This is a genomic window from Anaerobiospirillum succiniciproducens DSM 6400, from assembly GCF_000482845.1.
GTDB classification, from domain to species: domain Bacteria; phylum Pseudomonadota; class Gammaproteobacteria; order Enterobacterales; family Succinivibrionaceae; genus Anaerobiospirillum; species Anaerobiospirillum succiniciproducens.
Window position 1 is genome coordinate 1,032 of sequence record NZ_KI519513.1, and the last position, 57,671, is coordinate 58,702.

Sequence of the window (57,671 nt, forward strand, 5' to 3'; positions counted from 1 at the left end):
CCTTTGTTTACAGGGCCATTAGCTTTTTGTTTACATGGTGCTTTGCAAGGAGTGCACTTAGTGGTGATGGTTTAGTTGGCAGTTGATGTCATGGCTTTTGTGACTTTATATTTGGTGTAGAAGACATACAAAGATATAAGGAAGCCTGCTCTTGTCTTGAGCAGTGATTTTTTAAGATTTGTGCCGGTAACCTGATATATGTGCGGATGAGAGATGAGTGTGGTCTGAGATGCAAAACACCAAAGTGATACAGAGCAATTAGCATTATTGCGCAGCGTAAAAAGATGTGGCAAAGTTTATTCAAGTCAAACTTAGCAAAGCTGTATGGCAACTAAAGATTGTGCCTAGCTTTCTTGTGAGACTAATGGCTGCATTGCTAGCTGCTAATTGTGCTTTTTACCTTTTGGTCGTCTCGCTCTTGGCCTGCGGCTTTTATCGCTTGTGGGCTTGTAGTTGAGTGCGCTTTAGTAGTTGCTAGCTGCAGATTGATTTACTTTCTTTCTTTTTGAGGTTGAACATGTCTAATACTGTTGTACGTTCAGACAATGCTCCTAAGGCTATTGGCCCATACTCAAGCGCTATGCAAGTTGGCGCTAACATGCTCTTCGTATCTGGCCAGATTCCTGTAAACCCACAGACTGGTGACATGCCATCTGACATTAAAGAGCAGGCTAAGCAGTCTCTTACTAACTTAAAGGCTTTAGTTGAAGCTGGCGGCTTTACTATGGCTGATGTAGTTAAGACTACTGTTTTCATCACCGACATCAATGATTTTGCTGCCGTAAACGAAGTGTATGCCACCTTCTTTGCTGAGCCTTACCCAACTCGCTCATGCGTAGCTGTAAAAGAGCTGCCAAAGGCTGCTAAAGTCGAGATTGAGTGTATCTGCGCTAAGTAAGAGCATTTTGGGCCTCTCTAAATATTAGAGCCATAGTTTGCATCTAAAGTTAAGGCATGCTTATGCCTTACTTTGGTACAAGGCAATCTTTGTTTATCGCCAGTGATACCGGGCAATCTTTGTTTTTTTATTGCCTGCACAAGTGCGGCGATTTGTGTTTATTGCCCGTGATGTGATGGACTTACTTGAGAGGCTTTTTTGATAAGTACGCTGCATCTAAAACTCATAGCTATCGAACTTGGCTATATAAGTTGATAAACACGCTGATGTAATTGCTTATTTAGCTTTTTAGATGGCACTACATGGGATTATGATGCATGAAGCGTATAGATGATTACATCCTATATAACAAGCTTCTTTGCGACAGAGCGCTTTGATGGATATGGCCTTTGCCATGATATCTACTAATGTGTTTGCTGTTAATTGCTCTTTACCATAGCTCTTTGCTTGTTTTGTATAGAATGTAAGTAACCTTAACAGAGGGAACAATCCCGTGTTAGATTTTACAAGCGTTATTAATCGCTGCAACACTGACAGTTGGAAGTGGGATGCACCGATTCACGCGATAGGTCGCAAGGACCTCATTCAAATGGGCTGTGCAGATATGGACTTTGTAGGTCCTCCTGAAATTGCTAAAGCCCTTAGTCAAGCTGCTGCAACCGGCCTTTATGGCTACACCATGCTCAACGACGCTTTTAAAAGCGGCGTACAGTCTTGGTATGCACAGCGCCACAATTGCCCTGTAGACAAGCAGAGTATTGTCTATATTCCGCGCATTGTTATGGCCGCCTCATTATTTGTTGAGGCATTCTCGCGCCCAGGAGACAGCATCATCTTAAGCGCACCATACTACCCACCGCTGCATGATGCTGCAGTCAACAATGGCCGTAACATTATCGAGCCTGCTTTAGTTGAGCGCGATGGCCGCTATGTTATGGACTTTGAGGCCTTAGAAAAGCAAGTTACTAAGAAGACTAAAGCTTTTATCTTTGTCTCACCGCACAATCCAACTGGTCGCGTCTTTACTCGTGAAGAGCTAGAACAAGTTGCATCCTTCTGCGTTGCCCATGATCTCATGCTCTTTGTAGACGAGATTCATAGTGACTTTGTAACCCCTGGTCACAAGTTTATCTCCTGTGCCTCTCTTAAAGGTGATATTGAGCAAAAGCTCATCGTAATTAACGCGCCATCTAAAACCTTTAATGTGATGGGCTGTCACGCCTCTTACCTTATCATTCCAAATGCCAAAGTAAGAGCACAAATGGTTGCCGAAATCGAGCGTAGCGGCCTTGCTGAGCCAAACTTCTTTGCTAACGCTATGATGAAGTGTGCTTATCAAGAGTGCGGCTATTACGTTGATGAGGTTAACAAGGTCATCGACGCTAACGACGAGTATTTGCGAGAAAAACTTACTGCCCTCTTTCCTAAAGCTAAGATCACCACTCGTGAAGGCACCTTCTTATTATGGGTTGACTTTAATGAGGTCTTTGCCTCTGAGGATGAAATGTACTCATTTTTCCTCAACAAGGCCGGTGTGGTGCTGCTTAAAGGCTCCAACTTCTCCAAGCAGTTTGCGGGATTTGCTCGTATTAACCTTGGTTGCCCTCGCGCCACCCTTGAAGAAGTGGTAGCTCGTATCGAAAAAGCTCTGCAAGACCAAGCTTAGTAGCCATGCGCACATCGTTAAAGCTATAAAGCGCTAAAGCTCTACAGCAATGAGGCGCTGCGGCGCTATGCTTAATTGCAGCAAGTGACATGAGATAAGAACTCAAGCACAGCTGACAGTGCTATAAGAACTAGAGCACAACTGACGAACTCGAGCACTGCTAACTATGCTATAAGTACGCAAGCAAAATAGTGTGATACTTCAAAGTATATTGCTGTAGCGCTAACAACAAGGCCCTTGCAAACCATTTTGTGGGGGCCTTTTGTTATAGATGACACTGCTTGCACCTTCATATGTGCTGAAGCTGCGTGTTCATGAGGCAACTAGGCAGGCTCTGGAAGTAGAATGTGAGATGGCGGTGCTTAAGCTGAGCACTTAAGATCATTAAGGACGTGTTGCTCTTTTGGCCTTTGCATTAGGCCTATTTAGCTTAATGCACGGCATAGCGCAATGTTGTGGTGCCTCGAAAAAAGGCCTTGCAGCTACAACTACAAGGCCTATTCACCACAGTGCCGGAGTAAACATCGGCACTAAGTATCAAAGGATATGTATGGTAAGTAAGCTATGCTTACTTATAAACATCAAGCAGGAGCTGAGCTTGGTGCTGCCACTTGATTACTTATCAGAGCCAAACTTAAGGTCAATTGAGCTTGATACTGGCCTTAAGGTGGTTCTGCATTTGTACCTAACTGCTAGAGCTTAGCAGTGCCATAACTTCACAAAGCCTCGCAATGCACACTGAAAGTATTGTTACACCTGAGCATGTAAACGTTTACACGCTCAAGTAAAACATATTGATGATCTGAGCATTGTTAAGCCTTGAGGCCCTATTTTCCATGTACTGCCTTAATTCCATGGGCTTTGCAAGATAGATCTTAAAGGTACAAGCGTGCTCTACATTCTGCAAAAACTAGCAATAACGCTCTACAAAAGCTTAGCTTGAAAGCTCATGTAAACGTTTACATTCGCATAAATATCAGAAGGCCGAGGCACGATTATATTTTACCATAAATTAGCGATAATGCCCCAACCTACACTATAGTGAGTCCGGGGATGAATCGCATACGCTACATCTAAACTAATGATCGTCTGCCTAAGATTGTGCATTCCTTAGCAGGTAAATTGCTCTTGCCTTGACCAAAAGCGCGATGGTATAGCTATTTTGATAGCTATCCAGGTGAATACAAAACTGCTAGTGCTGTTGCTTAGTATCCATGTGTTGTGCCTTGTGCTGTTGCTTAAAAGCCTTGTGCTGTTGCTTGGTATCCTTGTGTCGTGGCTTGTGGTGTGGCTTAGATTTTTGCCTTGAAAAGTGGCTTGTATTTCAGGTTTGATACATTAAAAAGGCCCTGAGATGAATGAACATCTGCAGGGCCAAAGGTGCAGCATCAGCTGCATTGTTGTTTTATGTGTGTGTTGTGTGATCACCGAAAATTCCGATGATACTCATGCAGAGGCTAAGCATGCCGCATAGGATATGGAGCCATTAAGATTGAACCAATCCTAAAAGCACCTTTTTCCTAGCACTTATCTTGAGCATGTTTGCATGCATACTCATGTTTGCATGATTGTTATAGTTGCCAGCCAATTTAGGTAAAACCTTGGAAACAAAAATAAGGTAAAACCTTAAAAGCATGCGGCTGTTGGTCTAAAAAACGCAAGGATTAAGACTTTTTAGCTTAGAGTGAAGACTGTTTTTCTAAGACTCAAGACTGTTAAGCTAAGACTTAAGTGTTTTGGTCTAAGGATTAGACTTTGTTCTTAAGCTTAGAAGACTTGATCCTCACGTTTAACTTATGGACCAAAAATCTTATAACTTGGTGAAGACGGTGCCGTCAAAAGCATGGGTCTCGATGATAGTAGCCTTGCGACCTGCAATCTTTTCGTACTTCTCATCGATAGCAGCCTTGACCTTCTCTACATTCTTAGGATCTACTACTGCTACAACGGAGCCGCCAAAGCCGCCGCCAGTCATACGTACTGCAGCATTCTCACCAATGGCCTCGCGGATAATCTCAACTAAGCCGTCAATCTCAGGGATGGTAATCTCAAAGTCGTCACGCATAGAGCAGTGAGATGCGTACATTAACTCAGAAAGCTTGGCTAAGTTGCCTTGTTCAAAAGCCTTAACTGCCTCAAGCACGCGATCATCTTCAGTGATAACGTGGCGTGCACGACGATAAGTTACGTCGTCCATCTTATCCTTGGCAGCATCTAACATTTCCATGGTGGCATCACGCAGAGCCTTAACGCCTAAAATCTTAGCGGCGTTTTCACACTGCTCACGACGCTCGTTGTACTCACCACCGACTAAGGCGTGCTTAACATTGGAGTTAACGATGAGGATGTCTAACTCCTTTGGTACAGGGATCTGCTTTAACTCTAATGAACGGCAGTCAATTAACAGAGCGTGATCAGCGCTACCGCAAGCTACGATGGTCTGATCCATAATGCCGCACTTACAGCCATTTAAAGCCTCACAAGCCTGACCGGTAAGAGCAATCTCTTGGAGAGGAATGTTTAAAGAGAAGATAGAGGATAAGAGGTTACCAAAAGTAACTTCTAAAGATGCAGATGAAGATAAACCTGAGCCTAATGGAATATCACCAGTAATAGCTACGTCGATACCTTCAACCTTGTGACCTTTTGATACGATTAAGGAGGTCATGGCACGTAAGTAGTTAGCCCATGTCTTGCTCTCGTGAGCCTGATACTCACCGCTAATGGTGAACTCATCGGTCTCACCATTGATATCAATGGCTAACAGACGAATCTTATCGGTGCCGTTCTTGCGTGCAGTCATAGCAGTACCAAACTTAATGGCACATGGCAGCACGAAGCCGTCATTGTAATCAGTGTGCTCACCGATCAGGTTCACACGGCCTGGAGCATAGCAAAGATACTCAGGCTTGCAGCCAAAATGCTTCTCAAAAGCCTCAGCGCTCTTTACACGTACGTCGCTCATCTTCATTCTCCGTAAATATCCAGGCTCTGTCCTTACCTCAGTACCGCAAAGCTTAAAGCTATGTATTGCGGTAACTGATAGTGATCAGCTCTGAGCCATACCCTGCATCCATATGCAAAGGGCAATACAAGACCTTCTTGCCACAAAGATAGTACTTATCTTTAATGGCAAATGACTCAAGTGCGCACAAGCGCACTAAGCTAAAACCTATAGTCGCTGTACAAGTATTTACTTGCACAAGGAGCATAAGTCTCATGCTAAAAAGGTAGATCTAAGAGCTGCTAAGCGGCGCATAAGTCTACCCTGGGGGTTTTGTAGCATTGTGGCTACTTCTAGCTGTTCTATACAAGGCACAGCAGGTTAAACCTGCTGTACCTTATCTCAAGGAGAATCTTTTGCTAAAAACTACTTCTTGGTGTAGTGAACTTCGCTTAAGGCACGCAGACGCTCTGCAGCCTGCTCTGGAGTTAAGTCACGCTGCTTTTCTGCTAAGAGCTCAAAACCAGCTACGAACTTCTTAACAGTTGCAGAACGAAGAAGTGGTGGATAGTAGTGAGCGTGCAGCTGCCAACCCTCATGAGGCTCGCCATCAGCAGGAGCATTGTGCCAGCCCATGGAGTATGGGAAGGAGCACTCAAAGAGGTTGTCATAACGAGTGGTCAGCTTCTTGATGCATAAAGCTAAATCATCACGCTGCTCATCATTGAGCTCATTGATGGACTTAACTGCAAACTTAGGCAGAATCATGGTCTCAAATGGCCAGAATGCCCAGTAAGGAACTAAAGCTACGAAGAACTCGGTCTCACAAACGATACGCTCTTTCTTCTCAAGCTCTCTCTTTACATAGTCTAAAAGGAGTGGAGAGCCGTGCTTCTTGAAGTATTCGTTTTGCTGTCTTACTTCCTTGGTAATTTCCTCAGGTAAGAAAGAGCAAGCCCAGATCTGGCCGTGTGGGTGAGGGTTGGAGCAGCCCATTACAGCGCCCTTGTTCTCAAAGAGCTGTACCCACTTGTACTCAGCGCTCAGCTCAGTAAGCTGAGAGGCCCACAGATCAACTACAGAACGAATCTCGTTAACCTCCATTACAGGTAAGGTCTTAGAGTGATCTGCAGAGAAGCAAATAACACGAGCAGTACCACGAGCTGGCTCTAAGCAGAATAAATCGTCATTTTCTGGGCCATCAAGTGGAGTGTCTGGCATTAAAGCAGCAAAGTCGTTGGTGAAAACGTAGTTGCTCTCATACTTTGGATTAACATCACCAGAAACACGGGTGTTGCCTGGGCACAGGTAGCAGCTAGGATCGTAGCTTGGCTTTTGCTCATCGGCATTCTTTTCTACTTGACCGTTCCAAGGACGCTTAGCACGGTGAGGAGAAACTAAAATCCACTCACCAGTAAGTGCGTTGTAACGACGGTGTGGATGATCTGAAATATTGAAGCTCATGTCTTAGTCCTTTGCAAATCCTGTGAACTAAAAGCTCTGTGAACAAAAAAATAAACCGCTATGGCTGCTTATCTTCACTATTGCCACTTAATGAGACCAGACTGACCTAAGTCAGTCTGGCCCAAGGCCAGGTTGGATGTATCCAATCTGGTCTTAACCAAGCTCATGCAGCTTGGATTGCCTAGCTATCTTGAGCCTGGCATAGCCAGGTTCTTGATGCCGGACATAGCCAGGTTCTTAATGCCTGGCTGATGCGGCCTTTAAAGGCCTAAACCTTGTCTTATGTGCCCACTATTTGGGCGTGGCAAAGAGCCAAAACTAGTAGCCTAGAGCTCTTAGTGATAACTGACTCTTAGTCGTCGTAACCGTTAGGGTTGTTCTTCTGCCAGTTGTAGGCATCGGCAGTCATGTCGTCTAAGGTCTTAGTAGCAACCCAACCAAGCTCGTTCTTAGCCTTAGAAGCGTCGGCATAGCAGCTAACTACGTCACCAGCACGGCGTGGAGCAAACTTGTGTGGAAGCTCACGACTAATAGCCTTGGAGAAGGCCTTAACCATGTCTAATACTGAGTAGCCAGTACCAGTGCCGAGGTTATAGATATGAACACCGGCCTTATCAAGGCAGTGCTTTAATGCAGCAACGTGGCCTAAAGCTAAGTCAACTACGTGGATGTAGTCACGTACGCAAGTACCATCAGCTGTTGGGTAATCGTTACCAAAGATGGATAAGCACTCTAAACGGCCTACTGCTACCTGAGTTAAGTATGGCATCAGGTTATTAGGAATACCGCGTGGATCCTCACCAATTAAGCCTGACTCATGGGCACCCACAGGGTTGAAGTAACGCAGCAGAGTTACGGAGAACTCAGGAACAGCCTTTTGCAGTTCCTCTGCCATGTACTCGATGTCTACCTTGGTCTGGCCGTATGGACAGTTAGCACGCTTTACTGGGCTATTCTCAGTTAAAGGCAGTGAATCTGGCTCACCATAAACGGTTGAGGATGAGGAGAAGATGAAGTTGTAGCACTTATAGTCACGCATTACCTGCAGTAAAACGCGTGAACCGTTGACGTTGTTGTCGTAGTACTCAAGAGGCTTTTTAACGGACTCACCCACAGCCTTTAAGCCTGCAAAGTGAATTACACCGTCAATCTTGTGCTCCTCAAATACCTGAGCAAGCTGATCATAGACACGAATGTCACCAGCATAAAATGGAACTGAGCGGCCGCAAATCTGCTTAATACGTGCAAGAACAGCTGGCTTTGCGTTTGAGAAGTTGTCGAAAATAATCGGATCGTAGCCAGCCTTGACTAGCTCACAAACTGTATGTGAACCGATGTAACCTGCACCGCCAGTAACTAAAATTGTAGCCATGAAACTATTCCTTTCTTTAACCGAGCCTACTGTCTCTTAATAGTCTGGCTTAATAGGCTATAAAGAGTTGCGTCAGTAGAGCCATGGTTCCGCACGCGGACTTACACGTCATTACGTTTACTTTTCAGTAGCTGAGCATAAACCTTGTCTTATTACAATGTCAGGTGATGGCATTGATTATCACGCTGATGGTTAAAACCATCGCATCTAGGAGCTTGCATAAACTCCTCATAAAAAATGCTCAAAACGCTACTGAAAGTTTCTGATAAAACCCGAGATTAATCAGAATGTAAACGTTTACACTATTATAATCATTTTGCATAAAACGCGTACTAACTTTTTGTGAGCTAGTGCATACTTTGTTAATAATCCCTAATAGTGCTGATATTTCAGGCCTTTAGCGGTATATTCTTATTGACGTTGACTTGTCAACGAAGACAGTAACTAGCAAGTGTTCGACCCTCCTTTGCACAATGGGTGGGCATATAGCGCCCATAAGTCATGTAAACGTTTACATGAGGCACCATTTAAGAGCGTTCTTAGCTAATCTAAAGCTTTGGCAAGCGCTTATAAAGCCTGTAAATACGCCATTTACCTTTGATTATAAGAATCTCTTTTGTGCAAACATTGGTCTTAACACCAACTACGCTCATCTTATCAAACTGAACTTGTTCATTAGAAATTGCTAGACAAGTACTTTGTGTTTTTGTGATACAAAACAAAGTGTACTGCTAGCCTTATTTTGCTCTCTATACGTGATGCGTGCTTTCATTTAGCATTAGAGCTCGATTCAATCTGATATTCGATGAGATCTGTACTTGCTAGATCTTCAGCCTCACGTGGCAATAAGCGTTTATAGCCTCTTTTATACTTGTATTGTAAGTGACTTATTTAACGCAGCTTATTGCTCAGGCTATGTGTTTTCCGTTTATCGTTTACTATTGCTAAGGCTATGTGTTCTTCGTTTATCGTTTACTATTGCTAAGGCAGTGCGCTTTTTGCGCTAGTAACACTGTATTTTTACTTAAGCTTCTTTGATAGCAAACTAAACTCTACGCACTTAAACTACCAAGGCATATAATTTAATTGCAAAGCTAACTAGACTTGTTGATTTGGCATCTACAATCAAGATCTAAAAGATCTTGTTGAATGTGACGCTACTCTAGGCAATCAACGCGCTAAGCTCTTACTTTGTTATAACTCGCTTAGTGCTTAGTGTGTGATCTTTAGTTATGGAAAATTGAAGCATTGTTCTTGAGCAGAGTTGATAAGCTTTATTTTATGGCTTATGAAGATCGAGTCTGTTAACTTGCATTTGCTTAAGAAACAACAAAACAAAGGTAATAGCGGCTACAATAGCTGCCCATACCGATTAGATGTTTTGAGGTGACTGATGCCTACTATTCGTGATGTAGCAAAACTAGCCAATGTATCCGTGGCTACAGTGTCACGCGTACTCAATGGTTCACCACGTGTATCCAAAAAGTCTGTCGATGCGGTCAATAAAGCACGTGAGGAATTAGGCTTCTACCTAAACGCCAATGCCCGTGCTTTAGTACAACGCGATTCTCATACTATTGGTGTCGTCGTCTCTGAAGTATCTGATCCGTACTTTGGTGCGGCAGTTCGTGCCTGTGATGATGCCATCCATAAGATGGGCTATAACCTCTTAGTTGGTCAGGGCTATCACAATGCCGAGCGTGAGATCCATGCCATTGACGATCTCATTTCCTATCAATGCCGTGGTTTAGTAGTCCATGCTCTAGCTGTGGATGATGCAACCTTAATTAACTATCTTGAGACCGTGCCATATATGGTGCTCATGAACCGTGTGGTACGTGGTTATGAAGAGCGTTGCCTCATTCTTAACAACTACCATGGTCAATGCTTAGCCGTACAAGAGCTTATCGACAAAGGTCATCGCAAGATCGCCTTTGTTAACTCTGGTCACCGCATTTTAGATGCGGATGAGCGTTTCCGAGGCTATGTTGATACCCTCAAAAAAGCTGGTATCAAGTACATCCCACGCCTCATTACCTCAGCTGAGCCTTCTTTAGAGGGCGGTTCTCAAGCAGCTTTAGATCTCATGAATCGCCTCACTCCTGGTGAGGACTTTACTGCTGTTGCTTGCTACTCAGATGTAATGGCTGCAGGCTTTATGGCAACCTTACACGCGCATGGCTACAAGATCCCTGATGATGTCTCAATAACTGGCTTTGACAATCTCTACTTAAGCACTTGTCTGATTCCGCCATTAACCACCGTCAACAATCCAGTCAAAGAGATCTCTGAAGAGGCCATCTTACGCTCAATTGACCTCTATGAAGGCCGCCCAATCACCGTACGCGAAGACTACACTGTCGAGCTTATCAAGCGCGACTCAGTTCGTCAGCTCTAGCAAGCATTCCTCTTTTCTGCCCCACGCCCTCGTGCCTGGGGCAAGCAGACAAGCACGCCGACAAAGCCACCATCATCGCACTCACAGTGCTCACAATCCCCACCTCATACTTCGGCTCTTTGCTACCTGCCGCTGTTACCTGCCTTTGCTTCCTAGCTTTGCAAGCGGTCGATGCTAGCTGTCGGAGCCTCATAGCTTTGCAAGCTGGTTGTGCTAGCTTGCTTTGTGAGCTGCTTTTAAGCTCTACTTTTGTAGACTGTTTTCAAATTCACTGCTATGTTTGAGTGTATAGCTCAGGACAATCGTCTCATTTCTATGGTCAAGGCTTTGGAAGTGTAGTAACTGTATGTACTTTTTAGCTACCATCGGGCCTAATTTCTGTATGGTTGTATGTAGTTTTTGATAGTCATAGTGCTATATTTCGACAGATTCGCTCGTTTAGTTGGCGCATTAACGCTAGTGCGGTTAAAATGAAAGATAGATTTGTTCTGCTACTAGAGCTTGATGAGGCTTCGCGAGTATGTTTCTTGCGGTATAGACCATAGAATATTTGGCTTGTCGCTTGAGACTGTCTTTATAAGACTTTCTCACTCCTTTTTATGATGTAGCTCTAGTGAACGTTTGTTGTTTTGAGATCTTAGGGTGGTACGATGGCCGGGAAGTTCAAAATTCATAAGTCATTTGAAGAACGTAAAAAGGCTCACCGCAATACCAATCGTAAGATAGGCTGGGGTGATGGCGTTACTGAGGGTATTCCCTTTAGTTTATCCATGCTCAAGCCATCCTTCTTAGGAACCTGGGCTAGCTTTACTCTTTTATACCTTCTCGTTAACCTCCTGCCATACCGTTGCATTGTAGGTCTAGGCAAGTTCTTAGGCGGCTTTCTCATGCGCTTTGTTAAAGGTCGTCGCTACATTGTTCAGACCAATTTAAAGCTGTGCTTTCCTGATAAAGACGACAAGTGGTATGCCGACTTAGAAAAGCGCATCTTTCAAAGTGCTGGTGTAGCCTTATTTGAAACCGGTATTGCATGGTTCTGGCCTGATTGGCGTATTAAGCGCTTACTGATTATTGATGAGCAAGAATTAGCCAAAGCTAAAGAGCTCGTTTCATCTGATGCCCGTATCATTGCATTTACTTGCCACATGACCACTTTAGAGATCGGTGCACGTTTATACGCTTTAGCTATTAAGCCTGGAATTGGCGTATATCGCAGCTCAGATCACCCTGTTTTGGAATATCTGCAGGTTAAAGGCCGTCTGCGCTCTAACCTTGCCTTAGTTGATCGCATGGATGTGCGCTCAATGGTTAAGGCTGTTATGAAGGGCTATCCTATTTGGTATGCACCAGATCAAGACTATGGCACTAATAGCGCCGTATTCGTGCCTTTCTTTGGTGTAGATCAAGCAGCAACCGTAACAGGTCTTCACCACCTTGCTCGCATCAAAGGCGTTAAGGTACAACCTTTCTGGCTCATTCGTGAGAAAAACGGCTATCGCTTCCGTGTCTTAGAGCCAATTGATAACTTCCCAACTGATGACGAGGTTGCTGACACCCGCCGTGGCAATGAGTATGTAGAGCAAATGATTCTTTCTGCTCCAGAGCAGTATCTGTGGATGCACCGCCGCTTTAAGAGCTGTCCTGAGGGCGTCCCAAGCCGTTACCCTGAAATCGAGTAGCGCCATAGCAGAAATAAGCACGATCATCAGCGTGCCTACCCCCACCTCTACGGCCAAGGTCTACTGCCTTGGCCCCATCAGCTAGCAAGTTCTTAATATTGGCCATTGTGCAAGCCAAACTCTTGTGCTTAGGCGCATTAGCAAGCCCCCACTTTTCACATTAGCCCTTTTGCAAGCACGACTATTTTGCTTTGGCGCATTAGCAATGCCTATGGCTATTACCTGAAGATTAGAATCAAGCGCGATTAACTTTGAGCATTGATTAGCTAACCTGGGTTTTGGCATGTTGTTAGCGTCTTCTTGTCAGTTGGTTATGTGAGTTATTCTCCCTGTCCTAGTGATTCATTGCCTAAAGATGGTTAGAACTACCTTTTAGAGTGCGCGTGATCGCAATGCTAAGCAAATTACATGTAGATTCAACAAACGCGTCATATAATTGCAACATTCATTGTGTATGCTCTTGTCAATTGTTTTCTCTAAGGGGTCGGATATGGCACGTACACTCAAACTACTTTGCGCTTTAAGTATTGCTCTTGCCTCTTCTCATATGGTGTCAGGCTGTGCCTCTAATGAAGAACAAGAAGATATGCGCCTTGTCGTTAATGCCGCTGAGGATCAAGTTAAAGGTTGCCTCTTCTTAGGCAACTTTGAGACTACACCACGCGCCACTATCGAAAACGCTCGTTATGACCTCAAGCTCATCACTGTTCGCCGTGGTGGCACTCATATGGTCGAGCGGTACGCTTATGCCGATCTCATGAATCGACTCTCTGATGACATGGGCATTGCCATTACTGCCCGCATCTACAAATGCCCTGCGGGTAAAGGCTCAACTGTTGATAATCCAGCCTCACGCGTTAAGCTTGAGTACGATCTGCCTCAACCATCAGTAAACAACGACGATCCTCTTTTCTTCAGATAAGCTATACAGACTATCTTTTAGGATCTTAGCTTTTCCCAAATTGCCCCTCTTCAAACGCGTTGCTAAGCAGTTTAGGCCCTTAGCAACGTATACCGCATCTTCTTTCTTCTCAATTGCTTACAAAGTGCGTAGCTATCGGCTGCATCATGCTTGAGGACTGCTCATCTTTGACAGCTTTGTGCCTCATATTTCCATTGTGCAGCTGTTAATTGCTCTAGCGGCGCTTGCTTTTGCTTTTGCTTTTGTAGCTTGCTGTTGTATATGCTGCAGATAACTAGATAGAATGCGCCTGGAGAAGGCACTGCGGATGGGGTTGTCCTTTTTTTGGAAAACGAAAAGCTCCATGACCTTGGGATGGGACTGGAGCTTTTGTTTGGTGTAGCGCTAGGCTGCGCTGTGAGCTTTTTTGAAGCTTTTTTAGGCTGTTTATATTTATACAGTACCTGGTGGCAGGCTATTGGCTTTGCCGTACTGTGGAGGTACAAAGCGCTCAGCGGCATCCTTGAAGATGTCATCAAAGATCTTGCTTACCCACTGACAGCCATCTGGAGTCTCCTCAATATCGACGATACGAGGACGATCAGCTAAGCTGACGCGGTGATAGCACTCACGGATATTGAGGTAAGCGTGCTTGAGCTTTTCGGTATCGTCCTCAGAGAGAATGCCTAAACGAGCACACTCATCAAAGATACGGACGTTATCCGACCATAAGACCATGTCAGGATGCTTTGGAGCCTCACGTAAGGTTAAGTACTGAGCGATGAACTCAATATCTACCATACCGCCCTTACCTTGCTTAAGATCAAAGAGCTTATCGGAGCTACGATCTAAGTAGTTACGCATCTTCATACGCATAGCGTATACGTCATCGGAGAGCTTCACCTCATCACGTGGAGTTCTTAAGACCTCATCACGGACACGGTTAAAGTCCTCAATAACGCGTGGAGAGCCTGCAACCGCACGGGCACGCACTAAGGCCTGATGCTCCCAAGTCCAGGCACGATTCTTTTGATATAAATCGTAAGACTCAAGATCACTAATGAGCACGCCTGAATCACCATCAGGACGTAAACGCATATCAAGCTCGTAAATAGTGCCACCGTTCATACGGGTAGTGCACAGATGCATAAAGCGTTGTACAAAGCGCTGATAGAACATCACAGCAGGAATGGAGTTGCTACCAGTGGTGCTCTTATCGGTCACCTCACGAATGAAGACCATATCTAAGTCAGACTTGTAGCCAAGCTCAATACCGCCTAACTTACCGTAGGCAATGATGGCATAACCTGGATCTTGCTCATCGCGGTTTTCTAAAGTGCCGTACTTTTCAACAGTTTGACGCCAAGCAAGCACACTGATCTCACGAATAATGGCCTCAGCCAGCCAAGTTAGTGAGTCAGAGATCTTCATGAGTGGTAGAGACTGCGATTGATCAGACATAGCAATACGCAGCACCATGACCTTCTTAAACAGACGGAGTTCTTCCATCTGCTCTTCAAGATCATCAGGCTCGATTCTCATTAAGCGCTCATTGAGCCAAGCCATGTACTCCTCAGTATGAGGCGGTTCTTTGAAATAGCGTGGAGCAATCAGCTCATCAAGTAAGATTGGGTACTCAGAGATAAGCGAGCCAGCAAAGTTATTTCCATCTAGCAGTGCTAAGAGCTTTTGACGAGTGCCATCGTTCTCTGCAAGTAACTGCAGATATGTAGTACGCAGTGATACCTTCTCAATTAAGAGGGCAACCTTCTTAAATAAGCCAGCAGCATCTTTGTACTTAACTACGGCACGTATGATCTTCGGCATGAGACGCAGCAGAGTGTCTCGACCAATTGGGCCTACTGGCATGCGGTCAAGAGCACTGTGCAGCTTAATAATGGCTTGAGCTAAAGCATAAGCTTCAGACTCATTGCTCTTAGAGCTGCTTGAAGAGCTACCGCCTGCACGATATGGAGTTGAAGTGGCTGACTTAACAGGAGCATTTGGCTCAACACCATGGTAACCATGCGATGTGTGTGAGCTACCACTGTTCGATGTATTGCAGTTGCCACTGTTCGATGTATTGCTGTTGCCCTGCTCTGCGCTTGAGGCACTTTCTTGAGCGTGAGGATTGTTGTTCTTTAAGAGCTGCTCTAAGACAGGCTCAAGCTCTTCAGCGGTGAGTACGGTTTCCCATAACTCTACATCTGCAGCGTCATTTTCCTCTTGCTCATCATCTGAATCACGCATTACAGACACGAATTGCTTATGTACACATGCACGTACTTTATCTAACTCATCAAGGAGCTCTTGATATGAGCCCTTGTTAAGACCAATAGCTAGTCGCTTTTGATCCTTTTCATTTTCAGGCAGAGTCTGAGTTTGTTTGTCAGCTAACATCTGCAAGGTGTTTTCAACACGGCGCAGATAGATATAGCAATCATCAAGATCCTGGCAGACAGACTCTGGCAGTAACTGCAGCTTAGCAATATTACGTAAGGTCTTACGCAAACTTCTCTCAGCTAGCTCAGGGATACGACCACCGCGCATTAACTCAAATACCTGAGCAATGAACTCGACTTCGCGAATGCCACCTGAGCCGAGCTTAAAGTTATCGCCTAAATTACGACGACGTACTTCAGACTCGATCATGTGCTTGAGCTTACGTAAAGACTCAATTGCACCGTAATCAAGGTAGCGACGATAAACAAATGGGCGCAAGAGCTCAATGAGTTCGTCACCATAAGTACCCCACTTGTGGTAGTCGCCAATGATCTTGGCCTTAACTAAGGCATAACGTTCCCAAGTACGACCCTGAGTTTCATAGTAAACAGTTAAAGCATCAAAGGATGAAACTAATGGGCCGGCATCACCAAATGGTCTTAAGCGCAAGTCAATACGATAGCAGAAGGAGTCAGCAGTCACCTCGCTTAAGAGATTAGATAAACGCTGCATGACCTTGGTGAAGTACTCTTGGTGAGAAATAGAGCGAGAGCCACCTTGAGTATCGTCATCGTATGGATAGCAAGCGATTAAATCGATATCAGAAGAGAAGTTAAGCTCACCACCACCAAGCTTACCCATGCCAAGAATAAGCAGCGGCATTTGCTTGCCTTCTTTATCGAAAGCATCACCAAAGACCGGCTTTAAGCTCTCTCTAACCACATGCACGGTACGATCAACAATGCACTCAGCTAAATTAGATAAAGAGACAAAAACCTCTTCAATATCCGCCTGACCGGTAAGATCACGCCAAGCAATCACTACCATACGGGTGCGGCGTAATACACGTAAACGTTTTTTCAGCTCAGGATCTTGAAGGCCTGTAACAATGGTCTCGTTAACAACGTCAGTTGGATCTAAAGAGAAGAATGGATCATCTAACGCGCCTTGAGAGATGAGTGCAGCACACTCTTTTGGATATTGAGTCAAAGTCCTGGAGATAAACTCAGACATGGACATGACATAGAGCAGTTCACGGCGTGAGTCAAATACAGCCATATCCTCTGGAGTTGCACGCTGCTTTAAGCGCTCATAAAAGTTACGTCCATCAGCTAACAACTCTTCAGGAAGCTCTGGTAAGTTATTAAAATCAGGAAAGATGTCGTAAGGATAGTCAGAGTTTAGTGCCATAGCAACTCCTAAGGATCTCATCTAGCGCCTTGCTAGACCTCAAGTACGCAACAGATCGTGTCTATTACTTTTAGCTGTATAAAGCTACTTACTAAAAGTAGCTGCAATAGCGCGACAAATCAAGCACACTGTACACACTATTCACATTTCGTTGCCAATAGAGCCCGTTTTCATTGCTCAAAAGCCTTATTTCTCATGTGCCCCACGGTCAACAGGCATTATGGCTAGCATTATGGCTAGCTGTACCCTACCCTCAACAGCTTTATTTGAAATCATACATCCTAACTCAACAGCTTTGTTAGATATTCGGCATCTAAGAAGCAACTGCGATACACGATAGCGCTAGCAAGGTTTTAACTGCGTTTTGTATAGAGGCGATCTCCTCTAATGCCTGAATTGACAGATGCAAGCCATATCACTACTTAAAGTGGTGCTAACGCTTTTGCCTAGGACTTTGAGCTCGACTTAACTTTGAGGGACCTTTTTGTATGCTTGATGATGATGGTCTTTAGTTTGCCAAAAATGCCCATGATTGGGCTTTAGCAACACAAATGGCAATGGTGTGATAATATTACTGCCTATCTTTGCGAATCTCTTGAAGGATACGAACGTGCATATCAATAAACTTTTAAGTGTATCTCTTGCTTGCAGCCTTTGTTTTGCTCTTGGTAGCCTGCAAGCTCATGCCGAAGAAGAAGCACAGGCAGCACAGGCTGTTGAAACTGCTGCAGCAACTGCTAGTGCTGAGGCTCCTGCAGCTGTTAGCGCCACTGCAAATGAAACTGCTTCTGAGGCAGCTACTAATGACAATGCAGCTACTCCAACTGAGGAAGCAGCAGCCCAAGATACTGCTAAAGCCGAAGAAGAAGCAAAGAAAGAACCTGTACGTGATGACAATGGCTTCTATGTAGGCGGCCCTGTCTATATTTCTGATAACAACAAGGTATGGACTCGCTCAGGTCCAGGTGAGGGTTACCGTGTAACAGGTGCTCGCTCAGTTGGTGATGAGCTTAAGTTCTTACGCTACTCCGATAACCGTCGTTGGGCTCAGGTTCAGTACGAAAGTGACAACTACTGGATCTTAGTTGAGTCTTTAACTCCTAATATGTGCGGCCGTCCTCTTGCAGACAAGCTCCAAGCCAAGATCGATGAACTGCAAAGTCGCTTAGATAATTACGACAACGAGCTCATGCAGCGTACTAAGAAGGCTGAGGCTGAAGTTGCACGTTTAACCAAGCTCAATCATGAGATGCAGGCAACTATTGTTAACAAAGATGCCACCATCAACGAACTTGATGAGCTCTATCGTGACTATGCAGATCGTCTTGAGACCAAAGACTTAGATATGCAAATGCGCTGGTGGATGCAAGGTGCCATCATTGCACTGTGCGGTGCCATTGCAGGTGTTGTGTTCGTATTCATCCCACGCCCATCTCGCAAGCAAAAGCGTGACCGCTACTAAAAGTTAGCCTCAAACGCATCTTAAAAAGGCCGAGCTTTTACAAGTTCGGCCTTTTTACTTATGAGGCAAGCTAAAAACGCCACCCTATGCATTAAAAAAGCTTACAGCTCCCACAGCTTTTGCTTTTGCCATTAAGTCCCCTTTCATTTTTTAACTCATTGCCCTGTTGTTTTACTCGCATTGCCCATTCTTATTCTGGCTAATGAGCCTTTTGTTTTAGGTCTTATGGGACATTCTTATTCGGGACAATGGGTCTTTTGTTGCGGTGTTTTTGACTTGAGCCGTGGCTGAGACTGCAAGCAGCTGAGGTTGTTTGCTAGCAGCTGTTAGGTTGAAGCTTGGGATCTTGGCTGTGCTGTGGCGGTGGATTTGTCGAGGATGTTATTTACCGTCTGATGCGTCGGTTACTTTGGTAAAGCGGATTTCATAGATGCCTTCGGCAACGGCACGACGCTCACCATGCACACGTGAGATGGAATGGTCTTTGATGTATTTGGCTGTCAGCGGATTGATGATAGTAACATTATCAAAATCAGCACGGCCACGATACTCCACAACACCTTCATAAAGGCTGGAGACTGGTGGCATTTGGGCGTTATTGACCTCGTTTTCCATTTCTTGGAGAAGCTTTTGCGTTAAGGTATCAATGCGCTTTTCAAAGCTGACATCTAAGGTCCAATACAAAGCTGTAAGACCTACAATGCAACAGGCAAAGCAAAAGGAAAAGAGCTTAAGAGCCTTCCAGCGGTTAAAGGAAAGCTCATAAAAGGCCTCTTGCAGTTCTTTCTGAGTAATGGAAATACGCATTATGCCCCCTACTTATCCTTAGCAGGAGTGACGTCTTGCGCCTCAGGCACTGACTTTAATAAGCGCGGGCCATCGTAGCCAGCTAAAGTCAGTAAGGCGACCGCACGATCGTTAATCTCACTTAAGCTTTGCTCTTGTAAGAAAAGATTCATGGCACGCTCGTAGCCATCATCTAAACGCAGTGAGATAGTACGAATACGGTCAGCTCTAATCTCTTTATCAGCACTGAGCTTTTCCATAGCCTTAAGATTAGCTAAAGCCTCTTGATAAGCATCGTCTTCTAAAAGAGCATCACCAATGCGGTTTTGAAGCATCTTCTCAAGCTGATTGTCACTTAAGTTATCTGAAGCAATGGAGGATAAAAGCTGCTGACGTACGGCTTGACGCAGCTTAGCTACTTCATCCTTTTGGCGCTCGTAGTTTAATAAGGCCTTATTCGCCTCACGATTAGCGCTTTCTAAAGCTCTTTGGCGATATGCAGTTAGATATGGACGCAGTTTATTCTCCATATCCTTTCTAGTGTCAGTACGACGTGACTTTAAGTCGCTAATATCGCCCACATATGGATGAATAACAGTGTATTCACCAATATAACGCTCTTTGAGGTAATCAAGCTTAATGGCAAATAAGTAGTTGCCAATGATCATCTGAGCGACGTCATCATTAAGCTCATAGAGCACGCCATAAAATGGCGTGAGATTGTCATCAATGAGTCCAATGAGTACTGGAGCATTGTATGAAACAGCCTCACTTAATGGGCCAGTCTGAGATAAGCTTTGTAAGTTAGCTTTCTTTAAGATAGCTGAGTTAACAGTTACATCTTCATCATCAACGGTGTAGCCATGCACCTTAAATAAGGTGGCAAAAGCGCTGACCTTAAAGTAAGACTCAGAGACTGCCTGATTAAAGAAATACAGCTCACGAGATGCAGCATTGCGGCCACGGAAGAGATAGTCAGAGACAGCCTGATAACGAGCTTGCACTTGAGCATCGTTGATAAGCGCACTTTGAATGGAGCGTACTGGCATGAAGGTCTGCACTAACATCAGTGCGCCGACAAAGGTAAGACCAGCACAGACAAAGGCTGCACCAATAGTAGCGGCTTTGGCGTACAAGGAGGCGCTGAGCATATCTTTAAACAGATGCTTAAAGTAGCTGCGTAAACCATCCTCATTGTGGCTTACTAAATAGGCTGCCTTAGCGGCAATGGCACCTTTAACTTGCTCAGACTTTTTCTGATAGGCAATGTTAAGCGCCATATCGGCAATGGCATTGATAAGACGAGGCGCACCAGCACTCTTTTTAGTGATGACGTCGATAGCCTTATCGGTAAATAAAGGAGTGACTCGACCAACCTGCTGCAATCTGTAGGTTATATATGCGCCTACTTCGTTGGCAGTGAGCGGTGGCAGAGTAGCAAAGATCTTAATGCGGTTTTTGAGCATGTCGTGGATTGGCTTGTTTAAATGCTCAATCAAATCGTCACGACCAACGAGCAAGAAATTAAGCATCTTGCCAGCTTCACCTTCGATATTGGAAATAAGGCGAATTTGCTCTAAAACTTCATCACTAAGACCTTGGGCCTCATCGCAAATAACAGTGGTAATGATGCCATTGGCAATGGATGTCTCAAGCATCTTTCTGAGCTTAAAAGTCAGATCATTTAATGACTCAAATGAAGTAGCCACCACGCCAGAGGCACGTAAAATAGTTGCAATGAGGTTATGCGGATCAATACGAGGATCATCGATGGCAATAATACGCATACGATGAGGCAAGGAGCGCATTAATAAGCGCACGAGAGTGGACTTACCTGCACCAGATGGGCCAGTAAGTACGCAGATGCTGCCTGAGCGAGACAGAGTGGTATTGAGCAAGGTGATGGACTGGTGCTGGGATCCGCCGACATAGTAAAAACGCCTATCAGGCAAACCGTCAAACGGATAGTCATTTAAACCAAAATACTCCAGGTACATGAGTACAGTCCTAACTACTTACCAATAACCAATAGCAAAACGCTCAAACAAGAGCCCCTAAATTATATAGGATTTACTCCTTAGAATCATGTATCACGCGCCTTTGCGACACCGCTAAGTTCACAATTTAGGCAATCGATACATACAAAAAGCCAACCGCATTGTAAAAAGTCACTAAAAAACCGCTATCCAAGCCCAATTGGCGTACTTGAAGCCGCAGACACGAATCCGTGCATTTTGTTGATGAACCTATGCTTTTGCCACCATGAAGCATTTGCAGCACAGCCCTCAGAGCAACGCGCTATGCTCCGATTGGCATGGCATTTGGGAGAGCATGTCCCTGAGAGCATCTTGCTATGTGCTGAGTACTTACTATGCGGCGATGGATTGCAATGCTCGATGATTTGGCAGGAGCCAATTGGCTTGGTGTTATTCGTCTTATCTCTTGGATGCTTTGTGGGGTGGTATGGGATTGCTTTTTGGTGAAGATAAAATGGAACTGCCGCTAAAAAGCGGCAGTTTCAAAGAAATATGAGTTGAAGCGGTGGCTACATGACACGGCCACGAGCTGCAGCTAAACCACGCTCGCGGGCTCTAGCGATAGCACGAGCCTTAGCAGGGTTCATGTGACGCATCTTCTCAGCTAAAGCAGCATCGCGCTCGTTTTGCGGTACAAAGTACTGATTTTGTGGAGTTGCTGCTGGACCTGAGCCTGCAAAATCTGCAAGGTCATCGTCATTGAGCATACCAATACCAGGGCCACGTCTTTGCTGCTGAGCCATACGCTGCTGCATCATCTGTTGCTGCTGCATTTGCTGCATCATGCGCTGTTGCTGCTGTGGACTCATGCCAGCCATTTGCTGCTGCATCATCTGTTGCTGCTGCATCTGCTGCATCATTTGCTGCTGCTGTTGTGGACTCATACCTGCCATCTGCTGCTGCATTTGTTTCTGCTGCATCTGCTGTTGGCGAGCGGCCATTTCACGTTGCTGACGAAGCTTAGCCTGCTGAGCTGCCTGAGCTGCAACTTGCTTCTTCTTTTCCTCAATGAGGCGAGCATGCTGCTCACGCTCTGCTGCTGCACGCTCTTCTTCCTCGATACGGCGCTTGGCAAACTGCATGCCCTCTTCTAAGTCGGTAAGGCTATTGAGCACTACAGAAGGCTCTAAATCCTCAAAAACACCAGTCTTAGAACGGTTAACATAGGCGGTGAGCCAATGCATACGGCAAGCTGGAGCAATATCCTGGAAATAGTTTGAAGTTACATGGAAATGGTCAGCGCTACGGAGCTTAAACTTTTCAGCTGCTGCCTTAAAGAAACCTAAGTTTGGCTTATAGCAACGACACTCATCAGCAACTAAAACAGTCTTCTCGCTAAAATAACCGCCTAAGTTTTCAAACTGGCGTGAGATAAGCTGAATGTCGGTATTTGCCAGAATATACATCTCATAGCCAGCACGGTGCAGCTTCTCTAAAGTAGGCAGCACATCAGGATGTGGCTTGAGGTCATTATAAATAAGGTACAGCTCGGCAAAATTCTTGGTGAAGACCTTGGTATTGAATTCCATATCAAGGTACTTCATCGAAGTCTCAAGCACATCACGAATGGTCATGAAGTCAGGAGACAGACGAATGCGCTCGAGGTAAAGTTGGAAGTAACGCTCAACTAATTCTGGCTCGAATTTGTTCTCGCGACCAACTTGACCCACGAAGTGAGTAATCATTCGATAGTTAAGCAAGCAACCATACAGGTCGAAAGTAACGACGCGACGGTCATGGCCAAACTGCTTGTCCTTTGGTGGTTCTTCGCCTGTGAGATTTTGAATGCCGCTTTGTACAGCACTACTTACCTTGTCGAATACTTGAGAGATTTGCATATCGCATCCGCCTTGTTTCTTGCACAAAGGTGATCACTAATCTCAGATACCGTCACTATTCACACTTGCAGTATCTACATAGACGTAGATGCACTATCGTCATATGTATAGCATACCAATCTACTGCAGATTGAACTAAGACAGGCCTCAAATTTCAGGAACCAACTTTAACTAATTGCAGCTCTTTTGTATAAACAAGTCCATGTACCTGTATGTACCAACTAGGATTTACCTAGTTTTTAATACACATGTGCGCGTATCTGCTGTTAGTCAATAAAGTGGCTTAGGCTCCACTTTCTCAAGGCAGTTCTTTTAAGGGCATGTGGCTTAAATCCACTTAAACCTTAAGCTTGAGCTTATCCTTAACTTACTAAGGTACTAAGCTTTAAAATTCTGCCTTAGTTGCAGCTAAACGCCATAACAATGTACACATTCGCTACTTTTGGATTCAGGGGGCAGTATTTATCAGCTTTAGCTATTGCCAGCACCCCATCATCTAGTCTTATGCAGGGAATTAAATTGAGTTATCACTTTGGTACTGCAGATTGCACTATTACGGATCTACACTGCTCCATTGTGAATAAAACACAAAAGCCCTATCTATATACTTTTATCGTACATCCGCATCTAAAAGTAAAGTGCGTACCGTAACCGTGCGCAAACACTAACGAGCGTGCTGTTATAACCAGACCTCAATATATAAACCGCATAGATAAAGGTTTTTTATAAAAGTATTGTTTAACTCAACTTTCATTACGTGTACTTTTGTTGTATTAGGCTAGTATCAAAAGATTTGAGTAATGCTTAAAAAATTGATCCATATCACAATTAGATGGTGTACGCATATGGTTTTAAGCACCTATTTCGCAATCAAGCGCATGTTTATGCTCTTTATAGACTAGTTACACACCTAACTATAAAGCAATAACTACAAAGTCCCCACCTTAGATAGATAACGCAAAACGCTATATACAAGCCATTTGCTCCCAAGTTCTCTTAAAAACCGTCTGAACTTTACATGAGATGTGCTTAACACTTAGCAACAAAGTTAATGTACTAAAAACCATAGTGAGTAAAAACTTAAGTATCGTTTCACGACTCAAACCACACTCCACCTGACACCATATACGCACAAAACTACAATTATTGTCAGGCATCCACAAGAGCCACCTCGCGGTTACAGATTTCTCCATGTCTGTGCTAACAATTTCCCTTAACTAACCATTCAAACTAACCACTTCAAACTGAGTCGAAGGACAAACTCGAGAGACAGCAAAGACGTTTAGAAAAGAATTACGCTTAGATGACGATTACCCCAGCACTACCGTATACACCTGCATAAATCGGCTGATATGCTGCAGTTTTATCAGCTGATATTAAGGATAAAAAGCCTCTAAGGATTGCGCTCAATGTACCTATCTACCCGAATCTATGTACACAATGTTGTATTAAGAGTCCTGTGAATACATGCCTGATAGCAGTATTGCTGTATTGCCTAATTGCTTATGAATGTGGCTAAAACTCTCGCCTTGACTTAGCTTACCTGTAATTTATGAGCTGAGCGTTTCTTGTAGATAAGATACGCTTTGCTTTGCTTGTTTGGCTTGGCAAAGAGGTGCAAGTAGCAAAGAGCGAAGATAAGAGGAGGATAAAAAGAGGCGCTACTTGTGATTTGGGAGGGTACAGATATGCGAAAGCCCGCACAGGGCGGGCTTCCATGTAGCTATCAGACTTACTAGTAGAGGTTAACCCACTAATAGTCTGTTGCAGCTCAGTCGAGTATGCAACGCGAATTAGTATAAGCGTGTACGACGTGCATTCTCGCGTGCTAACTTCTTAGCGTGACGCTTGATAGCAGAAGCCTTTGCACGCTTACGTACAGTAGTTGGCTTCTCGTAGAACTCACGGGCTCTAACGTCAGCGAGGATACCTGCCTTTTCGCAAGAACGCTTGAAGCGTCTTAAGGCAACGTCGAATGGCTCATTTTCACGTACTCTGATGACTGGCATGCAAACCACCTTCCTTAAAAGTAAAAGTTAAAATCGATCCACCATGGATCATAAGAAAACCGGAGTCATCAAGTAGAATTACCGGAAATCGAAGTGCGCATTATTCTAATGTCATGAGAGCCAAAAGTAAAGCACTTAAGAACGACAAATCTCATCTTTTTTAAGATCACAGCACTTAAGATCACCGTTATTTTCTTGCTTAAAGGCTTATTTTACGGGCTTTGCGGCTACTAAAAGATCAGAGATCATAGACTAAAAAGATCACAAGATCAGAAGATCTAAGCATTGCAATTTAGCTTACGCCAGCTTGACTCATACCAATATACGTGGCGGATGGATCTATTCTTTCTTGCTGGCAAAAGCCTTGGTTCTTAGGACTTATGTGGCTTTTCTGGGTAGCGATCAGTGCATTGAATAGATGCAGATAGCTCCTTAGTGAAAATTAATTGGCGTATTTGCGTGCGGTGCGTAGATTTGTGTTGCACCTTTTATGTTTTTTGCCTGCATAGATGTTAAAATTTGAACCTTGCGTGCTCTTGTGATTGGAACCTTTTTCTAATCTTAACAAGTTACCAACAAATCTCTTGGTTCAGCGGGGATTTTGTTAAGCGCAAACCTTGATATTTAATGTATTGACTTGTCTATGAGCTAAGTATTCTCTGTAAGCTCAAGTCATTCAAGATCAAGGCAATGAGCTGGGCATAGTTTTAATGAACGAGGGTAAAGAATGCTGGTTCTGGGCATTGAGAGTTCCTGTGATGAAACAGGCGTTGCAGTCTATGATGATGAAAAAGGCCTCTTGGCGCACGCACTGCACACTCAAATCCCTATCCACGCCGAGTATGGCGGTGTAGTACCTGAGCTTGCTGGTCGTGACCACATCAAACGTGTGGTGCCGCTTGTACGCAAGGTAACTCAAGACGCAGGCGTTAGCCTTAAAGATCTTGATGCCATTGCCTATACTGCCGGCCCTGGTCTGATTGGTGCTCTATTAGTTGGTGCAGTTGAGGCTCGCTCCCTTGCATATGCTCTCAACATTCCAGCTGTACCCGTGCACCATATGGAAGGCCACCTGCTTGCTCCTATGCTTGAGGATAATCCTCCATCATTCCCATTTGTTGCACTCTTAGTTTCTGGCGGCCATACCATGCTGATAAAGGTTGAGAAGCCTGGTTGCTATGAGATCTTAGGCGAGTCTGTGGATGATGCTGCAGGTGAAGCTTTTGACAAGACTGCAAAGCTTTTAGGTCTCCCTTATCCAGGTGGTCCAAAGCTTGAGGCACTGGCAAAAGATGGCGACTCTAGCAAATACAAATTCCCTCGTCCAATGATCGACCGACCAAACTTTGATTTCTCTTTTGCAGGTTTAAAGACCTCAGTACTAAATGCAGTACACAAGAGCGAAAATCTCGAAGCTGAGAAGGCCGATATTGCTAAGTGTTTTGAAGATGCCGTTGCAGATACTTTAACTGCAAAGTGCAAGCGAGCTTTAGACGAGACTCACATGAACACCTTAGTAGTAGCTGGTGGTGTAAGTGCTAATAGTGCTATTCGTGAGTCTTTAACTGCACTCATGAACAAGCGTAAGGGCAAAGTATTCTTTGCTCGTCGTGAGTTCTGTACCGACAATGGAGCCATGATTGCTCTTGCAGGTATGCTGCGCTTTAAGGCTGGTGAACGCGCCGATCTTGGTGTAAATGTTTTCCCACGCTGGCATCTATCTTCACTTAAGCCTTTATAAAAAATTAAGTAACCTAGATTTCAGATAAGACTACTGCAAAAAGCACATAGTGCAGTCTTTAACACAGCAACCTAGCTTGCGTTGATCCTTGTACCTAATATTGTGCTTTTATGCTGTAGCTATGCTCAAAATATGAGCAACTAGACTCTATTTAAGCAACCGATGTCACTAATGTGGTATTCAAGTGTTGCAAAACGGAGTAGCAATGGACAAGATTTTAATCAAAGGCCTCAAAATCAACGCCATCATTGGCATTTTGCAACATGAGCGTGAGTACGAGCAGCCTCTTGAATTAGATATAACCATGCAGCACGACCTGCATGAGTGCGCACTCAGCGGCGACCTTAGCAAATCCATCAACTATGCTGAGGTATGCAAGAAAGTTACTGCCTTCGTTATCGAACGTAAGGCTGAGCTAATTGAAACTTTAGCCGAAGAGATTTGCGCTATGATTTTGAATGAGTTTAAACCTCATTCAGTACAGCTCAGAATACTCAAGACTCATGCTGTGACCAATACACAGGGAGTCGGCGTAGAAATAATGAGGACACGCGAGGACTAGGATTTATGAGTACTCAAGTTTATTTAGGTATCGGTTCCAACCTCAACCGCGACAATGCCGTATTGTTTGCGCTTGAGAAGTTACGCCCACTGTTTAAAGAATTTAAAGTATCCCCTGTTTACGAGTCAAAGGCAGTCCGTGAGGCTGAGCCTGACTACTACAACTTATGTGTTGGCGGCTCTACTGAACTTTCTATGGAAGATCTTTACAATGAGATCGTCAAGATTGAAGGTGAGGCTGGTGCTGAGCTGATGATTTACAACAGCACCAACTTTGGTCTTAAGCACCGCGTTGATATTGATATCCTCACTTACGGTAATGAAGTTCGTGATGAGCCTTGCAAGGTACCTCGCCACGACATTCAGGACTATCCTTTCGTTAACATTCCGCTTAACGACATTGCTCCAGAGCTCGTACACCCTATCTTAGGTCTGCCAGTTAGTGAGCTTAATGAGCAGATGGTTCCTCATATTCCAGAAGGCCGTCGTGTAGTTAAGGTTCCATTTGATACTAAGCGTAAGTTCACCTCTTGGGGTAACTAATCGCTCTTGCCTATAGCTATCCTTGATATAGGCTTTAGACAATCACAAGATTGCACTTTAAAGGCGGGTTAATTCCTGCCTTTAAAGTTTATAGCTAGGCACACAACCCCTGCTCTATTTATCGCTTACAAGCACTTAGAAAAAGAAAATAACCACGACCCTAGCTACTATTGCCTCTTCTCTAGCTTAGCTGCCACTTTTCTATCTTAGCGTCCTCATGAGCAAGCTCTTCTTGCCTCATGATTAACTTTTTATTGCAAATCATTCGTGTTAGGCCTTGTGGCTTGCTAAAATGTCAAACGCTTTCACAGAAAGTAAGCACAGTACTTGTTTATCGTGTGTTTCCTTGCATGCAAAATAAATGGCTATCGGCCTAAACTTAAGGCTTAATGCTTTTAAAAGATCACAGCCCTAACTTTATGGCCTAACTGAGCGCAAAAAGACATTGTCACAGCGTTCTGATAATGTTGTTGTTTTTTAGCCTATATATCATGTAGTACAATTGCCACTTTATAAGCAAGCTATAAGCTTATAGTTTGATTTAATCATCTAAAGCACGTCTAGGCGCATATTAATGCCTTGACCCCAACACTAGCTTAGCTTGTAAGCTATGTACTAATTACATGCTGGTGCTTGCTGTTCTAAGTTGAGCTTTGCTGTGTTTGATATGTAATTTACGGTGTCTCGCCCTCTTGTGCGTATCAGATAGGATTTTCACGACTGTTTCAGTCTTTACTGTGTTAACAAGGAAAACCAAGTGCCTATCACTCATATTGTGGTTCTAGCCTTAATCCAAGGTATTACTGAGTTTTTACCTGTCTCCTCTAGCGCTCACCTCATTTTTCCAAGCCAATTATTAGGATGGGATGATCAAGGCATTGCCTTTGACGTCGCTGTTCACCTTGGTACTTTACTCGCTGTAGTGATTTACTACATTTCAGATTTATACGAGATCACTATTCACACCATTAAGTCGATGATAACTCGCAAGCAGACTCCGCAAAGTCGCATAGGCTGGTTCATTGTTATCGGCACTATTCCAGCTGCAGTTGCAGGCTTATTACTTGAAGAGTTTGTCTCTACAGCCGGCCGCTCCATTCATATTATTGCCTATACTACCATCGGCTTTGGTCTGCTCTTAGGTCTAGCATCTTATGTAAATCGCAAGATGAACTGGCATACTAAGGCTAACTTACATAACAATCGCCCAGATAGCCTCCGTAAGCTCAACCTTGCTCAGACTTTAGTCATTGGTTTTTCACAGGCATTAGCTTTAGTCCCAGGCACCTCACGCTCGGGTATCACTATGACTGCAGGCTTATTCTTAGGCATGCGTCCTGAGGCTGCCGCTCGTTTTAGTTTCCTATTATCCATTCCTATCATTCTGGCCTCAGCTTTACTTGAGGGCATTAAGCTAGTTACTTCTGACGTTCCTGGCGTTGCCAACCCTGTAGAGATGCTAGTTGGTGGTATCATCGCCTTCATCACTGCTCTGATTGTGATTGCACTATTCATGCGCTTTATTTCAAAGTCAGGTATGGCCGTATTTGTAATCTACCGTATTTTACTTGGCTTCGGTCTTTTATACTTCTTAGCCTAAGCACAAGCTAAACACTAGCTACATACTTAGATCCAAAAACAAAAGCCCCTGCATCATAGATTTGATTGCAGGGGCTTTTTGCATCTAAGGCCAGCCACTAGCAAAATGGCCAGCACCATAATTTAAAAAACTAGCCATACGCGATCAAAAAACTAATCGCGATAACGGAATTCGTCTTCAATAGCGCGGTTGCTGTCGATTTCCATAGTAAACTCATCAGCAGGAGGTGCGCTATTAGCACTGTCATCAAGTTCGCTCTGAGGCATCTTAGACATGAACTCGGTAACTAGCTCTACTCGCTTGTTATGCATTGCATCACGAATGTCTGGGCCCTTTAAGCCAGCCTCAACAAACTCAGTTGCAGTCACAGTCTGACAGAGAGTAAAGATCTCATAGAGATACTCAGCACGTGGGAATGGACGATTTTCAAAGCCCTTACGACCAAGGAAGTCACACTTACAGCATAAGATCCATGGCTTAACACGCTCAGGACGACGCCAAGCATCAAGACCATCTAAGAGATGAACTACACCCTCTGGACCATTCTTATATAAATGGTGAATAAAAGAGTGATGGTAGACCACAATCTTGGCAAAGTCATGATAGTGGTTTGGTACCTTAAGACGAGTGCACAGCTCCTCAAGAGGCTTTAAGCCTAGCTCATTGTGCTTGTAATGATGTGGCCAGTTCTCAGGTGGAGTTAGAGCCTTGCCTAAGTCGTGACACAGCATAGCAAAACGAGCAACTGGATCTGGACTTTCTTGAGCTACACGATGCACCGTCATAATGGTGTGAATTAAGGTATCGATCTCAGGATGCCAACGACGTGGACCTGGAACACCAGAGAGGGCCTCTACCTCAGGCAGCACCACCTTTAAAGCGCCTACATAATGCAGGATCTCAATAAAGACTTCAGGATTGTTGGTCTTAAGAGCCTTCTCAAGTTCCACCCAAACACGCTCAGGGGTAAGCGCTTCAAGCTCACCTTCATTTACGATAGTGCGCATTAACTCTAAAGTCTCATCAGCGACCTTAAAGCCTAAGTGATGCATCTTTGCAGCAAAGCGAGCGACACGTAATACACGCAGTGGATCTTCAACAAATGCAGGAGAGACGTGGCGTAAAACGCGCTTTTTGAGATCTTCTAATCCATTGTAAGGATCAATTAAATTGCCCTCGCTGTCCTCAGCAATGGCATTAACTGTAAGGTCACGTCTTAAGAGATCTTCTTGTAAAGTAGTCTCTTTTTTGAAGTCGCAAATGAAGCCCTTGTAGCCACGACCATTCTTACGCTCAGTACGGGCTAGCGCATACTCCTCATGAGTTTCAGGGTGTAAAAAGACAGGAAAGTCATGACCAACCTGCTCATAGCCTAAAGACATCATCTCTTCAGGAGTAGAACCAACTACTACATAATCGCGATCAGCGCCGCTGATGCCCAACAGCCGATCGCGTACTGCTCCACCAACGAGATAAACCTGCATTAAAAACCTCCAATCGAACCGACTGAGGGATTTCTAAGCTCCATGATTCAGTACTCTCAAACGCACCACTCAAAGCGCATCAGATGCAATCAGAGATGCAAAAGGACTCAATCATGCGCTCAGGACCTAACCTCAGCGTTCTACTAACAACCAACTAGCTGCACTAATACAGCATTACTATAGGCGCAAACTTCAGAACTTATGGCAGCAGCCACTAAACGTACGCTGTCACCTCTCAACTAAGACTCAAAGCTCCAATCGCAGGGCCAAATAGTTTAACACTTTATGTAAATACTGCTGTTGCAAGATTATAACCTATTGTATACGACACAGATTAGCACCAATTAACATGAACGCTGCACAATGGAATCATAGCTGATAAATATCTATCACTTTGCGCTATTTCGGTCATGCCAGTGCTCCCTCATTGACAGCTAAACCACTAGACCACAAAAAAATAATATCCCCCACTCCCACCAACAAAAAAAGGCAGCCATCTGGCTGCCCTTTTCATTGCTCTTTAGAGCTCATCAAACAAAATCTATTAGCCAAGCAGGCTTAAGCCAAGCTGTGGACGAGTATTAGCCTGCATCAGCATAGAAGCAGCTGCCTGCTGAATAATGGACTGCTGTGATAAGTTAGCAGACTCTTCAGCAAAATCAGCATCACGAATACGTGAGCGTGCATCAGCTTCGTTAGCTGCCACATTAGACTGGTTGCGGATAGATGACTCAAGTCTGTTCTGGATCGCACCTAAATCGGCACGGGCAGCGTCAACAGCACCAATCATAGAGTCCATCAGCTCAATCACTTTACCGACATATGTATTCTTTGTCGCATCAGAAAAATCGAGCTTACTCATAGTTACTGTGATCTTACCGGTATCAGCATTAGTTCCAAATACAGTATCAGTACCGACCTTTACTAAATCAGCAGTATTAGCTGCTGCACCAATTTTAGAGAACATAAATGACTTTGCAGTAAACGAGATGGTATCACCTTTATTGGAGCCAACCTGGAGGGTCATAGTACCATCTTTACCAGCCTTACCTTTATCAAAACCGTCATTATCCTTGCCAAACAGTGAGCTGTCATCTTTACCCATACCGTTTAAGATCTTCTTGCCACCGTATGTAGTCTGCATAGCAATACGGTTAACTTCGTTGGCTAAAGACTCCATCTCCTTGCCAAGAGCCTTGCGATCTTCTGCAGTGTTGGTGCCGTTAGCTGCCTGAACAGTTAAGGTACGGATTTTCTGAAGCATGCCAGAGATCTCGTCCATACCTGCTTCCATGGTCTGAGCAAGAGCAATACCGTCTGATGCGTTACGGTTACCCTGATTGAGGCCATTAATTTGGGAGGTTAAACGATCAGCGATCTGGAGGCCTGCAGCGTCATCTTTAGCGCTATTGATACGCATACCGCTTGATAAGCGCTGGTATGTAGTAGTCAAAGAGTTCTGAACATTGCCGAGGTAACGCTGACCCTGAAGGGCGGAATAATTGGTATTTACATATACTGCCATGGCCATTCTCCTAATATGCTTTGTTGCTCTATATAGCAATCGCTATCGACGACGTCAGGAGGGCCTGGCCACTGACTAAGGAGCACTAGAATTCTGTTTAGACAAGTCTTCTACAAGACTCTGTCTGCTACTTATCTAGTCGAGTAAGACGCTTATCCTAAAACATATATTTGCTCAATTAGTGTATGTTAGACACGCATAATTACACCCACGATCACGCCTATCTCGCGTTTATCTACAGCACATACCTTTAGAGACAAGAAAACCCCGCAAAAGCGAGGTTTCCAGTAATCAATATGCTCTATGGCTACAGCTTGTGAGCTATTAACCTAAGAGGCTTAAGCCAAGCTGTGGACGAGTATTAGCCTGCATCAGCATAGAAGCAGCTGCCTGCTGAATGATGGACTGCTGTGATAAGTTAGCAGACTCTTGAGCAAAGTCGGCATCACGAATACGAGAGCGAGCATCAGCCTCGTTAGCAGCAACATTAGACTGGTTACGAATAGATGACTCAAGACGATTCTGGGTGGCACCCAAATCGGCACGCTGACTATCAACATAGCCAATCATCTGATCCATGAAACCAATAATTTCACTTGCAGTGCCAGCAGCCGTGAAGTTAATGGTAATAGCGTCATTCGCTTCCTTAATGAAAGCCTTATCACCATTACCACCGGCAGCGATAAAGTTATCATCAGCAATATTAGCTCCCTTACCAATGGCAGAGAACTGAAGGTTTACAAGATTAAAGCTGATAGTATCGCCCTTATTGGAGCCTACCTGCAGTGTAAGACTTTGAGTAGCGCCTGCGCCAGCAGCAGCACCGCCGCCGCCACCGCCGCCGCCACCACCGCCACCGCCGCCAGCACCAGCAATTGGATCAATAGAGTTAGTCTGCTTGCCGTTTAAGATGGTCTTGCCTGCAAAAGTGGTTTGCTTTGCAATACGGGTAATTTCAGTAGCTAATGAGGAAGCCTCTTTAGAAAGAGCTTGCTTATCAGCAGTAGTATTGGTGCCGTTTGAAGCCTGCACTGCAAGAGTACGAATCTTCTGGAGCATGCCAGAGATTTCGTCCATGCCAGCTTCAGCAGTCTGCGCAAGAGCAATACCGTCTGATGCGTTACGGTTACCCTGATTAAGGCCATTAATCTGGGATGTTAAACGATCAGCGATCTGGAGGCCTGCTGCGTCATCTTTAGCGCTATTGATACGCATACCGCTTGATAAGCGCTGGTATGTGGTAGTGAGCTGGTTCTGCACATTACCTAAGTATCTTTGACCTTGCAGAGCGCTGTAATTAGTATTTACATATACAGCCATTTGTGTCTGATCCTAATTAGCCTAAGAGGCTTAAGCCAAGCTGAGGACGGGTATTAGCCTGCATCAGCATAGAAGCGGCAGCCTGCTGAATGATGGACTGCTGTGACAGGTTAGCAGACTCTTGGGCAAAGTCGGCATCACGAATACGTGAACGTGCATCAGCCTCATTAGCAGCCACGTTAGACTGGTTGCGGATAGATGACTCAAGTCTGTTCTGGATGGCACCCAAATCGGCACGCTGACTATCAACGTAGCCGATCATCTTATCCATGTGCTCAATGATAGCTTCTGCATTACCACCAGTTGAAAAGTTAACAGTGATTGCGCCATCTGCACCTTTTATGAAAGCCTTATCTTTGCCGTTTGCATCACCGAACTGGTTTGCATTAACGTTACCACCAGTACCGATAGCAGAAAACTGAAAGTTAACAAGATTAAAGCTGATAGTATCGCCCTTGTTGGAACCAACCTGCAGAGTAATATTTTGAGTAGCGCCTGCGCCACCACCACCACCTGCTGGAGGAGCTGGAGGTGCAGGAGGTCCAGGAGGTGCAGGAGGTGCAGGCTGAGCGCCACCACCGGCAATTGGGTCAATAGAGTTGGTCTGCTTGCCGTTTAAGATGGTCTTGCCTGCAAAAGTAGTTTGCTTTGCAATACGGGTAATTTCAGTAGCTAATGAGGAAGCCTCTTTAGAAAGAGCCTGTTTATCAGCTAGTGTATTGGTGCCGTTGTTTGCCTGCACTGCAAGAGTACGAATCTTCTGGAGCATGCCAGAGATTTCGTCCATACCTGCCTCAGCAGTCTGAGCAAGAGCAATACCGTCTGAAGCGTTACGGTTACCTTGGTTGAGGCCATTAATCTGGGAGGTTAAACGATCAGCGATCTGGAGGCCAGCAGCGTCATCTTTAGCGCTATTGATACGCATACCGCTTGATAAGCGCTGGTATGTAGTAGTGAGCTGGTTCTGGACGTTACCTAGGTAGCGTTGGCCTTGAAGGGCTGAATAATTGGTATTTACATATACTGCCATGTGATTTCCTCCCCTTAGCCTAATAAGCTTAAGCCAAGCTGAGGACGGGTGTTAGCCTGCATCAGCATGGAAGAAGCTGCCTGCTGGATGATGTTCTGCTGAGTGAGGTTTGCAGACTCTTCAGCAAAGTCAGCATCACGAATACGTGAGCGAGCATCAGCCTCATTAGCTGCTACGTTAGACTGATTGCGGATAGAGCTCTCAAGTCGATTCTGCATGGCACCAAGGTCAGCACGAGCAGAGTCTACTGCTTTAATCATCTCGTCCATCTGAGTAATAACAGCACTGATAGAGCCATCAGAGCCATCTGTTTTAGCAGATGAAAATTTAGTAGTGATCTTGCCTGCAGCAACTAAAAAGATAGTATCAGCGTCTTTAATCAGATTGTCATTCTTTTTGATTGCGGAGAACATGAATGAGTTTACTGAGAAGCTGATAGTATCGCCTTTGTTGGAACCTACTTGTAGAGTCATAGTTCCTGCTTTACCAGCTTTGGTGTTATCACCACCATCAGTTTTATCTGAACCATAAATCGAGCTTTCATCAGCACTTATGCCGTTTAAGATTGTCTTACCAGCATAGGTTGTCTGTGTTGCAATACGATTAACTTCGTTGGCTAATGACTCAACCTCTTTGCCTAAGGCTTTGCGATCTTCAGCTGTGTTTGTGCCGTTATTAGCTTGAACTGCAAGGGTACGCATCTTCTGGAGCATGCCAGAAATTTCATCCATGCCAGCTTCAATGGTCTGGGCTAAAGCAATACCGTCTGAAGCGTTACGGTTACCTTGATTGAGGCCATTAATCTGGGAGGTTAAACGATCAGCAATCTGAAGGCCTGCTGCATCGTCTTTAGCGCTGTTAATACGCATACCGCTTGATAAACGCTGGTATGTGGTGGTCAGCTGATTCTGAACGTTACCTAAATAACGCTGACCTTGCAACGCGCTGTAATTGGTATTTACATATACCGCCATTGCACTTCTCCAAAATGTTTGTTTGCTCAATATGCTCGATCGTGCATCGAGACAATGACCGATGAGCTTAACTTTTTGAGCGGGAGAATCTAGTAGAAAGCTTGTCTACTAAGGCTTCTCACTTTCTAAACCACTCAACGGCCTATCTTATTCCCATATGTGTACATTTGCAGTCACTTTGCATTAAATCGAATGTCAAACTTGTAGAGATATTGTTCATTAGAGTCTAGATATTTCCTTATTCTCTAGATATAACAGCTTGTAAATGCCGTTAATTAATGATTTGCAGAACAAGAGTATTTGTTAGGACTTTTTTGCATAGAAACTAGTACTGTCAATGTTTCTGAGCTACTTTTTGAAACTGTTTCTCAATGTTGACGATATATGGCTTTTTAACAAAATAGTTATCTAACAGCGGCCATCATAGATACATAAAATCAAAGCTAGAGCAGTTCTTTTAATTGCTTGAGAGATGGTCGGATGGCGTTTTGATTAAATGTTGTGTGGTGGGCTTTTTAACAGTGGCGATGGATGGATGGATGGATGGATGGATGGATGGATTAGCTTTTTGGATGAAAAAAGGCGAGTGTCTACTGGCAGACAATCGCCTTCTTGTTAAGAGGCAAGCATGACAATGGGCATGCTTGCTTGTGAGATGGTGGCTACCAAGCTTGTTAAGTTAAGCATGATGCTTAGTTGGTAGCCTAAGGTGCTATGAGCTGTCTCATTGCCTAAGTGCGCTTAAGCGCTACAACGATTTAGCGGTTGGTAGCGTAAGCTCGATTAGTGGCCAACAGCCTGAGTTGCGGCCTCAGCAGCTGCAGCACCGGCCTGCTTGAGAGCAGAGCCAACCTCATCAGCGTGAGTGATGTTGCCAGACTCAATGATGCCAGACTCGATCATCATCTGAGTCATTTCTGGCAGGATGAACCAAGTGCCAAGCAGACCAACTACAGTAAGCACGATGGTGTATGGGAGTGCCATGAACATCATCTTTAAGTAGTTTAAGCGGATGAGCGGAGATAAAGCTGAGGTTAATAAGAATAAGAATGCAGCCTGACCATTAGGAGTTGCAACAGATGGTAAGTTGGTACCAGCGTTAATAGCAATAGCTAAGTGGTCAAAGTGCTCGCCAGTGATAACACCATTGAGCATTGCCTTGTAAACTTCCTGGATGTAAATGGTAGCAACGAATACGTTGTCAGATACAGAAGACAGGACGCCATTAGCAATATAGAAGATTGGCAGCTGCTGATCCATTGGTGCGGCTAATACCCACTCGATGAGTGGAGTGAAGAGCTGCTGCTCAGCGATAACAGTAACAACGGTGAAGAATACGCATAACAGAGCGCAGAATGGTAAGGACTCAGTGAAAGACTTGCCAATTTCTTCTTCAGAGGTTACACCGCAAAAGCCGGTAGCTAAGATGATGATGGATAAACCAATCAGACCTACTGCAGCTAAGTGCAGAGCAAGACCAATAACTAACCAAACACAGCAGATAGCCTGAATGATAAGACGGAGCTTGTCACGCTTGGTGAGGTTCTCCATGGTAGTCTTGTCCTGTTCAACTAACATCTTGTGAACAGACTCAGGCATAGTCTTACCAAAACCAAAGAGCTTGGTCTTTTCAAGAAGGAAGCAAGTTAAGAAACCGCACAGAACTACAGGAAGAGAAACTGGGGATACGCGAACAGCAAACTCAACGAAGTTCCAGCCAGCGATGTGGCCGATAATGATGTTCTGTGGCTCACCAACGATGGTACATACACCACCAAGAGCGGTACCAACAGCAGCGTGCATTAAGATAGAACGTAAGAAAGCACGGAACTGCTCAAGATCACCTTTGAACTCGTCCTGTACGTAATCGTCATTGTTAACACGAGCAGCGGGATTGTTGCCAGAAATGAGATCGTGGTAGTAACGGTATACGCCCATGCAGATGGTGATAACTACAGCTAAAACGGTCAGAGCGTCTAAGAATGCTGATAAGAAAGCACCGAGGAAGCAGAAAATTAATGCCAGTGAGGTGTGGGAGCGTACTTTAACTAAAAGCTTGGTAAATACAAATAAGAGCACATCACGTACGAAGTGAATACCGGCAACCATGAACATCAGAAGTAAGATAACTTCTAAATTTGCACCGATTTCGTGGCGCACGTGTTCCATGTCGCAAAGGCCAATGAAAGCTGCCTCAATCGCAAGGAAACCACCTGGAATCAGAGGGTAACAGTTTAAGGCCATCGCCAGAGTAAAGATGAATTCTCCGACTAAAACCCAGCCAGCGAGTACTGGAGATATGAAGGCCAGAATTGGGTTAATAACCAAGCAGGCCAGGATAAACAGTTTGTACCAGACAGGCGCTGTACCCATGAAGTTCAGGGCAAATGCCTTTGTATACGTGATGGTTGGCATAGCAATAAACTCAACTTAAAACAATGACAGCTACATCCTTATGCACCATACCCCACATAGACGATACTAGCTTTGACAGAAGTACTAACTATGCTAAGACTCAAAAAGTCACTTACCACATCTCTCTTTAAGATAGCTGGCCATCTTTAAGAGCGTATGCAATAAGAAAGATACGGATTTAAGGATCTAGAATTTGCAAATGTTCAGAGTTCCCATCAACGCTTGAGTTTCTTGAAGACGGTTACCTCAGAACAAGTCCCGAAAGCTCTATCACTTAATTTCAGCACACACCACACTATGCAATGCAAACGCATCACTACATAGCGCAATCCGCTAAAGAAACATGATCATCAGCTGCCTTCAACCTACTCTTATAAGCTCAGTTCGACAGCTAGACATTGCAACTAAAGATGCTCAAATTATGCAATCTTGCAGTTTATGCTATGCATGAACCCAATGAAGCGAACTCGATGTTGCACTAGGATTGAGCAAACAAAGCATTAACAGCTTGCTAAGAGTAATTATAGACAAGTTGCAGTTTGTAACTGTGATGACGTGCAAGAATATGAGAATGCCTCAAAAGCCTTACAAAAAGATGATGTTTTAGCCACTTGCGCACATGTCTGGTCACTTAAGATATTCCCTTTTTCACGGGATTCTTAGCAAGATATGACAAACATTCACTTTGCTTTAATTGCACCTAAATGGTAAATATTATCTCTTACGCAATCTATGCAAAAATTACCAACTCAGTGCAACTATCGCATAAATATCAGCTTTATCAGCTTTGTATACTAGATACAGCCCTAGATACAAGTTCTAGCATTACTCTCTTGCTATCAAAATACCTATACTCTTCAACCTTATCTCTATACATCTCTTGCGCTACAACAGGAAAAACTAGAGGTGTAAGAAAAGTCACACCATTTAGCTAACAAAGACAAACCACATGAGGGTAAAGGCCATTTTGCGAGCACAAAAAAGCCCGCTAGTTTTGGCCAGCGGGCAAATTGCAAAGCTTGTCTTTAGTTTAGGAAATGTGGCACAAAGAGTGTGCCTGATTGTGCCAAATTTTTCCCATACCCCTATTGAAAAGCGCAGGGGATTGCTCCCCTACGCGGTTCTATCGAGGGTTCGACAGATTCGGTAGGTTAGCAACTCTCGGGAGGATGCTTTTCTTTAAAAGACTGACTTACTAAAGTAGATCAGGGCTTTGATCATATTTGGCAGTATCAGTCGGATTTAAGCTTTTACCGCTGCTTTTAAAGCGGCATTTAGGACAGATAAACTTCTGTTACTTTCTGTTGGAAGTTTTGCCTATCCGTCCTTTAAAGTGAACGCCATGGCTCATGCCTAATGAATTGTGACTTGATACCCTGGCGTTCTTTATAGGCCACTAAAAAGCAGCCCGTGATTATATATGCGTGTCTATGTACTTATCGCTTAGAATATTGGGGCTACAACGAAGCCTAATGCTACAGAGATGAAGATACACAGTATGCAAGGCAATAACATTGAGTGGTTGAAGATGAACTTACCAATCTTAGTAGTACCAGTGTCGTCCATCTGCACAGCACCTAACAGAGTTGGGTAAGTTGGCAGAATGAAGAGGCCTGATACAGCAGCGAATGAAGCAACTAAGATGTAAGCGAGATCTGGGTTAGCCTCAATGTTTAAAGCTACGATAATTACAGGAATCAGAGCCTTAGCAGTAGCTGCCTGTGAGTAGAGTAATGCTGAGATGAAGAACAGCACAACTGACAGAACTGCTGGATACTCGGCAACGATATCCTTTGAGAAGTCCTGAAGCTGAGCAGAGTAGCCAGCAACGAAGGTGTTACCAAGCCATGCTACACCGAGTACGCAGATACATGCTGTCATACCTGACTTGAAGGTTGGGGTATCAGCAAGTTCGCCAGTGTTCAGTTTGCACTTGATAACAATGAATGTTGCAATCAAGAGCATGAATGACATGATAGCGCCGTCACGAGCTAACTTCAGAGGCTCAAGCACGGTTAACAGAGCAGCAGAGATTGCAGAACCACCGTCAGCAACGTTAGCCTGTAAATACTGAGTGAATGGTACACGGATAACGTCAGAGATGAAGGTTGCATACAGAACTACGCACAGCACGCCAGTTAAGAAGATCATAACTGCAGACTTAGCAGAAGCTGGGAGCTCTGGCTTTTCGTGAGAAACTGGAGCAATTAAGCCTTTATTAACACGCTCAAGGTACTCAGGATCCTCATCAAGCTTACCCTTGTTAAAGAAGGTAGACATGATGAAAGCTGCAATCATACAGCCTAAGTAGGTGGTTACTAACCAAACACCTAACAGAGCTGGGTAAGACCAGCCAAATGGCTCAAGCACGCCAGTCATATAAACTACAGCTGCAGATACAGGGGATGCAGTAATAGCAACCTGACCTGAAACAACTGCCATTGACAGAGGGCCAGCTGGCTTAATATTCTGCTCCTTAGCAACTTCTACGATAACTGGGATCATTGCAAAAGCAGTGTGACCAGTACCAGCTAAGATGGTTAATACGTAGGTAACAGTTGGAGCTAAGTAGTTAATGTGCTTAGGATTGTTTCTTAATATCTTTTCAGCAATACGAACCATGTAATCGAGACCACCTGCCTTTTGCAGAGCAGTAATAGCAGCGATTACGGACATGATGATGAGAATAACGTCGGTTGGGATGGCACCAGCGCTCATGCCTAAAAATACGGTCAGAACGATAACACCAAGACCACCGGTATAGCCGATAGCCATACCACCGAGGCGGATACCCATAAAGATCACGCCAAAGAGCACCAAGAGGCGCAGTATAAGCATAATATCCATTGTATCTCCTTATGCCCCAAAGGGCAGAGCCTCTATCAATTATGTAGCCTAGCAAAGACAACAAAACCCCTACCCCAGTTTTCTCAAACTTAGGCTCGGTTAATTGAGTGTTTAGCTTGGTAGAAACTTTAGTTACTTCACACCACTGACATGCTGCCAATAAAATCTGTTCAGCACATTTGTGTAACTAAGTTTTCATCCTACAAGAACATGTCTTAAAGAGAAATCAATAGAAGCAATTTAGGATAAGTAACCATACTGGTTACAAGATGAACAAGTCACAATAACTCATACACAACGATTGCCAAAAGCCTAATGCAAGATACATGTATATATTTGTCTTTTGCAAACAGCAAACTGCACCTTTCTCAAGGTGCAGCACTCCCTAGACCCTTGACCCTGTTGCAAAAGCAACAGGGCAAGAGGGCAAATGCCAGTGGTGAGTGAGATTATTCTTTTGGCAAAGGCTGTCACATTAAATAAAGTTATGATTGTGACAGCGAAGGCTCTTACTTCTTAGCGAAGTGAGCACGGCTCTCTGCTGAGAGGTTTGACTTAAGCATGTTAGAAGGAGTTAAGAGCTCATCTAACTGCTCTTCAGTCAGTAAGTTGCGCTCTAAAGCAACTTCACGTACACGCTTGCCAGTTAATAAAGCTTCCTTAGCGATAGAAGCGGAGTTCTCGTAGCCGATGTATGGGTTTAATGCGGTAACGATACCGATTGAGCCTAAAACAAAGTCTAAGCACTGCTTCTCGTTAGCGGTAATGCCATCAACGCACTTCTCAGCTAAGGTACGGCAAGCCTTATCTAACATCTTGATAGACTTGAATACTTCGTAAGCAATAGCTGGCTCCATTACGTTGAGCTGTAACTGACCTGCCTCAGCGGCGAAGTTAACAGCAACGTCAGCACCGATTACGTGGTAGCAAACCTGGTTAACAACCTCAGGGATAACTGGGTTTACCTTACCTGGCATAATGGATGAGCCTGGCTGCATCTTAGGTAAGTTGATCTCGTTGAGACCGCAGCGTGGGCCTGAGCCTAATAAACGCAGGTCGTTACAGGTCTTGGAGAGCTTAACAGCCATACGCTTTAAGGTGCCCATTACGTGTACGTAACCAGAGCAATCTGGGGTAGCAGCAACTAAGTCAGCGCAGGACTTGAAGTCGTCGCCAGTGATCTCACGTAAGTGCTTTACAACAACCTTAGGGAAATCTGGGTGAGCGTTAATACCAGTACCGATAGCAGTACCACCGAGGTTAACCTCGAGCATTAACTTACGGGCTTCCTCAAGACGCTCTAAGTCTTCGTCGAGCATGGTTACAAAAGCGTGGAATTCCTGACCTAAGGTCATTGGAACAGCGTCTTGTAACTGGGTACGACCCATCTTGATTACGTCCTTGAACTCTTCTGCCTTCTTAGCAAAGGAGTCACGCAGAAGCTTGATAGACTCGAACAGGGTGCCGATGTCGTCGTAAGTAGCAATCTTAATTGCTGATGGATAAGAGTCGTTGGTTGACTGTGAGAGGTTGACGTGATCGTTTGGATGTAAGAACTTGTACTCGCCCTTCTGGTGACCCATCATGGTCAGACCAACGTTAGCAATAACTTCGTTGGTGTTCATGTTGGTGGAAGTACCAGCGCCGCCCTGGAGCATGTCAACTACGAACTGGTCGTTGTACTTACCAGTTAAGATCTCGTCACAAGCCTTAACGATGTAATCGCACTTCTCTTGATCAAGAAGCTTTAACTCGCAGTTTGCTAAAGCACAAGCCTTCTTTACCTTAGCGTAACCGTAGATGAATGAAGGATAGTCACAAAGATGTTCACCAGTGATGTCAAAGTTCTGCTTTGCACGGAAAGTCTGAACACCGTAGAAAACGTCGTCAGCAATTTCCAACTCACCAATGAAATCGTGCTCTAAACGCATTTTAAAACCCCCAATAGAAAATTGAACTCTGCTAAGTTGCAACAGCTAAAAGTCATTGAGCTCCTCTTTTGAGGTTGCTTAATGAAAGCGCAAACAAATCAATTTGAGTCAAAGATGAACTCATAAACTTTGCAGAGCCGCTCCACCTACTGATTTAAAGAAAAGTTACAATCACATGGTGATTGGCCAGATAGGTAAAGCTGATACAAACCGTCCCCATCTCAATGTCTTACAACCTTAAACACTTAAGATTAAAGTCATCTTTAAGCTCTAACTGCACTACATACTTAACAGTTGCTAAATACATTTAAGTTGATGCAAAGCATCTGGTCACTTAAGTAGCAAGTCATCGCTTGTGAAGACATTTACATGGTAATCACTTTGCTGGTGCATTTTGCCAAAATCGATCAAAAGTGTGAAACAAAGACCAAATTACAGCCATTAAACCAAATACAGATCACAAATCTGATAGAAAAACACCACTTCCCACAAAAATAATTTGCCCTAGCTATACTTTTATGCATATAGCAAATTACTAATCAAAACATGGCCAACAAGTCCGATAGATATAGGGTTTGCACTATTATGGTGCTACATTTTTGCCCAATTTGATGATTCAAATTCAACATCATTTTGTGATGCAATAATCTTTCTTTAAGACAACTTGGGTTTACTTGCCATCACGAAGCAATTTTTGCGATCTCAACAAAGCCAGCTAAATCAAATCCTAGCGGCCTTAACTAAGTTACGTGTCTATTACGACGACTATCTTAAGAACATGTAAGATCTGTAGTTTTTGATAAATCGTTATCAACTACACCACTTTTAAGTGTTCTATTTTGGTGCAATAACAACACAAATCGCTTATATATGCACTTGTATACTTGTCCAACAAGTTAAGCACGAGATCACCACTTAAGTAGCAAATAGAACTCACTTTTTTAAAGATCAGAGTCCCCTATCTTTTCAAAGATCACACGCTAAGATCATAGGCTCTGATCCTGGCCTCAAACCTAGGAGCAATTAACAGTTTAAGCCACTTTCTATAGACCACTAACAACTCCATCTCTTGCTCACTGCATACCGTGAATGCTGTTCTACTTGTAATTAGCATTCATGCTCACTGATCTTCTCACTCATGTTTTAGATCTTTTTGTTCTTTGCTCTGTGCTCTTTGTAAGACTCGCCTCATCGCTACTACCTTAGCTGTTCAAGGAACCTGCTTTCTGTAGCCTGTTCTAATCAATGGTGCTATTAAGCTTCGCTCTGCTAGTGTCGATCCCTTCTTTTCAGCCAATACTTTTATCTTGCAAAAGTGCGTGATCTTATCTTTTTAAAGCTTTGATATTTTTAAGATCACCGATGTTAGTGCTCACTCGTATTATTGCAGCTACACTGTTTTGACTTTATTTAGCTACTCTTGTGCTATTGAAACTGTTAGAAGCGGCTATTCATTTTTAAGATGAGATACCTTGCTGCTGTTTTTTTTATATGTGAATGTAGCTCATAAAGCTTATGAGGATCATGAGAACGATCTGAGCTCAGCATAAGAGTTTGGACGGTTTTGATCTTATTAATTATGACTTTGGCAAGCTTTGGCTATCTGTACTAAGAGCAATTAAGAAGACGGCTGCAAGTCTATTTAGCTGCATGAGTCTATCTTGAGCTAATAGACCGCTCCTCGGTCAATTTTGGTCTAGTTGATATTAAGTTGTTAGTGGCGGGAATGGATACGAGCTGTTTTGCTGTTGATTGTGTTTTAGTTTGAGCTGATGGTTTTAATTGAAAATTAATGCCTTGAACGAAATCAGATACTGTACGGTAGCTACATGCAACTTTGTGAAGTCTAACAAGCTTTGGCAACTCATTTTATTTGAGGCGCTCAATGCGCTTTTATTCTCACAAGAATTAAAGTACATTAGATAGAGTGTGCTTTAAGCAATCATGCTTAAGGTACCAACTTAGCTAGCTTTATCTTGCGGACAGACACTATGGGATTCATTCACCTGATCCAATCGCTCACGCGGCATCGTTTAGTTTGGATTTTGCTGTTTTTACTGGGAGTTGTATTAGAAGGCTGTGGCCTGTACTTTCAGTATGGCTTACGCATGGATCCTTGCGTTTATTGTGTCTATGAAAGAGCTTTCTACATGAGCTTCATCATTGCAGGCTTAGTAGGCTTTCTCTATCCAAACTTCTTCTTGTTCCGACAGCTAGCCACCTTAACTTTCCTCACAGGCTCTGCAGGTGGTCTGTACGTGGCTTTTGAACACCTTACCTCTGTATACCAAACTGGTTTTGGTGCTACTTGCAAGCTTAAGGCAAGCTACCCATCCTTTATGCCACTAGATGAGTGGCTGCCATGGATGTTTTCTCCAACCGCGAGCTGCTCACCTCTTGGTTGGGAGCTCTTTGGCTTTAGTATGCCTGAGTGGATCTTTGTATCCTTTGCTACTGGTTTAGTGGTTGCCTCACTCTTCTTACTCTCAGAGTTCTTTAAACGCAAGCGCAACAACTACACCAACTTCTACAGATAGAGAACACATAGTTAAGCTTTTCCTAAGCTATAGTTCTAAGTCATATTTCTGCATGACGCGGCTCCTTTAGGAGCCGTTGTCGTTTTTAGACTATGCATGCGGGATATAAGCCATATGCTATGCATGCGTGATATATGTTCTCAGCTATGCATGCTGGTATAACCTTTATGCTGTGCATGCTGGATCTAAGCTCTATGCTTTGCGCTATTAAATTGAGTGAATGGAGTGTGGTGTAGGTAAGGTGGATGTCATATGAGCCAGCATAACTGCGTGCTTGAGTTACAAACTGCAGCAAAGCTATTTTTGTATGGAACTTTCGGACTAATTTTGCGTCTATTTCTTCGTTAACCTTTGCTAAGGCTTATAATCAGAGGCCTGCTATGCTAACATGTATACCTACTTTTGCTTGTATGCATACAGTGCTCAAAAGTACGTAGCAACGCAATTAAGCACAGCTTTTGCGTGAGTGTTTTTTGGTAGTGTGGTTTACGAAGGTAGTGCTTTGTAAAATGCTGCAAAGATAAGCTGTTTCATGCTTGCAGAACTTATCTTATAGCGTGGCTTTAAGAGCTTAGCTATACATATGAAGCTGCAGCAATTAGTTTTTTAAGGACGGAAGTTTTAGGTATGAGTGACTCAGTTGACTATGAGTTTATCGATGATCAAGACTCGCTTTTAGATGTCTGTGATCTTATCGACTCACTAGAGGAAGATGAGTACATTGGCCTAGATACTGAGTTCATGCGTATTACATGCTACTACCCAGATTTCTCCTTAATGCAGCTGTCCATTCGCGGACAAAACTACCTCATTGACGTATGGATGCTTGAGGGCAATGTTCAGCCTATCATCGAGTCTTTATGTCACACCAAGGCTGTAGTTTTAGCCTTCTCCTGCTCAGAAGACATTGAGCTTTTAGCTCATGAAGCCCGCCGTATTAATTGCGATGTCATCCTGCCTAAGCGTATTTATGACATTCAGCTTTTAATGTCCTTTGCCGGACACTCTTATGGTCGTGGTTTAAACTTTGCGCTACAGCAATTTTTGGGCATAACCTTAGCTAAAGATTGCACCCGCTCTGACTGGAACCGCCGTCCTTTAACTAGTGGACAGCTTATCTACTCAGCTTTAGACGTTGAATACTTAGAAGAGCTCTTCCATGAGGTATGCAAGATTACTCCAAAGGAGAATTTTGAGTACTTCAAGGCCGAGATGGATTACATTCGCCAGTCCACCATTGACGAGCCAACTGAGGATGAAGCTTACTTATCCATTCCTGGTGCCGGCATGCTCAATGACAACGAGCTTAATGTTCTGTACCATCTAGCTAAAGAGCGTCAGCTCACTGCACAGATGGATAACGAGGCTTTAAATCGCGTTATTACCACTAAATCTATGTGGCAGTTAGCCCGCTACTTACCTCGCTCCAAGGTTGAACTTGAAAATCGTGGCGTTAAGTACGGCACTATTAGACAGTACGGCGATAACATCTTAAAGTGGTTAAACTTTGCACGCAAAGCCCCGCGCTACGAGCATTTAACTATTCCTTACGATTACTACTCACATCGTAAGAGCATGCAAGAGAATCTTGATTGCCTTAAAAAGGCAGTAGCTGATGCAGTAGAACGTAATGGTCTGTGCCCACAGGTGCTCATTAAAAAGCAGCTGCTGAACGACTACTTTAGAGCTAAAGCTTTAGGCTACACACCGCTGCTGCAACAATCATGGCGCTTAGAGATTCTTGGCAAGATCGATATTCCTCTCGAGCCAATGAGCAAGATTGACGATGACAATGGCTATGGCGATATGCCATCCCCACGCTATGTCACCGACTACATCAAGCTTAACGATGTCAAATCACAAGATCATGCGGAAATGAACTCACCGCAAAGCTAAAGCGAGACTAAAAAGGCCAGCAAATGCTGGCCTTTTTAGTCTGTGCTCTATACAAGAGCCACATACTATCTCTTTAATGCTATGCGCCACTTGCTAGCGCCTTTGATAGCAAGCTTCAATTCACCCTGCCATACCTTTGATAGCACGCTTACATTAGCCTTGCTTGCCATACCTTTGATAGCAAGTACCATTCACCCTGCTTGCCATGCCTTTGATAGCAAGTACCATTCGCCTTGCTTACCATACCTTTGATAGCGCTAATCACTATGCCTGGTGGTTGGTGGCTGTGAGCTAGAGTCTTGAGAGCAGTTAACAGGATGTGATTATTTTTTTTGTGTGTTACTGCTTTTCAACCAGGATTTCGAGCTTGGCACTACCTGTTTCTGCATCTGCGAGTACATTGTAGAGCTCGTCTACTACACCTTCTAAAGCATCGTAGAGCTTAAATGGATAGTTAACGATGAGCATACCGCTACCGCACATGCCAAAGTCTTCTTTTTGCTCGCTGACGCAAAGCTCAACTTGCAGCAATGGACGGTTTAAACGACGCATGGCGTGCACTAAGTTCTTAGAGTGATCATTCATGCGAGCTAAGACTGGATACCACACGGCATAGATGCCCTGCTCGAATCTGCCTAAACCTTTCTTTACGGCCTCAACAGTCTGACGATACTCTTGCTCTTTTTCGTATGGCGGGTCAATTAAGATTAAGCCACGGCGCTTAATTGGTGGCAGCAGCGCATTGATAGTATCTAAGCACTGACGCAGCTCTACACGCACATTACGCTTACGCTTAAAGATCTGCAACAGACGCTCAAACTCACTTGGATGAGTATCATTTAAGAAGATGCTATCTGAGCTTCTTGAAAGAGCATACTCAAAGTATGGAGAGCCTGGGTACATATGACCCTTGTTAGCATCTACCTCTTCTTGAGCCTTAGCTACTACTTCATAAAACTCAGGTACTAGCTTTTGAAGACGCTCATTGTCTTTAATCAATTCCCAGCCAGTGTTGTACTCATTGTTCTTGCGGGCAAAACCTGAGTTTAGATCATAAAGGCCTGAACCTGCGTGGGTATCTACCACGGTAAATGGCTTGTCCTTCTCAAGTAAGGAACGCATGATGAGACAAACAGTCATGTGCTTAAGCACATCTGCGTGATTGCCAGCGTGAAAGCCGTGACGATAACTGAGCATCAAAATCTCCCAAATCAACCATACTGTGCTTACTTATCCATGCCAAATATAGTGCAATGTTGCACCATACCTTGAGATCGCAAAAAAGAGTCACCATATATAAAAACAAGCGACTTGCTAAAGATTAGCATGAGATAGCAAACAAGCGGTGCATAGTTTAACAAACTATGGCTTACAAAAGCCATTTAACCGCAAGGTTCTTTTGTTTAGCTAGACCATTTTTATTAAAGTGTACGCTTAATTTAGTTAATAGCCTAAGCTCAAGCTAAGTTTTATTCGCTAAACTCAAAAACAAGTCGATAGCACTACTAGATGTAGTTGATTGAACGAGACTGCAAGCTAACAGTTAAGTTGCTTAACAAAGTACTTAAGAAAATGAGTTGGTTAAGCCCTCTTTTACGGCAAACTAATGAAATGATAGAGATCACACTCTAATTGGGTCTTTGCACCAAAATGTTCTTTAAAAAATTAGTCTAAATTATATACTGGATCTTTACTCATGTAAGTACAAAACACAGTGGTGAAGAGCTTATATATCGACCATTGGGAAAACCTATACATAGTATCGTTGAAAGATATTGGGGTCTTTTTGCGCCTTGCAATAGACATTCTATTTCTTTCTGCGGTAATGATATTTAAGGCAATCTTATTCAGAGAGGCTTCTAAAGACAAAGTCTCTGGTACGCATCCTTGAAAACGGTCTTGTGCAAGCTTAGATGTGTCCAACACATTGTGATAGCTTTCAATAAACCAGTAGTCTAAGATGCTAGCTCTTACCTGTCTTAAGGTTAAGCCATCTTTACCAGCCTCGAACGGAATGCTTGAAATGTAGTAGCGTATGTCTGTACTTTCTAAGTCAGTGATCTTGGTGTATTTGACCAAGGTTCTAACATTCTTATGTGAGTTTTTGATTCTAGTATCAATATACTTTTCTGCTGGAAGAATCTCGAATGTAAGCTCCTCAATACGACCGTGGTCTTTGAAAGCGTCTGTTATCTTTATCGTCTTCTTATGTTCACGGTTAAAAATGGCTTCTATATGATTGCGAAGCTCTTTGTTGCCACCATTGTCCTTAAGTGGCACCAAGTAGTCACCTCCACGCTCAGTAATGCAATTGGTTACTGCTGCTGTTGAGTTCAGTGCGTCACACATGACGACAACACCTCGCAGGTCTATGGTTTGAGCCATTTCTATAAAGGCATCTCTCTCTCTGTTTTTTACTGCAGTGTTCTTGAAGTCAATAGCAGTACGAGAAGAGCAGTCAAAGACTGTTACAACGATAGCAGCTTTTTTACCTCTGCTTTTAGAGCCTCTCACAAAAGTGCTTTTCATCTCTTGGCCGTCAAAAGCAACAGTTGTACGAAGACCTTCACGACCGTCTTTATACTTGGCATCATTATAGGTGATTAATTGATCTGTGGCTAAATGGATGGCTCCAAATAGCTCTTTGAATATACGGTTGCTTTCTTTCTCTGAGATAAGAGAACGAACATTTTTGATCGTTGCCTCTGAGATGAAGTTAGATGGAGATGGCATACCTGGTAAGAGTAACTGCAGTACTAGATTGTGCCCATTGTAGAAATTTGCAATTTCTGCTGAAGACTTGATGTTTCTACATCTTGCCATCAGCATTACCATAAGAACGATATGCATTGGGTATATTACGCGACCAGGGCTTCTTAAGTCCTTAATATGATTACTAATCGCCTCTAATACTGCATAAATTAAATGCATGTCATCATTGCGTAACCTTTGATAGGTGGCTTTAGCCTCATCAAGCACACGCTCAACCTCTATTCCACACTCGTCTTCGCGTCTTTGCGCATCGGCCATATATTCATCAGCTAACATTTCAAATGCCTCAGGAGTCATTATATAGCTTCTTGATTGAACTATTTTATGTACTTCCTTAAAGAGCTCTGCACACTGTATGACCTTTTGTTGAACTCGCATTTCAGTACTCCTAAATCTAAAATTTAGGTGTATTTGATCAGAGAAGATCGGCGAATACAAGTTTTGGAGTGATCGATTGATCCTCAGATCACATTATTTTATGGCGAAACGGCGGAGATGCTTTAGATCACATTTTCATTGATAGCCCAATAACGCAGATAATGCGCATATGGATTGATACTAGTCATACATGCATGGCTAACTTAAATTTGTGATCTAAAGCATCTCTGCCGTTTCGCCATACATTATTTTTAGACTAGTTTTTAAAGAACATTTAGCGTAAAAGCCTGTATCATATGCAATATGCGATAGGCAAGTATTGCAAATTAAGGACGTGAACTTGATCCTATATTATCTTGCCGTAGCCCTCTTTAAAGATAAGAGCTTTTCGTTAAAGACTATCGCAAGAATTCAAGACCTCCAAGGAGACCATAATGAAGTTTTCCAAGCCGTCTTTTAAGTCAGTTCTCGGTGGTACCGTTGCTGCCTATTGTTTATGCCTCTTAAGCACCACTGCTGTTCAGGCTGCTACTCAGTATGATGACAAGAGCGCCGCATTAAATCACCACGCTCGCAATACCGTGGTTAACAGCGTTAGCTTAGATGCCAATGCCAAGGCCCCACTTACTCTTAAGGCCACCCCAACTATCAAAGGCCCAGAGGCTATGGTAGATGAGGCTACTTTAACTGAGGCTCAGTCAGCACAGGATGCTAGCCGCAACTACCTTCAGGGCTTGATGAGCAATGACGTTGCTGCTGTCTACAACAACAGCCTGCTGCGCCTTGAGTCTGATGCAAAGAACAAAGAAGTGTTTAGCGATGTGCTTGACGCTAATGAGGCATTCTTAAACTACGCTGATCGTAATAGCGGCTTTAAGAGCTTTGACTACTTAGGTTCTGGCAGCATCTCAGGTCGTGATTTAGATAAGGCTAACAAGACCACTCACGAGCTTTCAGGCGACATTAGCTTAAATGACGAAGTTGAGATGGTGATGTTCCAGGTTGAGTTTATCAACAACGCCAAGGCCTATGTGGTAGTGCCATGCCGTGAAGCCTCAGAAATTGGCTCAGATAAGGTTTCATTTGGTGCTGATTCTGCAGTGATTTTCACACCAAAAGATCACGCCGAAAACTTCTTAAATAATGATCTTATTACCTCTGCCTTTGACGATGGCTTCTTAGAGCTGCAGTTCAACCCAGCTTACTAAGAAATCGCAACATAGCGCCCGCACCACCAGCATGATTGCTCAAGCAAGGCGCTATCTTAGGCTTTGGTATACCAAGCACGAAAAAAGCGGCTTAATTGCCGCTTTTTTCATGTCTCAATGCCACCTGGCTCTTGCCTTGCGCTTTAGCCTTTGCCTCAGGCACTGATCTTTGCGCTTTAGCTACGGCTATTTGCACTGATCTTTATGCTTGAGCTTGGAGCTTTGTGCTTTAGCTGTGGCCTAGAACTATTGAGCTTGGGCTGCCTCAAGCTCATCATTGAGCTCTAGCCAGCGCTCCTCGCACTCTTCTTTCTCGCTAGTGAGCTTAGCACGCTCTAAGATCAGAGCTTCAAGTTCTTCCTTGCCACTCTCATATAAAGATGAATCAGCCATACGCTCATCAATCTCTGCTAAGCGCTCATCAATGGCAGCCATCTGCTTTTCTTCTTTTTCAATCTTGAGCTTGATTGGACGCAGTGCAGCACGCTTTTGCGCCTCAAGCTGCTTTTGCTCTTTACTCTTGTAAGAGCTAGTAGAACTTGAGCTGCTATTAGTGCTAGTACCCTGAGCATTTGAGCTTTTGGCTGCAGAAGTATTTTTACCATTAGCCTCAGCAGCTGCAGCTTGTTGCTGTTCTCTAAACTCACGGGCACGACGCAGCAAGAACTCTTGATAATCATTAAGATCACCTAAAAACTCGCTCACCTTACCAGAATCTACTAACCACAGCTTATCCGCAATAGCCTCGACTAAGTGGCGATCGTGGGATACTAAGACTAATGCACCTGAGTATGAGGCTAAAGCAACTGACAATGCCTCACGCATTTCAAGATCTAAGTGGTTGGTAGGCTCGTCAAGTAAGAGTAAGTTTGGCTTTTGATAAGCAATTAAAGCTAAAGCCAGACGTGCTTGCTCACCACCTGACATGGTGCCAACCTTATCAAAAACCTTATCGCCCTTAAAAGCAAATGAGCCTAAGAAGGTGCGTAAGTCTTTTTCCTTAGCATCAGGATCAACACGCCATAAATGCCACAGAGCATTTTGATCTTCGTTTAATGACTCGAGCTCATGCTGAGCAAAGTAACCAATCTTAATGCCCTTACCGATGAGTACTTCACCACTTACAGGCTTAAGATCGCCAACTAAGGTCTTAATGAGAGTGGATTTACCTTGACCATTCTTACCTAACAGGGCAATACGATCGCCGCTTAAGAGCTCAAGATTAACCTTGTGTAAGATGACATTGTTCTCTTGAATAATCTCATGCTTAAAAGGTGCATCCATCTCGTCTGCATCGTTCTCAAGCATGACTACGCTATCGCCATCTGTACTTGCCTGAGCTGACGCAGCGGCATTGACCTTATCAGACTGTGCTGCTGCAGCTTTTAACGCTGCAATCTGTGCTGCATCAATATGATAGCCTGCATCAAGCTCCTTTAAGGAGGCAATCACTTGTGGGGTACGCTCAGGCTCAGGGAATGAGAAGGAGAATGGAGACTCTTCTTGAGTAACAGCAGTTAGCTGCATTCTATCCATTGCCTTAATGAGAGACTGAGCTTGCTTTGCCTTACTTGCTTTATAGCGGAAGCGATCAACAAACTTCTGCATATTGGCTAAGATCGCCTCTTCACGACGACGAGCTGATTTTTGTGCACGAATCTTTTCAGCACGCAGACGCTCGTAATCAGAGTAGTTACCGGTATACAGTACTACCTTACCCTCTTCAAAATGCAGAATATGATCAGCAAAGGAGTCTAAGAAATCACGATCGTGGGAGATACATAAGAGTGTGCCTTCATAGCTACGCAAGTAGTTTTGTAAGAACAGCACAGTATCTAAATCAAGGTGGTTAGTTGGCTCGTCAAGTAAGAGTAAGTCAGACTTATAAATCAGCGCTTGAGCTAGGTTTAAACGCATACGCCAACCGCCTGAAAACTCTTTAACTGGTTTATCAAGCTCATCAGGGCTAAAACCTAAGCCAAGCAGTAACGATCCAGTTCGTGCCTTTAAAGTCCAATAGCCTGCAATGCCAAGCTCATCTTCAACTAAGGCAATCTTTTCACCCAAGTTAGAGGCATAGGCAGCCTCACGACGCTTTAAGAGCTCTTGTACAGTCTTATCACCCTGCATGACATAGTCCATAGCAGAGATACTTAAGGCTGGAGTCTTCTGTGCTACTGCAGCAATCTTTAAGTTCTTAGGCACGCTAATAGAACCAAGCTCAGGAGCAAGCTCACCTTGAATAGCAGCAAACAAGGTAGACTTACCGCAGCCGTTGCGTCCGATAATACCGACCTTTTGGCCAGCTAAAACTGTGGCACTAGCTCCTTCGATAAGAACCTTGGAGCCACGCATAATCGTTAAATCTTGTAATGAAATCATAATTTTCTTACTTCACGCAACGCTAATAACTGCAACCTAAAAGTAGCCGCAAGATCCTATCACATAAGGCCTAAAACATCACCGTTTTAGCGACCTTATACAATAATCCTCCCCATAAACCAAAAGATCATTATGAAGCCAAAGAGGCTACACTTCTCATAAAGCGCTTGTTAGCTTTGCCATGCCCTTTGACCCCATAACCGACATCCGCCGTTAATCAAGAAGTCAAGGTATACATGAAAACTATCGACAGGCAGGCTGGCAAGCAAGCAAGCAAGCAAGCTAATGCCGCCACGCTAGAGTCATCTTTGAGATTCATATTGCCATTGCTATGGAAAGATTTGGCTTAAGGATTAGGCTGGAGGGATTTTGCTAAATGGTAGCTGGTACTCACCAGCCATGGCTTGTATGGGATATGGCTCAATGGGCCATTTGTAAGCTTGGCAATGTAATGAAAACTCAAAAGATCAGGGACAAAAGACTTAGCTATACGGCTAGCTAATGTGATGGGAAAATCTAGCTTTGAGGTCTGGCTTATGTGCTCATGTCCATAGGCATTTGCTTGTGCCTATGAACTTGAGGAGGCATTTGCTAAGGTAAGTGCTGCAGCTTGACAGAACAGATGACGCTGCAAATGATGATGCTGCAGCTTATGGCGCTGCGTGGGGAGTTTGGTGCAGCGCTGATTATGTGTTGCTACCTACTCGCTTAAGCGACGGAAGGTCTGGCTTAAAGTAATGCCATCTTCAGTGCGGATAATACGTAAGGTTAAGGCTGCCTTACCACCAGTCTTCTTAATTTGGGAGACTACTAAGTATGGGATTGATGAAGCACGGCACTGATGAATGAGGTTTGGCAAAATGGTAGCTGAGCCGATGTTCTGTGAAATGATGTTGCTTAAGTTAGTGGTTGCAGGCACTACAGTAAAAGTCTGAGAATCAGCTAAGCCATCTTCAATGGAGTAGCTCAAATCACGAATGCAGTCTTGGTACTCTCTATCTACGATAGTTGGAGCTACGTACATATTGCCGCTTTCAGCACGTAAACGAGCAGAGAGCTCCTTAATAAGAGCACGAGCAAGACCAGTGGCCTCAGCATTTAAGGAAGTGGAGCAAGAGCTGTTAGTTGAGAGCTCTTCAACAGCAACATATGGACGGTTGTTTTGCTGTTGCTGCTGATACATGCCGTTTTGGCTTGGATTCATGCCATTTTGGCTTGGGTTCATGCCATTTTGGCTTGAGTTCATGCCCTGCTGTTGATTTTGAGCAAGCATGCCTTGATTGCCTTGCTGCATTGCAGCGCCGGATATACCATCAATTTGCTGAGAAGGCATCTGATCGTAGCCAGTAAGTAAGGTCTCGCCACCTTCAACAGTACCTTGTACCTCGCTTACAGAGCTGTATGGATCAGCTGAGCCTAACATGGCATTGTTTGAAAAGGAGGCATCCTCTAAACGATCGCTTAGAGCTACATTTTTACGCACGGCATTTGGATTAGTCTCCATGGTGACTGGACCGTAAGCATCTGGAGACAGGCCTAACATCTCGGCATTAGCCATATCAGGAGCATTTTCATAGCCATCAGCTTGTTTCTTCTCTTGCTCGCTTACTGCAGCTTCTGCCTTTGGCGCAGGATCATTCTTATTAGCACCAGAGAGCATGTCATCAATACTGTTACAGCCACTGAGGCTTGAGACGAGTAATGCTAGAGCAGAGAGAACAACAACCTTCTTCATAAAAACACAACCTGATAGAACAGCCCGAAATTCAAAACTTAGGCACACGTGTTTGCTTAATTAGCTATCAACTAAGAAAGTGCCATCAAGAGATTAGCCAAGTGCTAACCAATAAAAATAAGAAACTATGCACCCAAGCTCGGGTACATTACCCATAATGATAGCGTCTAAATCATAGTTTGTCCTTAGTAGCTTAAGAGCGGCTCATTATGGACTTTAGGCAATGGTCACGCATGATAAACCATTGCCTTAATTAATATTAAAGCAAATACTCTTACTTCTGTGGGAAGCCTAAACCACCGAGCTTACCGCCAGCTAAGAGGTGCATGTGGATGTGAGGAACTTCCTGACCGCCATCTGGGCCGCAGTTAACGATTAAGCGGTAGCCTGACTTGTCTACGCCTAAATCAGTAGCGATCTTCTTAGCGATGATAAAGAGGCGACCTAACATCTGCTCATCCTCTGCCTCAACGTCTGAAACAGTTGGAATTGGCTTGTTAGTAACGATTAAGATGTGGTGGTCAGTCTTAGGAGCAATGTCCTTAAAAGCAGTTACGAGATCGTCGTGGTAAATGATCTCTGATGGAATGTCGCCGTTAATGATCTTTGTAAAAATGGTTTCTTCGGCCATGATCTGCCCACCTTAATCTGTTTTAATTACCCAGTGCCAGCACAGCAAAGTATGAACTACATAGCTCTCAATCAAGCGCCACACTGTCATTGCCTGGCTTTGCTAAAGGTAATGCTAAGTTACAAAAATAATTTAGGTCATAACAACCCGCCTCTATTATAGCAAAGCAACCTCGTCTAATTGCCCTGCTGCTACATTGTGCAGCATGAGCTCACATAAGTTCGTTTTCATAGCCAGATATATACACCCGCTATCAGTGCGATCCTCGTTTTGAACATAGGCCATAGCGATACAGCAACTAGCTTTATCTTGAATATGCTCCGCCTACGAACACAGCTAAGATGCAAACACGCTATGAGCGTTCTGAGATAATAATCTGCTGCTTATGATGCTTGCGGTGCTGGTGAACTACAGCCATTGCACGCCTGTGAGATCGTGGCAATGAGGATCATCCTCCAAACATATTTGCTAAAGATCACGACAGACAAACTTCCATTGCTCTAAAGCCATGAGCCACAAATAGCGCACAAACACGATATTTATCAGCTTTAACAAAAAGCAAGATCGAAATTAACTAAATATTTTTTACCTAGTGTAAAGCTGATGCATTAGGGCTTTCAAAATACAAACGCCGTATCTTTGGGGCTTTGCGTCATTGGACTTTTGGCTAGCCATTTTGCTACTATTTGTTGCAATCTTTTCTCAACAAGATTAGATCAGTAACTTACAAATGGCTTAAATATGCGTTTTGTATTTTAAGCCGCATAAGGCAGCTAGTATGCAATAAAGCTCATGTTTAGAGCTTAAGAGAGTGCATCAGAGCTGCTCTTTAGTTTAGTTGTATACAAGGACATGCTAATGGTCACCAGACTAAAAGCCGTTAATGGTGTTGTAGGCGAAGGCGTTAAGTTTGATCGCATTCGTCGTGTAACCGGTTACCTCGTAGGTACCTTAGATCGTTTCAACGATGGTAAGCGTGCTGAGGTTAATGAGCGCGTTAAGCACACTTTTGATAAGTTCACTAAGACCGACAACTAAACGCTTCATTTTTGAAGATCAGCGCCTAGCTGTCACA

At 44.0% G+C, this 57,671-nt stretch carries 36 protein-coding genes; 15 read left to right on the top strand and 21 right to left on the bottom strand.

The window, feature by feature from the left end; genetic code table 11:
* Positions 1-517 precede the first annotated feature (517 nt).
* The 3 genes from H524_RS0112790 to H524_RS17385 all read left to right on the top strand — a co-directional run bounded on the left by H524_RS0112790 (position 518) and on the right by H524_RS17385 (position 3,267).
* A complete protein-coding gene (locus H524_RS0112790; RefSeq protein WP_027940458.1) occupies positions 518-898 on the top strand; it encodes a RidA family protein in 381 nt (126 codons plus the stop codon).
* 493 nt (positions 899-1,391) lie between these two features.
* Positions 1,392-2,564: a MalY/PatB family protein gene (locus H524_RS15990; RefSeq protein WP_044122502.1), complete on the top strand. Its 1,173-nt coding sequence runs from the start codon at positions 1,392-1,394 to the stop codon at positions 2,562-2,564.
* Positions 2,565-3,114: 550 nt separating this feature from the next.
* The gene (locus H524_RS17385) at positions 3,115-3,267 is read left to right on the top strand and encodes a hypothetical protein (RefSeq protein WP_156907628.1); all 153 of its coding nucleotides are present in this window, start codon (positions 3,115-3,117) and stop codon (positions 3,265-3,267) included.
* Positions 3,268-4,374: 1,107 nt separating this feature from the next.
* Here the strand turns inward: H524_RS17385 and galK are convergent.
* The 3 genes from galK to galE all read right to left on the bottom strand — a co-directional run bounded on the left by galK (position 4,375) and on the right by galE (position 8,344).
* Complete coding sequence (galK, locus tag H524_RS0112805) at positions 4,375-5,529, bottom strand: galactokinase (protein WP_027940459.1); 1,155 nt, start codon at positions 5,527-5,529, stop codon at positions 4,375-4,377.
* 405 nt (positions 5,530-5,934) lie between these two features.
* Positions 5,935-6,972 (bottom strand): UDP-glucose--hexose-1-phosphate uridylyltransferase, encoded by a 1,038-nt coding sequence (locus tag H524_RS0112815; RefSeq protein WP_027940461.1) that lies wholly within the window; start codon positions 6,970-6,972, stop codon positions 5,935-5,937.
* Positions 6,973-7,324: 352 nt separating this feature from the next.
* The gene (galE, locus tag H524_RS0112820; protein ID WP_027940462.1) at positions 7,325-8,344 is read right to left on the bottom strand and encodes a UDP-glucose 4-epimerase GalE; all 1,020 of its coding nucleotides are present in this window, start codon (positions 8,342-8,344) and stop codon (positions 7,325-7,327) included.
* 1,393 nt (positions 8,345-9,737) lie between these two features.
* On the opposite strand from galE, the gene H524_RS0112825 reads away from it, so the two are divergent.
* The 3 genes from H524_RS0112825 (at position 9,738) to H524_RS0112835 (ending at position 13,343) form a co-directional block, all read left to right on the top strand.
* Entirely contained in the window at positions 9,738-10,742 is a 1,005-nt protein-coding gene (locus H524_RS0112825; RefSeq protein WP_027940463.1) for a substrate-binding domain-containing protein, read from the top strand.
* A gap of 650 nt (positions 10,743-11,392) precedes the next feature.
* Positions 11,393-12,421, top strand: coding sequence for an LpxL/LpxP family Kdo(2)-lipid IV(A) lauroyl/palmitoleoyl acyltransferase (gene lpxL, locus H524_RS0112830; RefSeq protein WP_052339113.1), 1,029 nt, complete (start codon positions 11,393-11,395; stop codon positions 12,419-12,421).
* 490 nt (positions 12,422-12,911) lie between these two features.
* Positions 12,912-13,343 (top strand): hypothetical protein, encoded by a 432-nt coding sequence (locus H524_RS0112835; protein ID WP_027940465.1) that lies wholly within the window; start codon positions 12,912-12,914, stop codon positions 13,341-13,343.
* A 432-nt stretch (positions 13,344-13,775) separates the two neighbouring features.
* Here H524_RS0112835 and glnE read toward each other — a convergent pair whose 3' ends face one another.
* Positions 13,776-16,955, bottom strand: coding sequence for a bifunctional [glutamate--ammonia ligase]-adenylyl-L-tyrosine phosphorylase/[glutamate--ammonia-ligase] adenylyltransferase (glnE, locus tag H524_RS16915; protein ID WP_052339114.1), 3,180 nt, complete (start codon positions 16,953-16,955; stop codon positions 13,776-13,778).
* A 610-nt stretch (positions 16,956-17,565) separates the two neighbouring features.
* Here glnE and H524_RS0112855 point away from each other — a divergent pair.
* The gene (locus H524_RS0112855) at positions 17,566-18,417 is read left to right on the top strand and encodes a TIGR04211 family SH3 domain-containing protein (protein WP_027940466.1); all 852 of its coding nucleotides are present in this window, start codon (positions 17,566-17,568) and stop codon (positions 18,415-18,417) included.
* 381 nt (positions 18,418-18,798) lie between these two features.
* On the opposite strand, the gene H524_RS0112860 is transcribed toward H524_RS0112855, so the two are convergent.
* The 4 genes from H524_RS0112860 to rpsU all read right to left on the bottom strand — a co-directional run bounded on the left by H524_RS0112860 (position 18,799) and on the right by rpsU (position 25,086).
* Positions 18,799-19,224: a hypothetical protein gene (locus H524_RS0112860; RefSeq protein ID WP_027940467.1), complete on the bottom strand. Its 426-nt coding sequence runs from the start codon at positions 19,222-19,224 to the stop codon at positions 18,799-18,801.
* A gap of 8 nt (positions 19,225-19,232) precedes the next feature.
* Positions 19,233-21,200: an ExeA family protein gene (locus H524_RS0112865; RefSeq protein ID WP_027940468.1), complete on the bottom strand. Its 1,968-nt coding sequence runs from the start codon at positions 21,198-21,200 to the stop codon at positions 19,233-19,235.
* Between the two features lie 548 nt (positions 21,201-21,748).
* Positions 21,749-23,077 (bottom strand): HAD family hydrolase, encoded by a 1,329-nt coding sequence (locus H524_RS16920; protein WP_052339115.1) that lies wholly within the window; start codon positions 23,075-23,077, stop codon positions 21,749-21,751.
* Between the two features lie 1,793 nt (positions 23,078-24,870).
* A complete protein-coding gene (gene rpsU, locus H524_RS0112875; RefSeq protein WP_027940469.1) occupies positions 24,871-25,086 on the bottom strand; it encodes a 30S ribosomal protein S21 in 216 nt (71 codons plus the stop codon).
* Between the two features lie 727 nt (positions 25,087-25,813).
* Between rpsU and tsaD the strand changes: the two genes are divergently transcribed.
* The 4 genes from tsaD to H524_RS0112900 all read left to right on the top strand — a co-directional run bounded on the left by tsaD (position 25,814) and on the right by H524_RS0112900 (position 29,531).
* On the top strand, positions 25,814-26,827 hold the full coding sequence (tsaD, locus tag H524_RS0112880; RefSeq protein WP_027940470.1) for a tRNA (adenosine(37)-N6)-threonylcarbamoyltransferase complex transferase subunit TsaD: 1,014 nt from the start codon (positions 25,814-25,816) through the stop codon (positions 26,825-26,827).
* 205 nt (positions 26,828-27,032) lie between these two features.
* The gene (gene folB / locus H524_RS0112885) at positions 27,033-27,389 is read left to right on the top strand and encodes a dihydroneopterin aldolase (RefSeq protein ID WP_027940471.1); all 357 of its coding nucleotides are present in this window, start codon (positions 27,033-27,035) and stop codon (positions 27,387-27,389) included.
* A gap of 5 nt (positions 27,390-27,394) precedes the next feature.
* A complete protein-coding gene (gene folK / locus H524_RS0112890) occupies positions 27,395-27,931 on the top strand; it encodes a 2-amino-4-hydroxy-6-hydroxymethyldihydropteridine diphosphokinase (protein WP_027940472.1) in 537 nt (178 codons plus the stop codon).
* A 757-nt stretch (positions 27,932-28,688) separates the two neighbouring features.
* Positions 28,689-29,531: an undecaprenyl-diphosphate phosphatase gene (locus H524_RS0112900; RefSeq protein WP_027940473.1), complete on the top strand. Its 843-nt coding sequence runs from the start codon at positions 28,689-28,691 to the stop codon at positions 29,529-29,531.
* A gap of 152 nt (positions 29,532-29,683) precedes the next feature.
* Here the strand turns inward: H524_RS0112900 and H524_RS16005 are convergent, their stop codons facing one another.
* From H524_RS16005 to aspA, 8 genes are all read right to left on the bottom strand, one after another.
* Positions 29,684-31,015 (bottom strand): multifunctional CCA addition/repair protein, encoded by a 1,332-nt coding sequence (locus H524_RS16005; protein ID WP_044122504.1) that lies wholly within the window; start codon positions 31,013-31,015, stop codon positions 29,684-29,686.
* 544 nt (positions 31,016-31,559) lie between these two features.
* Positions 31,560-32,540 carry a flagellin N-terminal helical domain-containing protein gene (locus tag H524_RS0112910; RefSeq protein ID WP_027940474.1) on the bottom strand — a complete coding sequence of 327 codons (981 nt, stop codon included), beginning with the start codon at positions 32,538-32,540 and terminating at the stop codon, positions 31,560-31,562.
* Between the two features lie 324 nt (positions 32,541-32,864).
* Positions 32,865-33,860, bottom strand: coding sequence for a flagellin N-terminal helical domain-containing protein (locus tag H524_RS0112915; RefSeq protein ID WP_027940475.1), 996 nt, complete (start codon positions 33,858-33,860; stop codon positions 32,865-32,867).
* 16 nt (positions 33,861-33,876) lie between these two features.
* Positions 33,877-34,890, bottom strand: a complete 1,014-nt coding sequence (locus H524_RS17920) for a flagellin N-terminal helical domain-containing protein (protein WP_027940476.1) — start codon at positions 34,888-34,890, stop codon at positions 33,877-33,879.
* 14 nt (positions 34,891-34,904) lie between these two features.
* Complete coding sequence (locus H524_RS0112925) at positions 34,905-35,864, bottom strand: flagellin N-terminal helical domain-containing protein (protein WP_027940477.1); 960 nt, start codon at positions 35,862-35,864, stop codon at positions 34,905-34,907.
* Positions 35,865-36,647: 783 nt separating this feature from the next.
* Positions 36,648-38,279, bottom strand: a complete 1,632-nt coding sequence (nhaB, locus tag H524_RS16010) for a sodium/proton antiporter NhaB (RefSeq protein WP_052339116.1) — start codon at positions 38,277-38,279, stop codon at positions 36,648-36,650.
* A gap of 1,443 nt (positions 38,280-39,722) precedes the next feature.
* Positions 39,723-41,117 (bottom strand): anaerobic C4-dicarboxylate transporter, encoded by a 1,395-nt coding sequence (locus tag H524_RS0112940; protein ID WP_211232179.1) that lies wholly within the window; start codon positions 41,115-41,117, stop codon positions 39,723-39,725.
* Positions 41,118-41,635: 518 nt separating this feature from the next.
* Complete coding sequence (gene aspA / locus H524_RS0112945) at positions 41,636-43,057, bottom strand: aspartate ammonia-lyase (RefSeq protein WP_027940479.1); 1,422 nt, start codon at positions 43,055-43,057, stop codon at positions 41,636-41,638.
* Positions 43,058-45,048: 1,991 nt separating this feature from the next.
* On the opposite strand from aspA, the gene dsbB reads away from it, so the two are divergent.
* On the top strand, positions 45,049-45,594 hold the full coding sequence (dsbB, locus tag H524_RS0112950; RefSeq protein ID WP_027940480.1) for a disulfide bond formation protein DsbB: 546 nt from the start codon (positions 45,049-45,051) through the stop codon (positions 45,592-45,594).
* 627 nt (positions 45,595-46,221) lie between these two features.
* Entirely contained in the window at positions 46,222-47,490 is a 1,269-nt protein-coding gene (locus H524_RS0112955; protein ID WP_027940481.1) for a ribonuclease D, read from the top strand.
* A gap of 339 nt (positions 47,491-47,829) precedes the next feature.
* Here the strand turns inward: H524_RS0112955 and H524_RS0112965 are convergent, their stop codons facing one another.
* Entirely contained in the window at positions 47,830-48,687 is an 858-nt protein-coding gene (locus H524_RS0112965; protein ID WP_027940482.1) for a 23S rRNA (adenine(2030)-N(6))-methyltransferase RlmJ, read from the bottom strand.
* A 468-nt stretch (positions 48,688-49,155) separates the two neighbouring features.
* Complete coding sequence (locus H524_RS0112970) at positions 49,156-50,640, bottom strand: ISAs1 family transposase (protein WP_156907629.1); 1,485 nt, start codon at positions 50,638-50,640, stop codon at positions 49,156-49,158.
* A gap of 434 nt (positions 50,641-51,074) precedes the next feature.
* On the opposite strand from H524_RS0112970, the gene H524_RS0112975 reads away from it, so the two are divergent.
* On the top strand, positions 51,075-51,848 hold the full coding sequence (locus tag H524_RS0112975; protein WP_027940484.1) for a hypothetical protein: 774 nt from the start codon (positions 51,075-51,077) through the stop codon (positions 51,846-51,848).
* Between the two features lie 246 nt (positions 51,849-52,094).
* On the opposite strand, the gene H524_RS17815 is transcribed toward H524_RS0112975, so the two are convergent.
* The 3 genes from H524_RS17815 to H524_RS0113000 all read right to left on the bottom strand — a co-directional run bounded on the left by H524_RS17815 (position 52,095) and on the right by H524_RS0113000 (position 56,596).
* The gene (locus H524_RS17815; RefSeq protein WP_027940485.1) at positions 52,095-54,230 is read right to left on the bottom strand and encodes an ABC-F family ATP-binding cassette domain-containing protein; all 2,136 of its coding nucleotides are present in this window, start codon (positions 54,228-54,230) and stop codon (positions 52,095-52,097) included.
* A gap of 700 nt (positions 54,231-54,930) precedes the next feature.
* A complete protein-coding gene (locus tag H524_RS0112995; protein ID WP_027940486.1) occupies positions 54,931-55,965 on the bottom strand; it encodes a DUF1720 domain-containing protein in 1,035 nt (344 codons plus the stop codon).
* Between the two features lie 274 nt (positions 55,966-56,239).
* A complete protein-coding gene (locus tag H524_RS0113000) occupies positions 56,240-56,596 on the bottom strand; it encodes a histidine triad nucleotide-binding protein (RefSeq protein ID WP_027940487.1) in 357 nt (118 codons plus the stop codon).
* 858 nt (positions 56,597-57,454) lie between these two features.
* Between H524_RS0113000 and nrdD the strand changes: the two genes are divergently transcribed.
* Positions 57,455-57,634: an anaerobic ribonucleoside-triphosphate reductase gene (gene nrdD, locus H524_RS0113005; protein WP_027940488.1), complete on the top strand. Its 180-nt coding sequence runs from the start codon at positions 57,455-57,457 to the stop codon at positions 57,632-57,634.
* Positions 57,635-57,671: the final 37 nt, after the last annotated feature.

What these genes read in the sequence shown, in the direction of transcription:
- H524_RS0112790 (WP_027940458.1), top strand. Translation starts at nt 518, where the DNA reads ATGTCTAATACTGTTGTACGTTCAGACAATGCTCCTAAGGCTATTGGC.
- H524_RS17385 (WP_156907628.1), top strand. Translation starts at nt 3,115, where the DNA reads ATGGTAAGTAAGCTATGCTTACTTATAAACATCAAGCAGGAGCTGAGC.
- galK (WP_027940459.1), bottom strand. Translation starts at nt 5,529, where the DNA reads ATGAGCGACGTACGTGTAAAGAGCGCTGAGGCTTTTGAGAAGCATTTT.
- H524_RS0112815 (WP_027940461.1), bottom strand. Translation starts at nt 6,972, where the DNA reads ATGAGCTTCAATATTTCAGATCATCCACACCGTCGTTACAACGCACTT.
- galE (WP_027940462.1), bottom strand. Translation starts at nt 8,344, where the DNA reads ATGGCTACAATTTTAGTTACTGGCGGTGCAGGTTACATCGGTTCACAT.
- H524_RS0112825 (WP_027940463.1), top strand. Translation starts at nt 9,738, where the DNA reads ATGCCTACTATTCGTGATGTAGCAAAACTAGCCAATGTATCCGTGGCT.
- lpxL (WP_052339113.1), top strand. Translation starts at nt 11,393, where the DNA reads ATGGCCGGGAAGTTCAAAATTCATAAGTCATTTGAAGAACGTAAAAAG.
- H524_RS0112835 (WP_027940465.1), top strand. Translation starts at nt 12,912, where the DNA reads ATGGCACGTACACTCAAACTACTTTGCGCTTTAAGTATTGCTCTTGCC.
- glnE (WP_052339114.1), bottom strand. Translation starts at nt 16,955, where the DNA reads ATGGCACTAAACTCTGACTATCCTTACGACATCTTTCCTGATTTTAAT.
- H524_RS0112860 (WP_027940467.1), bottom strand. Translation starts at nt 19,224, where the DNA reads ATGCGTATTTCCATTACTCAGAAAGAACTGCAAGAGGCCTTTTATGAG.
- H524_RS0112865 (WP_027940468.1), bottom strand. Translation starts at nt 21,200, where the DNA reads ATGTACCTGGAGTATTTTGGTTTAAATGACTATCCGTTTGACGGTTTG.
- H524_RS16920 (WP_052339115.1), bottom strand. Translation starts at nt 23,077, where the DNA reads ATGCAAATCTCTCAAGTATTCGACAAGGTAAGTAGTGCTGTACAAAGC.
- rpsU (WP_027940469.1), bottom strand. Translation starts at nt 25,086, where the DNA reads ATGCCAGTCATCAGAGTACGTGAAAATGAGCCATTCGACGTTGCCTTA.
- tsaD (WP_027940470.1), top strand. Translation starts at nt 25,814, where the DNA reads ATGCTGGTTCTGGGCATTGAGAGTTCCTGTGATGAAACAGGCGTTGCA.
- folB (WP_027940471.1), top strand. Translation starts at nt 27,033, where the DNA reads ATGGACAAGATTTTAATCAAAGGCCTCAAAATCAACGCCATCATTGGC.
- folK (WP_027940472.1), top strand. Translation starts at nt 27,395, where the DNA reads ATGAGTACTCAAGTTTATTTAGGTATCGGTTCCAACCTCAACCGCGAC.
- H524_RS16005 (WP_044122504.1), bottom strand. Translation starts at nt 31,015, where the DNA reads ATGCAGGTTTATCTCGTTGGTGGAGCAGTACGCGATCGGCTGTTGGGC.
- H524_RS0112910 (WP_027940474.1), bottom strand. Translation starts at nt 32,540, where the DNA reads ATGGCAGTATATGTAAATACCAATTATTCCGCCCTTCAGGGTCAGCGT.
- H524_RS0112915 (WP_027940475.1), bottom strand. Translation starts at nt 33,860, where the DNA reads ATGGCTGTATATGTAAATACTAATTACAGCGCTCTGCAAGGTCAAAGA.
- H524_RS17920 (WP_027940476.1), bottom strand. Translation starts at nt 34,890, where the DNA reads ATGGCAGTATATGTAAATACCAATTATTCAGCCCTTCAAGGCCAACGC.
- H524_RS0112925 (WP_027940477.1), bottom strand. Translation starts at nt 35,864, where the DNA reads ATGGCGGTATATGTAAATACCAATTACAGCGCGTTGCAAGGTCAGCGT.
- nhaB (WP_052339116.1), bottom strand. Translation starts at nt 38,279, where the DNA reads ATGCCAACCATCACGTATACAAAGGCATTTGCCCTGAACTTCATGGGT.
- H524_RS0112940 (WP_211232179.1), bottom strand. Translation starts at nt 41,117, where the DNA reads ATGCTTATACTGCGCCTCTTGGTGCTCTTTGGCGTGATCTTTATGGGT.
- aspA (WP_027940479.1), bottom strand. Translation starts at nt 43,057, where the DNA reads ATGCGTTTAGAGCACGATTTCATTGGTGAGTTGGAAATTGCTGACGAC.
- dsbB (WP_027940480.1), top strand. Translation starts at nt 45,049, where the DNA reads ATGGGATTCATTCACCTGATCCAATCGCTCACGCGGCATCGTTTAGTT.
- H524_RS0112955 (WP_027940481.1), top strand. Translation starts at nt 46,222, where the DNA reads ATGAGTGACTCAGTTGACTATGAGTTTATCGATGATCAAGACTCGCTT.
- H524_RS0112965 (WP_027940482.1), bottom strand. Translation starts at nt 48,687, where the DNA reads ATGCTCAGTTATCGTCACGGCTTTCACGCTGGCAATCACGCAGATGTG.
- H524_RS0112970 (WP_156907629.1), bottom strand. Translation starts at nt 50,640, where the DNA reads ATGCGAGTTCAACAAAAGGTCATACAGTGTGCAGAGCTCTTTAAGGAA.
- H524_RS0112975 (WP_027940484.1), top strand. Translation starts at nt 51,075, where the DNA reads ATGAAGTTTTCCAAGCCGTCTTTTAAGTCAGTTCTCGGTGGTACCGTT.
- H524_RS17815 (WP_027940485.1), bottom strand. Translation starts at nt 54,230, where the DNA reads ATGATTTCATTACAAGATTTAACGATTATGCGTGGCTCCAAGGTTCTT.
- H524_RS0112995 (WP_027940486.1), bottom strand. Translation starts at nt 55,965, where the DNA reads ATGAAGAAGGTTGTTGTTCTCTCTGCTCTAGCATTACTCGTCTCAAGC.
- H524_RS0113000 (WP_027940487.1), bottom strand. Translation starts at nt 56,596, where the DNA reads ATGGCCGAAGAAACCATTTTTACAAAGATCATTAACGGCGACATTCCA.
- nrdD (WP_027940488.1), top strand. Translation starts at nt 57,455, where the DNA reads ATGGTCACCAGACTAAAAGCCGTTAATGGTGTTGTAGGCGAAGGCGTT.